Here is a 57,671-nt window from a genome sequence, read left to right as displayed (position 1 = left end):
TTGTCAAGCAGGATATCGCTACTCCTGAGAGCTGTAAACAGCGGAGAATGCAAAGCCTCACGAAGTGATGTATCCTTCACATTGATATCAGAATACGGCGAGAACGGACAGGGCTCAGCTCCACCATGAGAATTGATGTGAAAGAAACCTCGACCAGCTGCAACACAGCCTCCCGAACTTTTTTCATCTCCCGGGAATGAGATATAAACCATTTCGGGACGTTTCTCACGCAGATGCTGTATCTTGTTCATCAGGTACTCTCTCTGTATGTCGCCGGGAGCAAGCTTGCGGCTTTCATCGGTTACAGGAACATACTCCACAAATATGACCGCTTTGCAGCCTTTTTCAGAAAGACTGGCTAAAAAAGCATCAGAAGTCACTTCTTTATAGTTATGCGTTGTAACAGTAACAGATGCTCCGAAAACAAGTCCGTGTTTTCTGAACTCGTCCATATTGGAGACAAGTTTATCATAAATTCCGGAGCCGCGCCGTGAATCGGTCTGCTCACGGTTGCCTTCAATGCTCATTACAGGGATAAGGTTGCGGCATTTATCGAAAAGCTCTAAATAGCGTTCGTCCATGAAAGTGCCGTTAGTAAAGATCGGAAAGAGTATATTCTGCTTCTGACCTGCAGCTTCGATGATATCCCGCCGGAGCATAGGTTCACCGCCTGCGAGAAGGATAAAGCTGATGCCCATTTCGTCCGCTTCATCAAATATCCTTAGCCATTCTGTTTCAGTCAGCTGTTTCACAGGCTCGGAATCAACAGTGGCATGATTGCACCGTGAATAACAGCCTGCACAATGAAGATTGCATTTGCTTGTGATACTTGCAATGAGGAACGGGGGGATGTGCTCGCCATTATCTTCGGCTTTCCTGCGGCGTTTGGAAGCGCTGCAACTTGCTGCTGCAAATTTCAGCATAAAGGCACTTTCTCTTGGATTTTTCAGCGTTGCCCTGACAGCTTCGCCAACTATCCGCTCAACACCCTTTGTCAGATATTCCTGAAGGTCAAATTTTTCGTTCATAGCCTCACCCAAGAAATTCTTCAACAACCTTACGCACCTCTGCCATATCAGTTGTAGGCTCAAAGCGTGCGATAACCTTACCTGTTCTGTCAACTAGGAATTTTGTAAAGTTCCACTTGATATACGCTTTATCTCCGAACTTCTTATTATTCATATCAGCAAACTTATTTAGCATTGCATTCTTGATCCCCTTGCCAAAGCCAGCAAATGGCTTTTCCGTAGCAAGATAGGCAAAAAGCGGATTCGCGCTGTCGCCGTTAACATCTATCTTTGCGAACTGAGGGAACTCCGTACCGAATTTAAGCTTGCAGAACTGATGTATCTCATCCTCGCTGCCGGGAGCCTGATTTGCGAACTGATTGCAAGGAAAATCGAGTATCTCGAAGCCTTTGTCTCGTAATTCCTTGTACATAGTTTCAAGCGGCTCATAATGCGGAGTAAAGCCGCATCCCGTAGCTGTATTCACGATAAGCAGCACCTTACCATTATAATCACTGAGACTTACGTCGTTGCCTGCACGGTCTTTCACGATAAAATCGTATACTGTTTTCATACTTCATGCTCCTTTCAGATATCATGTTCTTCCAATAATTCATACAGCAGCGAATAGAGCTGCTTTGCCTTTTCGGGACTGAGTTTTACGCACTTTCCAACCTTCACAGGGATATCCTTTGCCTGTTCCTGCAAGGCTCTGCCCTGTTCGGTCAGATAAATGAGGACTGAACGTTCGTCATCTTTGCTGTGATTTCTTTCGAGATAGCCGAGTGTGCTCATCTTTTTAAGAAGGGGCGAAACCGTGCCGTTGTCAAGCATGAGTTTTTTGCATATGTCTCCGACAGTAACGCCGTCCTTCTCCCACAGAACAAGCATCACTATATACTGCGTGTAGGTCAGATTCATCTCCTTCAGATACGGCGTATATAAGCTCGTTACAGCTCTTGCTGCCGCATACAGTGGAAAACAGAGCTGATTTTCAATCTTCATAGCTTCCTTGTAGTTGTATTCCATTGTTCTGCCTCCTCAATTTATGTTGTTTGCAATTATATTGTATCAAATATAAACTCGTTTGTCAAGTACCCTTGCTTTATTTTTGATATTTAACTTCAGACAAAAAAGTCCTCACAGCCAAAACTGTGAGGACTCATTGTTTTTAATCAGATAAACACATTAACGTGAATATCACGCCAACTTAGTATCCTACGCTTTGTGGACTTCGCGTAAAGGTATTCCTTAGCATCGTCCAGATTCAGCGTAAAATAGCCGATCTGAGTATATTTGGGAATTACTTTCCTTCGTTGATAGCAGCCTGTACTGCGGATAGGGTGGCAATCACAATTTAATCGATAAACGGCTATATTTAGCCGTAAATATGATGCTGTAAAAGTTCTCCATTGTCAACTGTTATAATTGCATAGAACAAAATCAGGAACGTAAAAGAGAGGCAGCCATTACGGCTGCCTTAAATATTGTCATTTGCCTATTATCTTTAATATCTCCGCAGACTTAAGAGTTTTACCGGATGAAACGAGCTTCTCATTGACAACGAGCGCAGGCATTGACATTGCACCGTACTCCATTATCTTCTGCAAGTCTGTGACATACTCGACCTCGATGCCCATTCCCTCAACTGCCTTGACAGTGTTATCGTAGAGCTGATGACAGGCTTTGCAGCCTGAACCGAGAACCTTGATACAGCAGATACCGTCAACCTTTTCACCACAGCAAGTCGAAGCTGTCTCAGTTGCAGTCTGCTCTCCGCCGCAACAGTAGCATGAAGTTTCCTCTTTCTTCTCTTCCTTTTTCTTACCAAATAATGCCATGATATATTCCTCCTAAATGATGTAATTCTGAATGAGATTAAAGAAATATCCGACAAGGATAATTCCGATCGTACAGATAGCGATGAAAATGCAAAGCAGCTTAGGCTTTATTGCCTTTTTCAGCATTATCATTGACGGTAGTGAGAGCGTGATAACGCCCATCAAAAAAGCGATAACTACGCCGAGATTTGCTCCTTTTGCGACAAGCGCTTCTGCAATGGGGATACAGCCGAATATATCGGCGTACATCGGTATTCCACATATCGCAGCAAGGATAACTCCAAAGGGATTTCCGGTGCCAAGAACGTTTACTATCCATTTCTCAGGTATACAGTTGTGTATGACCGCACCGATACCAACACCAATAAGGATATAGGGCAAGACCTTTTTCACTGTTCCCGTGACTTGTTTACATGAGTATTTCAGCCTGTCACGCTTTGTAAGCTCGTTCTGCGGAGTGTCAATGCTCTTTCTGTTACGGATAAACTCCTCCACCTGATCTTCAAGGTGCAGCTTTTCGATAAGCGTACCGCCTGCAACTGCAATTACAAGTCCCACTATCACATATATAACAGCGACCTTCCAGCCGAAAATACTCATCAGCAAAACAAGCGATCCTAAGTCAACCATTGGCGATGATATAAGAAATGAAAACGTCACTCCCAGCGGAAGTCCTGCACTTGTAAAGCCCATGAACAGCGGTATTGAGGAACAGGAGCAGAAAGGCGTGACAGTGCCGAGCAAAGCCGCGATACAATTTGCGCCGATACCGTGAAATCTGCCAAGTATCTCCTTCGTTCTTTCAGGAGGGAAATAACTCTGTATATAGGTTATCACGAAAATCAGAAAACCGAGCAGTATCATGATCTTTATCGTATCATAGATGAAGAACTGCAGACTGCCGCCCAGTTTGCTTTCAGTATCAAGACCGCAGACGGTCAGCAAAGAGCCGATAAGCCTGTTCAGCCATTTCATGCCGAATATCTCATCCTGGATAAAGTTCCACACTATTCTTCATCGCCTCCGAGTATTTCGGTCAGTATCTCTGCTGCTGTCCTGACCATTTCCGGACAGAGCGTTCTGAATAGTCCGTTTGACCTTGCTTTGTTCCTGTCTTCCTCATTCCTGAGGTCGCAGCCAAGAAGGTCACGACAGATATATGAGTCCTTGCGCTTCTCAAACTCATCAAGGAACTTAACTGCCATATCACGGCCTTTTGCACGGCTTGCTGTGTCATTGAGGTCGAACTGTCCGTACTTCATGCCAAGTACCATAAGCGCACCCGTACACGCACCGCAGACCTCGCCCTTGCACATTCCTCCGCCGAAACAAGCACCTATCTGGAATGCCTGTTTTTCGGTAATGCCGAACTCCTCCGCAAACGCAGCAAATACCGCCTGCGAACACATATAGCCATTTTCATAATACTGTACTGCTTTTGAAACATTATCCATTTTCTTATCCTCCGATTGTTATATTTAGATGTATCGATTTGTTCCCGCTGTTTAAAGCCGTATGACCATACGGCTTACTTATTACAGCATTTACATTCGCTTTTGTTTACTGCCGTGATCTCTTTCAGGCAGTCCATAGCGATCTTAGCACCTTCCTGCGAAATAGAGTAGTGCATCCACTTGCCATCTTTTCTGCCGACCACAAGTCCGCTGTCGCAGAGCACCTTCATATGGTGAGAGAGTGTCGGTTGACTCAGGTGAAGCTCCTCAAGAAGATGACAGGCGCATAGTTCGCCGTTTTGCAGGATTCTGAATATCTGAACTCTGTTTTCATCACACAGGGCTTTGAATATTACCGTGATCTGCTTGTTTGATAACTCCACGTTCTCACCTCATATTGAAGATTTTCTATATTATATCATACGCATAGAAAAATGTCAATATGTTTTTTCTGAATTCTATTATAATCCAAGTCCATATCCTGCCAATATGCCGATAACAGCAGAAATGCCTATGATCGCTATCGGGTGCAGTTTCTTGAAAGCAAGCACTGCACCAATAACGAATATTCCAAGTGATAGCCAGAAGCTTGCCCCTGACAATTCAGCAGTCTGCAATCCATCAGGAAAGAAAACCGTCATTCCCACAGACAGGAATGCTGCACCGATAAGCCCTATCACAGCAGGACGCAGACCGTACATCACACCGTCAACAGCACGGCTCTTGCGAAACTTTTCATAAAACTTCGCTACGATCAGGATAATCACAAAGGACGGTAGAACTACTCCGAGTGTTGCACAAACAGCACCAAGCACTCCGCCGGTGCGGATGCCGACGAATGTAGCCATATTGATCGCCAGCGGCCCAGGTGTGCTTTCACTTACAGCAATGAAATCCACGACCTCCGCCTGCGTAAGCCAGCCGTGACGCTCGACTTCGCTCTGTATCAGAGGAAGCATTGCATATCCGCCGCCGAACGTAAACGCACCGATCTTCAGGAAGGTCAGAAATAGTTCAATCCATATCATCGCTCTGCTCCTTTCTGAATATCAGCGACCATATAAGCCCGAATATTGCACAGCCAATGATCACGAACACCGCATCTATTTTCAGAAAAGCTGTCAGCACCAATGCCGATGCCATGATAACATAGGAAACAGCGTGCTTTTTAGTCGCCATGAACATAGTATATACTGCTTTGAGTATCAATGCAAGAACACCTGCACGGATACCCATAAAGGCATACTGCACGGCTCTTGACTCCTGAAAGGCTTTCAGGATAAAAGAAATAAGCGAGATAATAAGGAACGACGGAAGAACAACACCCAGCGTTGCGCAGACAGCACCGAGCGTTCCGGCGGTACGGCTGCCTACAAAGGTAGCAGCATTGATCGCAACCGGCCCCGGTGTTGATTCTGCTATCGCAACAACTTCAAGTATATCATCCTCATTCAGCCAATGCTTATTATCACAGACCTCGCGCTGTATGAGCGGTATCATCGCATAACCGCCACCGAAGGTGAAAGCTCCGATTTTCATGAAGGTCAGGAACAAATCAAGATTCTTATTCACAATATCACTCCTACAGAAAAATTATACCAAATGAAGCAATATCCGTCAATATCCGAAAATGCCAATAATATACTTGACATAAGTCAAGAAATATGCTATAATCGACATAAGTCAGAAAGGAGATGCTATTATGCCAAGACCTCAGAAATCACGCCGTATCTGTTGTTATCCCGATTACTGGAGCTTTGCCCCCGATCAGGATAAGGCAAACGATACGGTCGTTATGTCGCTTGACGAGTTTGAAACGATACGTCTGATAGATTATCAGTCAAAGACGCAGGAACAGTGTGCTCAGGAGATGAACGTGGCGAGAACGACCGTCACGGCAATCTATGATACCGCAAGAAAAAAACTTGCTCAGGCTTTGGTCGAGGGCAGACGCATCGTCATTTCAGGCGGAAATTATACTCTTGATAACACGATCTCGGAGAAGATCGCACGGAAAGGAAGCACTATTATGAGAATCGCAGTAACCTATGAAAACGGACAGATCTTTCAGCATTTCGGCAGAACAGAGCAGTTCAAGCTCTATGACGTTGCTGACGGAAAGATCATCAACGAGCAGGTAGTTGGAACAATGGGTGCAGGGCATGGTGCGCTTGCGGGATTCCTGAAAAACGCTCAGGCTGACGTTCTGATCTGCGGAGGTATCGGCGGCGGTGCACAGATGGCGATGCAGGAGGCTGGCATCACCCTCTACGGAGGAAATATGGGAAGTGCTGATGAAGCGGTGCAGGCTTTCCTTGCACAGACACTTGTTCAGAATGAGAACCCTACCTGCGATCATCACGATCATGAACACGGCGAAGGTCATTCCTGCGGAGATCATGGCTGCGGCAGCCATAGCTGCGGTAATCACTGATGAAATACGATCATACCGAAAAGGCAGTCGCTCTTTTCACACAGGGATATAACTGCGCTCAGTCTGTTTTTGTTGCATTTTCTGATGTGACAGGCATGGACGAGGAACTTGCCAAAAGGCTTTCATCATCATTCGGCGGTGGAATGGGACGGCTGCGTGAGGTATGCGGCACCTGTTCCGCTATGTTCATGGTGGCAGGAATTATCTACGGACAGGGCATCGAATCCGATGACAATTTGAAAGCGGCGCATTATCAGCGTATACAGTATCTTGCAGAGGAATTTCGCAAGAGGCACGAAACGATCATCTGCCGAGATCTTTTGAAAGGACTTGCGGTAACAAGTACACCAACTCCCGAAAAACGTACTGAGCAATACTACAAAGTCAGACCTTGCGTGAAATTTGTAAGAACTGCTGCGGAGATACTTGACCGCTATCTTGAAGAAAATCCTCCAAGAGGTGCTGAACTATGAGGATCGTCACACTTGTAGAAAATTCCTGCGGTAATGAAAACTGTATTGCAGAGCATGGTCTCAGCATCTATATTGAGACTGAAAAACATAAACTCCTGCTTGACACCGGGCAGACTGACGCTGTTGTGAAGAATGCAGAAGCTCTCAGTATAGACCTGTCTGCTGTCGATACTGTGATACTGAGTCACGGTCACTACGACCATTCGGGAGGGATACTGCCTTTTTCAAAGCTGAACCGTACCGCACAGATAATCATGCAGAAGTCGGCTGCCGAGCCCCACTTCAACGGCGATCGCTATATCGGCATTGATACGGATATTCTCAATCTGCCTAATGTCCGGCTGATTGACGGTGATATTAGGCTTGACGATGAGCTGTTTCTGTTCAGTGGTATCACCGGCAGGCGGTGCTATCCGCAGGGAAATAAAAAGCTGTCCTGTATAAAAAACAATGAGAAGATCGAAGACGATTTCTTCCACGAGCAATGTCTTGTTATCACACAAAACGGTAAGCGCTGGCTGCTTTCGGGCTGCGCTCACAATGGCATACTCAATATCCTTGACCGATACAAGGAACTGTTTGACAGCTATCCCGACTATGTTATCACAGGATTCCACATGATGAAGCGTGAGGGCGAGCACACCGACGAAGAAAAAGCAGTCATCATTCAGACATCGCAGGAGCTTTCACAGCTTGATACCGTATTTTACAGCGGTCACTGCACGGGCATTCCTGCATTCGAGATGATGAAAGATATAATGGGAGATAAGCTCATTGCTCTGCACAGTGGAGAAGAAATACTATAACAAAAAAGCTCTCACAGCCGAAACTGTGAGAGCTCTATTTGTTTATTCAGATAAACACATTAACGTGAATATCACGCCAGCTTAGTATCCTACGCTTAGTGGACTTCGCATAAAGGTACTCTTTAGCATCGTCAAGATTCAGCGTAAAATAGCCAACCTGAGTATATTTCCGAATTACTTCTTGTCAGCGATAGCAGCCTGAGCAGCAGCGAGACGAGCGATCGGAACACGGAAAGGTGAGCAAGATACATAGTCGAGGCCGATCTTGTGGCAGAACTCAACAGATGTAGGATCACCGCCGTGCTCACCGCAGATACCGCAGTGGAGCTTAGGATTAACAGGCTTACCGAGCTTGATAGCCATTTCCATGAGCTTACCAACACCTGTCTGGTCGAGCTTAGCAAATGGATCGTTCTCGAAGATCTTCTTGTCGTAGTAAGCGCCGAGGAACTTACCAGCATCGTCACGTGAGAAGCCGTATGTCATCTGTGTAAGGTCGTTAGTACCGAAGCAGAAGAAGTCAGCGTTCTTAGCGATCTCGTCAGCTGTAAGAGCAGCTCTTGGGATCTCGATCATTGTACCAACTTCGTACTCGAGGTTAGCGCCAGCCTCAGCGATAACAGCGTCAGCAGTCTCAACAACAACCTTCTTAACGTACTTGAGCTCCTTAACATCGCCAACGAGTGGGATCATGATCTCAGGCTTAACGTTCCAGTCAGCGTGCTTCTTCTTAACGTTGATAGCAGCCTTGATAACAGCCTTTGTCTGCATAGCAGCGATCTCAGGATATGTTACAGCAAGACGGCATCCTCTGTGACCCATCATTGGGTTGAACTCGTGGAGTGAAGCGATGATATTCTTGATATCCTCAACTGACTTGCCCTGTGACTCAGCGAGAAGCTTGATGTCAGCTTCTTCTGTAGGAACGAATTCGTGGAGAGGTGGATCCAGGAAACGGATAGTAACCGGGCAACCCTCGAGAGCCTCATAGAGAGCCTCAAAGTCGCTCTGCTGCATTGGCTCGATCTTAGCGAGAGCAGCTTCTCTTCCTTCAACTGTATCTGAGCAGATCATCTCACGGAAAGCAGCGATTCTGTCAGCCTCAAAGAACATGTGCTCTGTACGGCAGAGACCGATACCTTCTGCGCCGAGCTCTCTTGCCTTCTTAGCGTCAGCAGGAGTATCAGCATTTGTTCTAACCTTGAGAGTTCTGTACTTGTCAGCCCAAGCCATGATTCTTCCGAACTCACCAGCGATCTGAGCGTCAACAGTAGGAATGATACCATCGTAGATGTTACCTGTTGTACCGTCGATTGAGATGTAGTCTCCCTCAGTGAATGTCTTTCCGCCGAGCTCGAACTTCTTGTTAGCTTCGTCCATCTTGATGTCGCCGCAGCCTGAAACGCAGCACTCACCCATACCACGAGCAACAACAGCAGCGTGTGAAGTCATACCGCCGCGAACTGTGAGGATACCCTGTGCAGCCTTCATACCTGTGATATCTTCAGGTGATGTTTCAAGACGTACAAGAACAACCTTCTCGCCCTTAGCAGCCCACTCTACAGCGTCGTCAGCTGTGAATACGATCTTACCGCAAGCAGCTCCAGGTGAAGCACCGAGACCCTTGCCGATAGGAGTAGCAGCCTTGAGAGCCTTTGTATCGAACTGTGGGTGGAGAAGTGTATCGAGGTTTCTTGGGTCGATCATTGCAACAGCTTCCTGCTCTGTCTTCATGCCCTCATCAACGAGGTCACAAGCGATCTTGAGAGCAGCCTGTGCAGTTCTCTTACCATTTCTTGTCTGGAGCATATAGAGCTTCTTGTTTTCAACAGTGAACTCCATATCCTGCATATCGTGATAGTGATTTTCGAGAGTCTGGCAAACTTCCTTGAACTGAGCGAAAGCCTCAGGGAATGTCTCAGCCATCTGCTGGATAGGCATAGGAGTACGAACGCCTGCAACAACGTCCTCGCCCTGTGCGTTTGTAAGGAACTCGCCCATGAGCTTCTTCTCACCTGTAGCAGGGTCACGAGTAAATGCAACACCTGTACCGCAGTCGTCGCCCATGTTACCGAATGCCATTGACTGTACGTTTACAGCAGTACCCCAAGAGAATGGGATATCGTTATCTCTTCTGTATACGTTAGCTCTTGGGTTATCCCATGAACGGAATACAGCCTTGATAGCACCCATGAGCTGCTCCTTAGGATCGTCAGGGAAGTCAACGCCGATCTTAGCCTTGTATTCAGCCTTGAACTGACCAGCAAGTGTCTTGAGATCGTCAGCAGTAAGCTCAACGTCCTGAGTTACACCCTTTTCAGCCTTCATCTTGTCGATGAGTTCTTCAAAGTACTTCTTACCAACTTCCATAACTACGTCAGAATACATCTGAATGAATCTTCTGTAGCAGTCCCAAGCCCATCTTGGGTTACCTGACTTTGCAGCAATTGTGTTAACAACTGTCTCGTTGAGACCGAGGTTAAGGATTGTATCCATCATACCAGGCATTGAAGCTCTTGCACCTGAACGAACAGATACGAGGAGAGGATTCTCCTTATCGCCGAACTTCTTTCCTGTGATTCCTTCCATTTTAACGATATACTCGTTGATCTCTGCCATGATCTCGTCAGAGATTCCGCCGTCCTCATAGTACTGAGTACAAGCCTCAGTTGTGATTGTGAAGCCCTGAGGAACAGGGAGACCGATGTTTGTCATCTCAGCCAGGTTTGCACCCTTACCGCCGAGAAGCTCTCTCATGTTGGCATTACCTTCAGAGAAAAGGTAACAATACTTATTTGCCATTGGTGTATACCTCCATTTTAAACATTACCGAACGATCCCAAGAAAGACATCATTCGAGTTATACTTATTATAACACATCTCAAAAAAAATTACCATATATGCGATGACAAAAAATAGGCGTTAAAAATGCCGTACTTTGTATAAAAATAAACAAAGAAAAATGTTTTCTGCAAAAAAGGCTTGCATTTAAGGTTAAAGTGTGTAAAAATAGTTTAGAAGCGTCTTTTTTGTCTGCTTGTGTCTGAAACGGCGAAAAGGCAAAAAATATGCAATTTTTGATTAGATCAAGGAGAAGATCGGATATGAAAAAACTGACAGCTATACTTTTTGCCTGCACAATGTTTATCTGTGCAGCCGTTTCATGCGGAGATTCAAAGGATAAGAGCTCAAATGCAAAGGAAAGCAAGACAGAGGCAACTACCGAAGCAGAGACAACGACGGAAGCTTCCGGCGAAAGCAAAGATGATAAAGATGACAAGGGTGATTCCACAGGCGTTACAAGCAAAGAGGTAACAGGAGATACACTCAAAGAGGTCGATGAGGCATTAAGAAAATTCGCTGAGGTAACTCTCACAGGCGAGGTAGACGGACTCCTCAACAGTATGTACCCAAGCAGCGTTGTTGAGGCTCTCAAGAACTCTCAGTATGCGGATACATTTGCTGAGGCTTCCGATCTTATGGGCGACAGCGGTAAACTTGTAGACTGTAAGGCTGAAAATGTAAAGGAACTCGATGAAACTGCTATAAGCGGTTCCGAGAAGTATTTTGAGTCTATTGCACAGATGTTCGGCGTTGAAAACTTCAAGGCAGAGGTAGAAAAAGGCTATTTCTTGGATATGAATATACAGCTCGAAAAGGACGGAGTAAAGGACGGCAGCACAGAGGAGACCTGTCTCGTTTACCTTAAAGGCGACGGCTGGAAGGTAGTTCCTGTTGATCCTGCCGATCTTGTTGGTATAATGTCCGATCCGCAGTCCGATCCTTTCAGCGAGGATACAGCAGAGGCTGAAACTACATCGGCTGAATAATTTCAGGGAGCAGATCTATGAAAAAACTCACATCTGTTCTTCTTGTCTGCACCATGCTCCTTTGCGCAGCTGCTTCCTGCGGCAGCAAGAAGGAGGAAAAGAAGGCTGAAACAACTGCATCTGCCGAAGCAACTACAGATGCGGAAACAAAATCGGCTGATGACGAAGAAAAGTCCGACGAAAAGAAGAAGGACGAAAAGAAAGACGGTAAGTCAGATAACGAAACGACTGCCGATGATAAAAATGACGGAGCTTCATCTGAGGACAAGGACGAGAGATCAGGCGAGCCTGCTTCCGATAAAGAAATGGAAGAGATCAACGACCTTGTAAAGGATTTTGCGTATACCACTGTTGAAAACGATGCAGAGGGTATGCTGAAAACCATGTTCCCCGAGGATATCGTCAAGGCACTTATGGACTCAGGCGATGGCGAGGACGATTTTACAATGCTTGAAGAGGGGCAGGAAGCAAAGATACTTGAATACAGCGCAACCGACTCCGAAAAGCTTGAAGACGAGCTTCTTGACACAGTTAAGACGTACTATGATTACTATGCCGAGGAAGAAGGCGTCAAGGACGCAGATTATAAGATTGAGAAGGGCTATTCCTTCACTGTAGATATCAAATCCGAGATCGACGGCGAACGCGATGATATGCATCAGGAAGCCTGCGCGATATATGTAAAGGGTGAGGGCTGGAAGCTTCTTCCTGTTTCTGCGGATCAGCTGAGAGAAGAATTTGACGGCGAATGAGCTGAAAAGCTCGCTCGTGACTTGAAGTGAGTCTTTACGGGGGATATATCTGCTGTAAATAACCGATATTTCCCCTTCGGATAAATTTACATTAAGATATACGTTAAGGAGGAACAGAAAATGAACAAGGCAATAATCTTAGCAGGAGGACAGGGCAAGCGCATGAAGGCAGAAATGCCGAAGCCACTTTTCAAAGTCCTCGGCGAGCCTATGCTGAACTGGGTAATAACAGCCTGCGAGGCTGCGGATATAAAGGACATCTGCGTTGTAAAGGGCTTTAAGGGCGAGATGATAGACGAATATCTCGGCGGAAAGTACAGGACAGTCCTTCAGGCAGAAAGACTCGGTACAGGTCATGCTGTACAGCAGGCAGTGCCCTTCCTTGAAGAAGATACTGACGGAAATACCCTTGTTCTTTGCGGTGATGCACCATTTATCGACGCAGAGACTATAAAGGAGTCGCTTGTTATACACAAGCAGCAGAACAACGCTGTGACAGTTATCACAGCCGAACTTGAAAATCCATTCGGCTACGGAAGAATAATCCGTTCGGCAGGCGGCATAAGCGGCATTGTTGAGCAGAAGGACGCTACAGACGAGCAGCGTCAGATAAAGGAAGTTAATTCGGGTACATACTGGTTCAGGACAGCCGACCTTATAGACCTTCTCGGCAAGCTGAAAAATGACAATGTGCAGAATGAGTATTACCTTACAGATACTATCTCGATAGCACTTTCAGAGGGCAAGAACGCAGGTGCGTACAAGTCCGAAAATGCTGATATTATCAAGGGTGCAAACGACAGAAAAGACCTCCTTGCACTGAATACATACGCAAGAATGGCAGTTATCGAAAAGCACCTTGCCAACGGCGTTGAGTTCACCTGCACAGACGGCGTAGTTATCGAGCGCGGCGTTGAAATTGGTGTGGGTACAGAGATACTCCCGAATACAATGATACGCAAGAACACAGTTATCGGCAAGAACTGCAAGATAGGTCCTAATACAGTCATCGAGAACTGCAAGATCGGTGATGACGTAAATCTCCACACCGTACAGGCTTACGAGTCCGAGATAGAGGCTGGCGTAAAGATAGGACCATACGTGCATATCCGTCCTGACAGCGTTGTTAAGTCGGGAGCTAAGATAGGCGACTTTGTTGAGATAAAGAATTCAACTATCGGCGAAAAGACCGCAATTGCTCACCTTGCCTATGTGGGTGACAGTGATGTCGGAAAGCGCGTAAATATAGGCTGCGGAACTGTTACCGTAAACTATGACGGTATTGCAAAGAGCCGCTGTGTTATCGGTGATAACTGCTTCGTGGGCTGTAATACGAACCTTATCGCGCCTGTAAAGCTTGGTAAGGCTGTTTATACTGCCGCAGGAACAACAGTTACAAGAGATGTTCCTGATTATGCACTTGCTATCGACAGAGGCGTAATGAAGATAAACGAGGGCTACACTCTCAGAAAGCTGAAGAGCAAGCTCAGCAAATAAATCCGCAAAAGTCACTTCGCAAGAAGTGGCTTTTCTTTTAGCACTTATGAGAGCGCAGATCTAAGAAATAAGAACTAAGTAGGGGGGCGGATATTATTCGCCCGTTACCCTTTAGCTTCTCTATAAAGGGGCAGAAAGCACTGAAATTCAATGGAAAACCATTGATTATTGAAAAAATAATTCTGCAATTCTGCCATGTGTACAAAAACAACATCTGAATTTTCAACTCTAAACTCCAAACTTTTTCGTATAAAGTAAAAAAGCTGCCCCTTTCGGACAGCTTCTTTATAATAGGTATAGAACCGGAACTGGCAAAATAATAACGACCTTTATTGACACCCTCTCAAAAGCCAATCAAGGTCGCTATCGAGTTGGCTTCTGCGCACCCTCTATACGCAGTTGCCTTACGGCGGGCACAAATTCCGAAGTGCCATATATCCGCTTGCTTTGGTATCACGATTGTGCTGACGTTTCAAGGAACGGAAAGACTGCTTTAGGCGATTAAACATATTATAGGCATTAATGTTTAATAACAGTCGTAGGAGTAAGGCGTATAGTGAAACCAGTTAGTGCTTATAGATGCGGCGGAGTTTAAACCGCATAGAGCAATACAGGATATAATTGCCGATTTTTGTTACAGGACACATAATATATCTTTAATTATGCGATCGGAGAGATTAGCCGAAGTATCGGCGTTTTTCTCTTCCAACAATTGTATTATAAAACATAGGGACGGGAAGTTCAATTGATTATATTGCTTAAAATTAGCACTATATTGCTAAAATAAGTATAATAATTTATATTAATAAAATATTAACGAAATAATTTATTAAATCAATATAAAATTCTGAAATTATTTTCCTCAGAAGATAATTTTATGTGAATTAAACTCAAAGTTAATTTTTGAACCCTCGAAAATACGTTGTTTTTTTATCACTGTAAATTCATAGCACGAAAACAACATCTTTTAACGATAAAAAACATCACTGAAAAATTTTGCTATTTTTTCTAAAGGTTAAAAATAATAAAAAAATCTTTGTGAATTTTTTTAGAGCAGTTTTTGAATATTTCATATATATTTTTTTATTTTAACTATATTTCAGCAGCACTGAACTCCGCAAAAAGCTCCGAAGAGAGACTTCGGAGCGATTTTTACAATATTCCGTTAGCGGCGTTGTCGATGCGTTCACGATAGTATTGACTCTGCCACTGGAAATCGAAATCCTTGAAAAGTGCAAGACAGCAGTCTGCATTATGGAGAGCGCCTTCAAGTCCTTCTTTATCTCCTGCCTTGGCAAAGATATAGACTGCGGTTATAAAAATTTCCAGCAGAGTAGTGTCCTTTGAGCCCTGTGGCTTGTAACCGAATTTCAAAAGCTTCAGACCCTGCTGATAATTTTTTGCGGCGCAGTCAGTGAGAGCGAGTGCCATATAGAGCTGTGCCTGCATATTGAGAGAAGCCTTTTCTGAGAATTTTTGCAGAAAACTGATATTATGGGTGCGAAAATTCTCAGCCTCGCGCCAGTTGCCTATCTTGCCGAGAACAGTAAGCACTTCTACACAGAAAAAAAATCTGTCATCACCGCTGATCTTTTTGTCGGTAAGCTTTTCAAGATAAAAAAAGGCTGTCTTATGGTCATGTATCCTGTCATATAGTGCAGCTATCTGAACTATATCGAAGGGAGAGGGCTTTTTCACGTTGTCAAGAAAAGCGTCGGCATATGCCTCACATAGCTCCTTTGAATAGCCGCTTTCTACAAAAAGGCCGTATACCTCGGTATACTTCTTCATTTCTGCATTTGTAGATGCAAGAAGAGGAAAACCTATCTTTTTACGCTCGTTTGGTGAGATCATTCGCCGTCCCTCCTATTCCCTTGTTTACTATATAATAGTATATAATATATTTATAATGAGTAAAAACAGTGAATTATTCTCCTCTGTTTGTATATACAATTTTATCACAAATTAATTACATAGTCAACAATTGTTAGTGAACAAAAGATAAAACTGTTGATATGCACAAAAAAACTAAATGAAATTTTCCTAATCAACATATTGAACTATTGTTTCTTTTAAGATTATTTCAAGAATATGTGGTATAATAGTATTAGAGTGGAATGGTGTACGCATTAGGCACCTGAAATATGAAAATGTGCTGCTGTTGCAGCAGCGTCAAAAGATCAAGGGGGTAATTAATATGAGACTTCTCGTTGTTGAGGACGAGATGCAGCTGGCTGATGCTCTTTCGGAAATACTTAAAAGGAATATGTATAATGTCGATACAGTGTACGACGGAGTGAGCGGGCTTGACAACGCGCTTACAGGGGTATATGATTGTATCATACTCGATATAATGCTTCCTGGCATGAGCGGTATTGAGGTGCTGAGGAGTATGCGCAGAGAGCATATCCATACACCTGTACTTCTCCTTACTGCACGAAGCGAGATCGAGGACAAGATAAACGGTCTCGACTGCGGTGCGGACGACTACCTTACAAAGCCTTTCGTCACGGGCGAGCTCCTGGCAAGAGTAAGAGCTCTTACAAGAAGAAAGGGCGAGATCGTTGACGAGAATAAGCTGGATTACAACGGACTTGAGCTTAATAAGAATACCTGTTCCGTTATGTGGAAGGGCAGCGATGTAAAGCTTTCCCTGAAAGAATATCAGATAATGGAGCTTCTTATCTCAAATCCTCACCAGATACTGCCAAAGGAGCGTATCATCGAAAAGATATGGGGCTATGAGAGCGATGTGGAGTACAATAATATTGAGGTATACATATCGTTCCTGCGAAAAAAGCTTTCGGTAATATCAGCTCCTGTTCAGATAAAAACAGCCAGAGGCATCGGTTATTCACTTGAATAAATAAGGAGGAATGCTGTTATGTTCAAGAAAGCACATGACAAAATGTTCAAAAAAGCGCAGATGAAGCTTTTTACAATGATCGTAAGTATCCTTCTTGCGGTATTTGTAGCGCTTATCGGCTCTATAAATGTTATTACCAAAGCTATAATGCGCGGACAGTCAAAGGAAGTACTCATGAAGATAGCTGCGGGTACTGAATATGACGATAATATTGCTGAATTCAAATTCACTCCTCCTACAGGTTCGGAGCCGAAGGAAGAGAAGAAATCAAGTAAGGAAAAGAAGCCTTTAGAGACAAGACCTGCCGATCCTACGACTACGGAAAAGCCTTCTGCCACAGAGGCACAGACGACTGCCGAAAAGACTAAGGAGAAGGAAAAGGTAACAGATGCTCCTACAGATCCTGCACAGGAGGATACACAGGCTCCTGAGGAAAATCAGGAGATCTATGAGGAGCAGCATGAGGAGCAGCCTCAGGAAACAGCTCCGCCGGAGACTCAGGCACCCGCAACACAGGCTCCTGCAACACAGGCACCCGCAACAGACGCTGCATCAGGTGCAACTCCTACCTGGGACCCAAGTTTGTGGAATCAGGGCGACTGGAACAACTGGAACAATCAGAGCGGTCAGTGGGGCAATCAGAACAATGGTCAGTGGAACGGCCAGGGCGGCGATCAGAACAACGGCCAGTGGAACGGTCAATGGGGCGATCAGAATAACGGACAGTGGAACGGTCAGTGGGGCGATCAGAATAACGGACAGTGGAACGGTCAGTGGGGCGATCAGAGCAACGGCCAGTGGAATGGTCAGTGGGGCGGCTACCCGTGGATGTACCCGTGGCTTTACCCATGGTCATGGGAACAGCAGCCAAAGGCTTATTCAAGCGAATACCCCGTAAAGCGCAACGATCACGGCGAAATGGATTCCCGTTATGACAGCATAGAAGATGAAACAGATGAAAGCAGCTATGAAGCTGAGTCTGACGAAGAGTACATAAAGCAGACTTCATATATTGATGATGTGTCGGCATACATAATGCCTCTCGCAAACAGGACTGATGCTTCTGCAATGTCATCTGACGGAAGCAGTCAGCAGAGTGCTCCGTATCGTCAGAGCAATGCGATGAATTCTCCCAAAAAGCAGACTATCCCCAAGAGTATCAGTTCTATAGAGTTCTTTGTCCTCATGGCTGATACAAACGGAAAATACATTGATAAGATCAATATTGATGATATGAATGATGACAGAGCACAGGATTACATCACAAAGATACTTGAGGAGAATATGGACACAGGTATCGTTAATTCATATCAGTTCTACCAGATGAGCAAGCCTAACGGAACTCTTATGGTATTCACAGACAAGAGCTATGAAATGAAAATGCTGGGACAGCTCAAGAGAACTACTATCCTTATCGGTTCAATAGCTCTTGTTATCCTTTCCGTACTTGCATATTTCCTCAGCAAAAAGAGCATACAGCCTATCAAGACTGCATTCAACAAGCAGAAGCAGTTCGTGTCAGATGCGAGCCATGAGCTTAAAACTCCTCTTACAGTAATATCTGCAAATGCAGATGTACTTGAAGGCGAGATAGGCGACAATAAGTGGCTGAAGTACATCAAGGCACAGACCGACCGAATGAGTATACTGGTCAATGACCTGCTCAACCTTACAAGACTTGAAAACAATACCTCAGAGCTTGAACGTAAATACTTCAACCTCAGCAAGGCGATAGTAAATACCGCACTTCCTTTCGAGTGTCAGGCGTTTGAGAACAATAAGAAGTTTGAGGTAAATGTTGACGAGGACGTAATGCTCAGCGGAAGTGAAAAACACATAAAGCAGATGGCGGCTATCTTTATTGATAACGCGCTGAAGTACTCAAACGAGGGCGGTACGGTAAGAGTAACGCTGAAGAAAATGGGCGACAGAAAAATGTTCTCGGTATACAACACAGGTGAAGGCATCAAGGAGGACGAGACAGACAAGATATTCGAGAGATTTTACAGAAGCGACCAGTCGAGAAACCGTGCAACCGGCGGATATGGTCTTGGACTTGCAATTGCAAAATCTATTATAGACAAGCATAAGTTCAAGGTACATATTATGAACCAGCCCGGCAAGAGCGTCTGCTTCGTAATAACAATGTAAGCAAAAACCCGTAAGCTTTAACCTCGATACTAATATAGAAGCTTATACTATTTATCGGGGGAAACCTTTCTGAAGAAAGGCTTTCCCCCGAACCCCCTTTTTCAAAAGGGGTTCTCTCAATAATTAGTGTAAAATTTCTATATGGGTATCAAGGTTAAGCTTACGGGTTTTTATTAGTTTTTTATGAATGTCAATAACGTTCCTGTAAAGCGGCGCAGCCGCTTCCTAAGGGCTAAAGGCTAAGGGCTTTAATCCTCTTCCTTTTCCTCAGCAGGCGGAAGCTTCTTGACGCGGCATACCTCGATACGGTGATGCTTGACTTCAAGCACTTCGATATGGAGCCCGTCGCTGTCGAGAGAGAGCTGAGTTCCGTCCTTTGGTATCTCGCCAAGTTCGGCGATAACATAGCCGCCGAAGGTCTCGTATTTATCCGCAGGGAGAGTGACTTCAAGCTCGTCGCATACATCGCTGAGAGAGCTCATGCCCGGTACTGTCCATACGTTTTCCTCAGTCTGTTCAAGTCTTGCAGCAGGCTCGTCCTCGGGGTCGTCAGCGAAGTCGCCGACAAGCTCCTCAACAAGGTCGGTGATCGTTATTATACCGCTCATGCCGCCGTATTCATCAACGACTACTGCAAAATGGTCTGCACCGCGCTGCTTCATCTGGTCGAAAAGGCGGTCAGCCTTCATGCTTTCGTGAACGAAGCAGGGCTCGCGGACAGCTTCTTTCATAATATTATCGCGGCTCTTGTCATCGAGTCTGAAATAGTCCTTTGCGTTGAGCACACCGATAACGTTATCCACACTTTCGCCGCAGATAGGGAAAGATGAATGTCGGGTGCGGTGGATAGTTTCTTCCCATACGGATATATCATCGCTGCTCCACAGTACATCAACGTCTGTTCTGTGGGTACAGACCTGCTCGGCAGTGGTATCGTCAAAGGCAAAAACGTTTTTGATTATGCGGTTCTCGTCCTCGTCGATAGTGCCTTTTTCCGCACCTGCATCGGACATCATAAGTATCTCTTCCTCGGTGACGGTGTCGTCATCGCTTTCGGGGTCAATGCCTATAAGTCTGAGAATACCGTTAGATGAAGCGTTGAGCAGCCATACAAAAGGTGCGAATATTTTAGCAACAACGGTAATAGTTTTGCTCATGGCGAGAGCTATCTTTTCGGGATTTTTCATTGCAACACGCTTAGGTACAAGCTCTCCGAAAACAAGTGTAAAGTATGAGAGCAGCAATGTTATGAGAACTACCGAGCATTTTTTGAGAACAGCCGCAGGTATGCCTATGCCTGTTTTGGCAATTGCAGAGGTCAGATACTCGGCGAAGCTGTCGGCAGCAAAGGCTGCACCGATGAAGCCTGCAAGAGTAATAGCGACCTGTATGGTAGCAAGGAAGCGTGTGGGTGAATCTGTGAGTTTTTTGAGCCTTATGGCTTTTTTGTTGCCGCTTGCGGCAAGTTTTTCGAGTTTTACATCGCTTGTGGAAATGACCGCCACCTCAGTGCAAGCGAAAAGCGCATTAAGCGCGATGAGTACAATTTGCAGAATTATCTGCCCTATCATTTCATATCCTCCGTTAGATAAAGTATTTTTTTATTTATGTATAACCTCATAAAGGCACAGCCTAACACAAACGATAGTGCAGACCATGCCTTGAAAATACATATGTAACGGAGTTTATTCCGTAATAATGTGGATTACTGCCGTCAGGGGCACCGTCCATTGCAAGTTTCATCTCCTGTTCTATAAGTTTATAATATTATACAATATTTTTGTACTTTTGTCAAGCAATCGGCATTAGTTGTAGTGATTAATACTTAGAACTAAGAGCTAAGAGCAAAGTAGGGGCGCACATTGTGCGCCCGTTGAATTAATATCATCAGTGCATAAGAAAAGCTCTCCATATAAGAGAGCTTTTAAATTATATTTACCAATTGCGAAGGGTATAATTTCTTGTGTAAAGAAAATTGTTGCAGCCACTGCAATATATATATTCGGTGTAATCTGTATAGCATCCAGTGCAGATTAAAGAATTTGCGAACCACCCATATGTATAGTGAGTTTCTCCTTTATCTATATGATGCGAATAGCGTCTGCAATTGTGTTTGCAGGAGGCTGCGGTTGCTGTAAAAGTGTTTTTGGATTTTGATGATGTTGTGATTGCTGAACCCGTGCCGAGAAGAGTGAATGCTAATGCGGTTGCTGCAATTTTTTTGAGTACGTTTTTCATTTGTGATACATCCTTTACATAATATTTAAGATCAGAATATAACCTTATGTATATAGTGTACACCTTATAGTGTGATTTGTCAAGCTGTTTCATACAGCAAACATTAATAATAAAAGCTTCGTGCTTGAATTTTTTACTCAAACGTGGTATAATCATAGTTTGAAAGGAGCACGGCTCATGTTTGCAAATTATCACACACATACTTCGCGCTGTCATCACGCACTGGGCGAGGACAGGGAGTATGTAGAGCACGCCATAGCACACGGCATGAAGGAGCTTGGTTTTTCCGACCATTGTCCGTGGGTATTTGATGACGGCTATATTTCACGTATACGTATGACTCCCGAGGAGACAGAGGGCTATTTCAGGTCACTGACCGACCTTAAACGGGAGTATGCATCAGACATAAAGATATACATAGGCTTTGAGGCGGAGTATATTCCTCAGCTCATAGAAAAGCAGGACAGATTTCTTGAGGATTATCCTGTTGATTACATGATAATGGGTCAGCACTTCAACGATCCCGAGACATGGGGAGCATATATGGGAGTCCCCACAGCGGACGAGAGACTTCTCGTGCAGTACGTTGACCGCATAATCGAGGGTATGGAGTCGGGACGCTATCTTTATCTCGCACACCCCGACCTGCTTTGCTTTACAGGCAGCGATAAGCTTTACGAAAAGGAGTTCACGCGGCTCTGTACTTATTTAAAAGGCAAGGACATACCTCTGGAGATAAATCTGTTAGGACTCAGGGACAACAGGCACTACCCCTGCGATAAGTTTTTCCGTATCGCGCAGAAGGTGGGCAACAAGGCTATAATCGGCTGCGACGCACATTTTCCGCAGGCGCTTTCGGACGAAGCACCTATCGAGAAATGCCGCTGTTTCGCTGAAAAATACGGACTCGAACTGGTGGAACGGTTGGATATCAGCCGTTAGCCGTTAGGAAGCGGCTGCGCCGCTTTGTAGGGGCGGATATTATCCGCCTGCAAGTTTCGCAGCAACAGAAAATAACCGAATGTAGGGGACGGCGTCCTCGACGTCCCGTCAATGCATAATGCATAATTATGGTGTCCGCTGTGCGGACTGATTAAAATGCAGGGGCGATGTCCACATCGCCCTGAGTTGTTCCGCAATTTTGTCGGGCTGATGCAGGCATCAAGCCCCTACGTTGATAATTACGGAACAGAAGGAGAGAAATAAATGAGTATTTTTGATGTATTCGACAGGATTTCCGCAAATTCTTCCTCGACAAGAGGTAAAATAGAATATGTTATCGCAGGTCTTGGCAATCCGGGACTTGAATACGAAAACACAAGACACAATGCAGGCTTTATGGTAATGGATATGTTTGCGGAGCAGCTCGGCGAGAAGATAGACCGTCTGAAGTTCAAGGGCAAGACTGCCGAAGTAACTATCGGCGATAAGAGATGCCTGCTGCTGAAGCCCACCACCTATATGAACAATAGCGGCGAGTCAATAGTACAGGCGTTGGAGTTCTATAAGATAGATGTGCAGAATTTAATAGTAGTATGCGATGATATCTCACTGGACTGCGGCAAGCTGAGGATACGCAGAAAGGGCAGTCACGGCGGACACAACGGACTGCGTAGCATATGCGAGCTTACAGGCAGGGACGATTATCCGCGCATAAAAATGGGCGTAGGCAAGAAGCCGCACCCCGATTACGACCTTGCAAAGTGGGTTCTTGGCAAATTCGGCAAGGAGGACGGCGAGCTTATGAAGCAGTCAGCCGAAAACGCCTGCGAGTGCATAAAACTCATGGTACAGGGCAAGACCGATGAAGCCATGAACAAGTACAATTCATAATTTTACATAGCCGCTGCATCACTGCCGCGGCTTGAACTCGTTTACGGAGAATGATGATGAAACTGTTTAAAGACCTATTTACCGAGCTTGCAGGCTATAAGAGCCTGCGTGAAGCCATAGACAAGAAGATATCGCCTGTATCTGTTACAGGTCTTTCACATATACACAGGGCTCAGCTCATATACTCCCTGTGCAGTGAAAAGATAGACCTTGTTGTAACGGGCTCGGAGGCAGAGGCAAAGAAGCTCTGCGACGACATAAATATGATGGCAGGCAGGGAAGATGCTGTGCTTTTTCCGTCAAAGGAACTGGTATTCACGCCTGTTGACAGCACCAACCACGAATATGAGCATATGCGTATATCCGCCCTTATAAAAGCGGCTAAAGGGCGCTGTTCCGTTATCTGCGCAAGCATAGAGGCTGTAATGCAGCCCGTTATACCTGTGGGAGTCCTTATAGCCGCAGGTATCGAGCTGAAACAGGGACAGGAAGTGAACTTGTCAGACCTTGCGCTGACTCTTGCAAAGTGCGGCTATCAGCGGTGCGAAAAGGTAGAGGGAGCGTCACAGTTCTCCATAAGAGGCTCTATTGTGGATATATTTCCTGTGCAGGCGGATAAACCTGTACGTATCGAGCTCTGGGGTGACGAGATAGACTCCATATCCGAGTTTGAGACCGATTCACAGCGACGCACTGACGCACTTGAAGCTGTTGAGGTATACCCGTCGGGAGAGGTGCTTTACGATAACGAGGAGCTTGCCTGCAAGATAGAGGAGCTGTGCAAAAAAGTCCGCGGCAAGCACATGGACGCAGTCCGTGAGCACTTGGGTGCGGACGTACACCGCCTGAGAGCAGGGGAGATACTTGCTCACAGCGTCAAGTACTATCCACTCGTATACGGCGAGGCATCGACAGTATTCGACTATATCGGCGGTTCTGTCATATTCAGCGACTATTCCGACATTATGGACAACGCCGCAGGAGTCCTTACACGCCACAATGAGGATATAAAGATACTCATGGAGGACGGACAGCTCTGCAAGGGGCTTGACGGCTATGTGCTGGAGCTTGCGGAGGTACAGCATATTGCGGAAAAACGTGTATGCCTCTACATGAGCAGCTTCATGCAGGGCGGCGAGCGTATAGACTACCGCAGACTTGTAAGCTTCGAGGCTATGCAGACTGCACCGTGGAGCGGCGAGATGAAGCAGCTTGTGGAGGACTTGGAGGACTACAGGCACCGCGGCTACAGAATGATACTTGCGGCAGGAAGCGAAAAGACCCTGCCCATAATACAGCAGGACTTAGACGAAAACGGTATACCCTGTGATATCGCGTCGGACAACATAGAGCCCAAAAGCGGCAGAGTTGTCCTCATGTCGGGAAGCTTCGGCGGAGGCTTCGAGTACCCCGAAAACAAGACCGTACTCATTACGCAGGGACGCTCAATGGACTCGGTACGCAAGAAGCGTCGCAAAAAGAAGAACAAAGCCGAGGAGATACGCTCCCTTGCCGACATCACCGAGGGCGACCTTGTAGTACATTCAGGACATGGTATCGGACGTTTTATCGGTATCCGCAAGCTGGAAATGGACGGCGTTACAAAGGACTACATAACCATACAGTACGCAGGTACGGATAAGCTCTATATCCCTGTTACTCAGCTGGATATGGTGTCGAAATACATCGGACCTCGTGACGACAGCGGCGTAAAGCTCAACAAGCTCAGCTCGGGCGAGTGGCAGAAGACCCGCAGCAATGTAAAACGCGCAGTCAAGGACATGGCACATGAGCTCATCGCTCTGTATGCAAAGCGCGAAAAGAGCGTAGGCTTCGCATTTTATCCCGATGACGAGATACAGCGTGATTTTGAGGAGCGTTTCCCATACGTTGAGACCGATGACCAGTTACAGTCCATAGCCGAGATAAAGGCAGATATGGAGCGCCCACGTCCTATGGAGCGACTGCTCTGCGGCGACGTAGGCTTCGGCAAGACAGAGGTGGCTCTCAGAGCCGCAATGAAATGCGTACTTGCAGGAAAACAGTGCGCAATACTTGCACCTACAACAGTTCTTGCCTATCAGCATTATCAGACGGCACTTCGCCGTTTCGAGCACTTCCCCGTGCAGATAGAGCTCCTGAGCCGTTACCGCTCGCCAAAGCAGCAGGAGGAGATAATAAAGAAGCTGAAGCAGGGACGAATAGATATTATAATAGGTACTCACAAGATAATCCAGAAATCAGTGGTATTCAAGGACTTGGGTCTTGCTATAATCGACGAGGAGCAGCGTTTCGGAGTTGCTCACAAGGAGCGCTTCAAGGAGAGTTTTACGGGAGTTGATGTGCTCATGCTTTCCGCAACTCCTATCCCTCGTACCCTGAATATGGCAATGAGCGGAATACGCGATATGTCGGTTATCGAAGAACCTCCGCAGGACAGATATCCCGTTCAGACCTACGTTATCGAGTACAATATCGGAACAGTGGTACAGGGCATAGTCAGGGAGCTTCGCCGCGGCGGACAGGTGTACTATATCCACAACCGCGTAGAGACTATAACAGCCTGTGCAGCCCGCTTGCAGGAGTTTCTCCCCGAAGCAAGGATAGCAGTTGCTCACGGACAGATGAGCGAGGAGGAAATGTCGGATATATGGGAGCAGCTTGTTGAGCATGAAATAGATATCCTTGTCTGCACCACTATCATCGAGACAGGTGTTGATGTGCCGAATGTAAACACCCTTATCATAGAGGACTCCGACCGCTTCGGACTTTCACAGCTGTATCAGCTCCGCGGACGAGTAGGACGTTCAAACCGCAGGGGCTATGCGTATTTTACCTATCAGCGTGATAAAGTCCTTACAGAAATAGCTACAAAGCGACTGAACGCAATGCGTGAGTTCACCCAGTTCGGAAGCGGCTTCCGAATTGCTCTCCGTGACCTTGAGATAAGAGGAGCAGGAAGTATTCTCGGCGGCAGACAGCACGGACACATGGAGGCTGTAGGCTATGATATGTATTTGCAGCTCCTTTCGGAAGCCATAGCCGAGGAAAAGGGCGAGCAGCCCGAGAAGATACCCGAGTGTCTTGTGGATATACAGATAGATGCACATATTCCCGAAAAGTACATATCAAGCCTTAATCAGCGAATAGATATGTACCGCAAGATAATGCTCGTGAACGAGGACAGTGACAAGACCGACCTTATCGACGAGCTTATCGACCGTTACGGCGAACCGCCTAAGTCGGTGGTGGGACTCATTGATGTATCGCTTCTCAGAAACAAGGCTGCACATCTTGGTATTACCGAAATATCACAGAAAAATGGCGCTATGTACTTCTATACCGAGTATCTTGTACCCGAGCAGATAGCTGCATTGCAGCAGGCATACAAGGGCAGGATAACCTTCAATGGCGTGGGCAAGTCCTATGTATCTGTGAAGATATCGCCGAAGATACGCCCCTTTGATATGATGAGAGAAACTGTCGAAATATTTTATCAGAACAGAGAAAAGAAATAGAAAAATACCGTCAGCAATATTTGGTCAACCTGATGTTTGAGCGCAATTTTTGTGTATTGTGTTGCAAAATATGTACTGCGATTTGGACGATATGTTACTTTACATACCTGCGTTTTTATGCTAAAATGAAGTTGTAAACAAAGAAAGGCACTGTTATGCAGAGCACAGTGCATAAAAGTAAGAAAGTACAGTTTTGTACAGGGAGAAGCAAATATGAACTACAAAAACTTTATCGCAGGTGCGATGGCTTTTGCCCTTGCAGCCTGTGCTGCGGGATGCAGCGATAAGAAGAAATCCGACGATAAATCGGATCCCTCGGCTACTGTTGAAACTACTACCGAGGAGCTCGTACCTCCTACACCTGTGGAAGCTACAGACCCGAATGCAATAACCTTTGATGACGGCAGATTTGATTTTGCATCTGTCAAGACCGATGATAAGGACTGCGCAAAGGGTGAGCTTTCGGTTGCGGAGCTTATGGGCAACAAGATGCTGAAATTTGCCGATGACAACACCGTACCTCTTGAAGGCAAGGTGCAGAAAATAGGCATAAACGTAACGAAACTTCTGGGCAGTGCCGGTGCAGCAAAGGTGCGCAGGATAGAATTTGATATGTACGCTGAGGCTACCGCAGAGGGATTGAAGCGAGATGACGGCGAGGTCGTAAAAGCTCCCGGCTGGATAGGCGGCGGCGGCGGAACCGTTACCGCACAGGAGAAGTGGTATGATTTTCAGGACTTCTCAGGAGGTGAGTATAATTTTGAAGCATCGGGCGCAATACACGCTCAGTTCAAGTTCCTGCTGGCTGACAGCGGACAGTGCTGGACAGAGGAAATGGAGGACGCAAACTTCCTTATAATGCGCTGGGGCGTAGCCAATGAGTCGGATATGTATATCGACAATATCGTATTCTACGACGAGGACGGCAATTCCATACCGATAGTACCTGCTTCTGCGGCTGAGGACATTAAGGAAAAGGTCGAGGAGAAGATAGGTGATATCAAGGAAGATATCGAAAATAAAAAGGAAAAGCTGAAAGCTGAGTACGAAAAGAAAGTTAAAGAAATGGAAGCTGCAGCAACTGATCCTAAGCTGAGAGAAGAACTCAAGTCTGAGTATGAAAAGCTTATGGAAGAGGTACAGAATTCGGAGGAATACGAAAAAGCCGCAGCTGAAATGGAAAAGTTTGAAGCTAAGCTCAAACAGGCGATCTCCGATACATCTGATGCTGAACAGAAGATATTAGACGAGATCGAAAAAGCCAAGGAACAAGCCGACAAGGTGAATGCTGAGGCACAGGCAGCTATTGAAGAAGCTTCAATGCAGATCGAAAAAGTTAAAGACAGATAATAAAAAAGCTTCCGTTTTATACGGAAGCTTTTTTGTGCTGTAGGGGCGGATATTATCCGCCTGCAAGTTGAGAGTTTAAAGTTAATGTGTCCGCTATGCGGACGGATCAGAATGTAAGGGCTGGCTTTTTAAATTCGGAATTAAATGTGCCATAAGCGAAATACGATCAACGTTTTTGAAAAGAGTGAGCGAGTTTACGAGCGTGACGCTGCCTGCATCAGTCAAAGTAAAAGATATCCTCAAACTTCTTATCAAGTGCAATGCATAGCACAAGTGCAAGCTTAGCCGTGGGACTGAACTGCCCTGTTTCTATGGAGCTTATGGTATTACGGGAAACACCCACCATTTTTGCAAGCTCGTCCTGTGAGAGCCGCTGCTCCTTGCGTATCTCTTTCAGGCGGTTTCGGAGTATAAGTGAATCGTCTATCATGCAGTCACCGCCTTATGGTTTGAAGCCGAAAAGCTCGCGGACTGCCATGTATGTCAACAGGAGAAAAAATAAGCATATGACTGAAGCACATAGAATATCTCCTGTATTTTTGTTTTTTATGGCTCTGTGCAACTGCATTGAAAAAAGCATACATATTGCAGTTGCAAGTGCCCCGTAATTCATCTTTCCTGTGATGAGTAAAGTCATTACAGCATATAGGCAGGTAAAGAGCATAGTTAGTATCACGGCAAATCTTGAATCACTTTTTGCCCTGTCTATTTCTGCAATGTCACGGTTTTTGTTTTCCTGACGGCTTTTTGCGAGAATTTCTTCTTTATTCATATTGATACACCACCTTATTTTTTAAACAGTTCCATTATTGCCACAAATGAGAACATAAGAAATGCTTCTCCCATAAGGACTGCACATAATATATGTTCGCTTTTTCTTGTTTTTATTGATTTGTGCAGATAAACTGCAAACATAACACAGGTCTCCATAGCTGCAATGCCTTTGTTTAAAGGCTTATGTGCTATCATAGTAAGCGTTGAATATATAATATAAAAGGCAAGGCTGAATATGATAGCAAATCTTGAAGCGTCCTTTGTCTGAGAAATTTCGGAAATATCACGGTTTTTATTTTCGTGTCTGCTTTTTTCGAGTATTTCTTCCTTGTTCATAGTAGTACCTCCCATATCATGTGATGTTTTGCCAAGTTTACTTGGTAATTGTATTATAGCACTGCCAAGTGTACTTGTCAAGAACTTGCAAAGCAAACTTGTCAGAATTGTTCGATTGCACAATTCGGCACAAGTGTATTTAAACGACTTGCACAATTTGAGTGAGTAGTAAGTAGTGAGTAGAGAGTAGTAGGGACGCGCATTGCGCGTCCGCAAGTGATTAGTGCATAGTGGTTTGTAGGGGCGAACAGTGTTCGCCCGTAAATAATCAACGAACTATAAATGACCATGTGTAGGGAACGTCGTCCCCTACACATGGTCATTCGCGCATAAAAAGGCACTGTGATTTTCACAGTGCCTTAATTATGCATTACGCATTATGAATTACGCATTATCCAAGTACTACGTTTATCTCGTTAACGTCCTTGAGCTTATCAGCAGGAACATAATTGCCTGCAAGCTTCTCGCCGTTGAGTGTGAGTTCCTTAACGCCGCTCTGAACGTGTGCGGAGTTGTCGATATTGATGTTGAGCTTCTTGCCGCGGAAGTTTTTCTCGATCTTGAAGCCGTCCCACTTAGCAGGGATAGACGGAGCGATAGTAAGACCGTTAAGGTCAGGACGCATACCGCAGATACCCTCAACACAGCCGACCATTACTGTCGAAGCTGTACCTGTGAGCCAGTGAACGTGTGAACGTCCCTCGTAAGGAGAAGCCTTTGACTCGGTGAACTGACCGTGAACGTATGGTTCCATAACACGTATCTCAGCCTTATCGTTCATAGCAGCAGGTGAGCTTTCGAGGAAGTACTCGAATGCACGGTCGCCGTGACCGAGGAGAGACTCGGCAAGTATGAGCCAGCCCTGTGACTGTGAGAAGATACCGCCGTTTTCCTTTGTATCAAGGTTGAATACCTGCATGAGCGCACCCTTGAAGTGGTGATACTTGTAAGGTGGTTCGAGGAGCTTAGCACCGTAAGGTGTATTGAGTATATCGTGAACGCTGTTCATAGCCTTTTCAGCCTGCTCATCGGAAGCGAAGCGTGAGATTACGCTCCAGCTCTGAGGATTGAGCCACATATTAGCCTCGGGATCCTTCTTAGCACCAACGATAACGCCGTTGTCGCGGATACCGCGGATAAATCTGTCCTCGTCCCAGCACTTTTCAAGTGCGTCGCCAAGCTTCTTCTGAACGCCGTCAAGGTATGTGATGTAGTCTGTGTCGTTCTTGTCCTTAGCCATGTCGCGCATAACGTTCATAGCATAGTAGAGCTGGAATGCAACGAATGTGGACTCGCCCTGTGCGCCGAGGCGGAGACAGTCGTTCCAGTCAGCGTGGAGGCCGGCAGGCATATCGTGACTGCCAAGACGCTCCATAGAGAAGCGGATAGCGTTCTTGAGATGCTCGTAAACGGTAGCCTTTCCGCCGCCTTCTTCTGCGTATGTGATGACCTCATCGAGGAAGCCCTTGTTGCCGCTCTCACCGAGATACTTAACGATAGTCGGGAAGAGCCAGAGAGCATCGTCTGCACGGTATGAAGGGTGACCTGTTTCCTTAGCGTAAACGCTGTGCTCATCGTTCTCGTCAGGGCAGGTCTCGTGACCTGCATTGTGGTCGAACTTAACAAGCGGGAGACCGCCGCCGTTGCTTACCTGAGCAGAAAGCATGAAGCGTATCTTCTCGGCAGCCATTTCAGGGTCAAGATGAATGATACCCTGAATATCCTGAACTGTATCGCGGTAGCCGTAGCCGTTTCTGAGACCGCAGTATACGAAGGAAGCGGCTCTTGACCATATGAATGTGATGAAACACTGATAAGCGTTCCATACATTTATCATGTTGTTGAATTCATCGGAAGGGGTCTCAACCTTGAAGTTTGAGAGCTGACCGTGCCAGTAGTCCTTGAGCTGCTTAACTTCTGCATCTACCTTTCCTGCTGCCTTGTATTCGTCAAGTATAGCAGCAGCCTCGGGGTCCTTGCGCTCGCCGAGAACGAAGATGAATTCCTTTGTCTCGCCCGGTGCAAGAGTGATATCGCTCTGGAGAGCACCGCAGGAGTTGGAGTTATAGTTCATAACGCCGCTGCACTTGCCGTTCTCAACAGCGATAGGATTTGAGAAAGTTCTGTAAGGTCCGATGAAGTCGCTGAGACTTCCGCAGCAGCCTGTAACAGGCTGACCTACCATACCGAAGAATCTCTCCTGACCGTTGTAGCCGTTCTCATCGAAGCCTGTATTCTCGTTCATGTGCTGGAGGATACGGTTGCCGCCCTCGAAGCTTGTACGTGTGATGAACAGTGTGTACTGGAGGTTTACCTGATCCTGCTCATAGTTAGGCTCATTTGTGAACTCTATGAAACCGAAAACGGAAAGCTTTCTTTCTTTATCTGAATTGTTTGTTACCTTAGCTCTCCATACCTCGTATGTTTTTCCGTATGGAACATAGTATGTAGTCTCTGATCTGATATCAGCATATTCGGCAGAAATTACGGTATAAGCTGTACCGTGGCGGCACTCGCTCTTATATTTGTCGAGGGGCTTGCCTACAGGCTGCCATGAAGCTGACCAGTAATCAGCGGTATCATTATCTCTTATATAGATATAGCGTCCCGGGAGAGCCATATCGGAATTGAAGCGGAAACGCGAAAGTCTGCCGTTTGCGCCTGATTTAACGAAGCTGTAGCCTGCTGCGTTATTGGATATCATAGCACCGTATTCGGGATCACCGAGATAGTTAGCCCAAGGTGCGGGTGTTGCGGGGTTAGTGATGACATATTCTTTGTTTTCAAGATCGAAATGTCCGTACTGCATATTACATTCTCCTTCTCAGCTGCCATTGGACAGTGCTTTCCGCAGGCAGAAAATATCATTCTAATTATAGCATTGAATGTGGATTTTGACAAGGGGGTAAATATGAATACAACGTGAACATTCGCAAAAATTGACGATATTTTACTACATTTTGTAATATTTCGCCATAATTACTCTAAATGTTATATCACTTTCCTGTCATGCTTATACATTTTGTTTTACACTGTGCACCAGCCCTTAGCTTGTAGGGGAGCCCGCTCTCGGGCTCCCGCAAGTGAGTAATGAGCAGAAAGTAATGTAGGGACGCACAGTGTGCGCCTGCCAGCTATTAGCCTGTAGGAAACGATATCTCACAGTTAGAGGCTCAACAGTAATTATGAAACGATAGAAGTGCAAGTTGTGCGTCTGTAATTGCAAGGTATGCGCAGAGTATTGATTTTTGCAGACGGGTCGATTATAATAAATTCAAGATAAGCTTATCAAATGATATAAGGAGGCGGTCAAGGGGCAATGAAAATAAGATTACTTGTAAGCGACGAACACTACGATGCAATAGCGGCTGAACTGATAAAAAAGGGTATTGATATAGATGACAGCGCGGAGCTTATACTCTCGGAGAACAACGTTACGGTGAAGCATCTTATAGCTCGCAGGAATAATGAGATATACAGGCTTGAAACGAGTGATATCTCCCATATCGAAAGCTTTGCACATTATATAGCAGCGTACTGCGGCGGCGAGGAGTACCGTCTTTCGGAAACTCTGAAACGCCTTGAGGAGATACTCGACCCGAAGGAATTTATCCGTGTGAGCAATTCCGTGATAGTGTCGGTGTCGCATATAAAGAGCATACGCCCTGCACTTTCGCAGAAATTCACGCTGACCATGAAAAACGGTGCAAGAGTTGACGTTACGCGGACGTATTACTACATATTCAAGGATTTTTTAGGAATATAGGGAGGGGTGAACATGAGAACAAATTCAAATTTTCTTTTTGTTATAATGGGATTTTTAATGGCCATTGCTGTCGTAATAGCCATAGCCTTTGCGATATATAAGTCGTTATACACACGAAGGATAAACAAGAGGCTTGCAGAGGGCAGAGGAGCCAAAATAAAGCCCATTATGTCGCCTGTTAAGTTTGTTATAGTGACTCTGGCAAGTGCAATAGGCATTATTCTCGTACTTTGGGTTGTACTTATACTGTTTTTCTCAGCAAAAATGAATATTTCACGTATGGATATGATATCCGAACCCCATATCCGACTAATGAACAGTGATCTTATAAAAAATTCGGTTATTGGTGAATACAGATCAGGAGATGAGATAAAGGGTTATACAAAGCATACTTTCAATGATAAGGATACCTGTATAGAGGTCTATACTTTAGATGAAGAGTATACTAACGTATTTGCTCCCGTACTGGTGACGGCAGAATATACAGGAAGCAAAAGCGTAACTTTTTCAGCTATAGAGATCAACTTTGAAGGTAATAATTTTTCCGTGGACTGGGACGGCATGGACGAAAATGCATTAATAGCCATAGATACAGGCGGATATAAGGGGGATTTTGATATAGAGTACAATCTGTTTTTTGATAAGAACACAGGAGATACAGGCGAGAGATATGTTGATTTTGAAACGGGGGTCACACTAAGCGTCAATGAGTATAGTCAGGTAAAGATAATAGAATAAGAGGAAGTTAAAGGCGGCTGTGTTCAGCCGCCTTTGTGTTTGCAGAGCGTAACCATGCTATAAGGTTGTCCGACCATTTATAATGTTCAGCGTTACATATGTCATTCCGAAAGTGACAAATGTCACTCAACAAGTGACAAATTACACCTATGCAAAGAGAGAAAAATGAGTATAATAAGAGCATAGGGTTGCGCAACACCGAAACGAAAGCCAGAATACAGGCAAATATTCCGTACTTTACTATATTTTATTTATTTTTAAGGAGAGATTATTATGAAAACTACATTTAAGAGAATTATAACAGCAATAGCAGCAGCCGCAATGTGTGCAGTACCAATGGCAGGTTCATTTTCGGCAAGTGCCGCAGACAGGATACTCAACATAGACAAGGCAACCAGATTAGAGCTTAGCAAGGCTGATCTTACAAAGATCAATTCTGCATCTTTATCTTATGAGCTTAAAGAAAAGATAGGAACATTAGATATAGATACAAAGATACCGATAGATCCTATTAATCCAACCATTCCCGATCTTCCGAAAATAAAAGAAGTCAGATTTGTAGAGCCTGATATCCGCGACATCAGAATCACTCCTCCGCAGCTGCTTCGTCCTGATTTAAAGCCTATTACTTTTTCACAGATCGTAGAAGAAGTATTCACACTTTCATATGTAAGCGGAAAGAATACAATAACAGTTGTTATCGGTTATACTACAGACGGCAAGTATATAATGGAATACTGGCAGAACGGCAAGAAGAACATTAAAACCGGCAAATGGTACGGATACCTTATCAATAGAAAAACAGCAAACGATCCTGCAGCTAACGCAACACTTGTAAGCAGAGTTACAAAGACTGAATATTATCTCGGTTATAATTACTATGTATTCAAGGAGATAACAGGCTATACAAAGGGCGGCAACTTTATCACAGAGGTATGGCGCCTTAATAATCAGGGCAAATGGGTGCTTGTAAGCAGAAAGATCACAAAGCCTGTTATTATGCGCAAGGCAGTAGAAGTAGATTTCACGTTTTCCAAGGAAGGCACTTTAAAAGCAGTAAACTGATGCTTGCATATGATATCAAGCGAGTTATAGAGTAAAAATATATTATCAGGAGGGTTTATTATGAAAAATACTATAAAGAAGATATTCGTTGCATTAGCAGCAACAGCAATGTGTGCAGTTCCAATGACAAGTGCTATGACAGCAAGTGCAGATCTGAAATCAGAAGAGCAGCAGGCTTGGGAAGATGAGCAGGACGCTGTTGTTGAGAGAGCAATAGTTAAGCGCTTTTTAAAGAAAGACGGAAGGCTCGGTACGTTAGCATTATCATTCGGAAGAAAAGGCTATGTTGACCCTGATTATATTCCGATCGTAATAGATCCGGATGAGGAGATAGATTGGAATCCGGGATATATTGATCCGATACCTGATCCTGTTTATATAGCATCCGGTTCATTGGCAAGAGAGCTCAATCGCGGCCGCGTTGCAGTTATTGTAAGAAAATGATATAAGGGTACGATTGTAAAAAACACTGATGATATAGGACATAAAATGGGATTTATAATAAAATAAAAAGCTCCTCTCAGTGCCGCCGCAGGTATGGTGAGAGGGGCTTTTTGCTGTCATTTTACCATTTGGCAGTCAGAAAATCATTGACAACTCAGAAGGGCGGTGATATAATTAATAATACGTCAGTACAAGGCGGATACCGCCTTTTTTTATTTGAAAAATGCAGAAAGGAGCAGGCTTGCTATGAGAAATTTTGATCCCGAATTTAAGATAAGAGAGGTCGCTGAGCGAATAAGGCTTACGCGAGAATCTGTAGGTCTGACTCCGAAGGAAATGGCTGGCAAGATCGGCGTTTCTTCCTATGAATACATGGCATATGAGGGCGGAGCAAAAGATTTCAGCTTCAGCTTTATATATAAATTCGCAAATGCCTGCGGCGTTGAGATAACCGACCTTATGGAGGGCGAATCTCCGCATATCAAGAGCTATGATATAACAAGAGCAGGTGAGGGACTTCCTATCGCAAGACGTCAGGGACTCAGCTATTTCCGCCTTGCACCTAAGTTCCGCAACAAGATAGCAGAGCCCTTCCTTGTAACTATCCCTTATATTGATGAGGAGTACAGAGTCCCTCACCCACATACCCATGAGGGTCAGGAAATGGATATCGTTATCAGCGGACAGCTCAAAGTCCGCGTAGGCGATAACGTTGAGATACTTAACGAGGGCGACTCTATCTACTACGACAGCTCCGAGCCTCATGACGAATGGGCAGTAGGCGGCAGGGAGTGTAAGTTCTACGCTATAGTATGCGGCGTAAATCAGCCTCAGCACGCTATCTCAAACCTTGAACCCGTTATACTTCCGGGTGTTACGAATTTCGACCTTGCACATATACAGGATCCTGTTGCTGATAATTTCGTAAAGCTCGAAACAGATACACTTGGCTCACTTACAGGAATAAGCTTCATCAATGAGGAAAAGTTCAACTTCGGCTTCGACGTAGTTGATGCACTTGCAGCCAAATGTCCTGACAAGGAAGCACTTATCTATGTAGGAAATGATATGTCCGAGAGAAGATTTACCTTTGCGGATATAAAGAAGTATTCCAACATGACAGCTAATTACTTCATGTCAAAGGGCATAAAGAAGGGCGACAGAGTAATGCTCGTCCTCAAGAGACATTATCAGTTCTGGTTCTCTATCATAGCGCTCCACAAGATAGGTGCTATCGTTATCCCCGCAACAAATCAGCTCGTGCAGCATGACTTTACATACCGCTTCAAGGCAGCAGGAGTAAAGGCTATCGTATGTACAGGCGACGGAGATGTTGCACATCAGGTAGACCTTGCAGAGGAAGAGCTCGGCATAAGGCTCATCAAGATGATGGCACACGGCGAGCGTGAGGGCTGGGAGGATTTCGACAAGGGAATTGCAGGCTTCAGCGATGTATTCGAGCGTCCTACCGACCCCGAGAAGCTTTCCTGCGGCAGCGACCCGAACCTCATGTTCTTCACATCAGGTACTACAGGCTATCCCAAGATAGCTACACACTGCCATAAATACGCTCTCGGACACTTCATCACAGCCCGTTACTGGCATAACGTAGACCCTAACGGCATACACTTTACAATATCGGACACAGGCTGGGGAAAAGCGCTCTGGGGCAAGCTCTACGGACAGTGGCTCAGCGAGACCTGCGTATTTGTATATGACTTTGACCGCTTCGATGCAAACAAGATACTTCCTATGTTTGCAAAGTACAATATAACTACATTCTGCGCACCTCCTACAATGTACCGTTTCTTCATCAAGGAGGACCTTTCAAAGTACGACCTTACTTCCATAAAGTACGCAACAGTTGCAGGTGAAGCTCTTAACCCCGAGGTCTACAACCAGTTCCTGAAAGCAACGGGAGTAAAGCTCATGGAGGGCTTCGGACAGACCGAGACCACACTTTCTATCGGCAACTTTGTCGGCATGACCTGCCGTCCGGGCTCTATGGGCAAGCCAAGTGTGCTTTACGATGTTGACATCGTTGACCCCGACGGCAAGCCTGTAAAGACAGGTGAAACAGGTGAAATAGTTATCCGCACAGACAAGAACGTACCATGCGGACTCTTCCTCGGCTACTACAACGATGAGGAAAAGACAAAGGAAGCATGGAGCGACGGCATCTACCATACAGGCGATACTGCATGGAAGGACGAGGACGGCTATTTCTGGTACGTTGGACGTGTTGACGATGTTATCAAGTCCTCGGGCTACCGTATCGGACCATTCGAGATAGAAAGCGTTATCATGGAGCTCCCATACGTTCTCGAATGTGGAGTAAGCGCCGCTCCCGACCCTGTAAGAGGTCAGGTGGTAAAGGCTTCTATCGTCCTTGTAAAGGGGACTGAGGGAACAGACGAGTTGAAAAAGGAGATACAGGACTACGTTAAGAAGCATACCGCTCCTTACAAGTACCCTCGTATAGTTGAGTTCAGAGATGAACTGCCAAAGACTATCAGCGGCAAGATAAGACGTGTCGAGCTCAAAGGCTGAGTTTGAGATTTAAGAACTAAGAGCTAAGAACTTAGATTTTAAAAGGCGTTTCTGCGATTGTGGGAACGCCTTTTTTAGTTAAGAGTTAAGGTGTCTGCTGTGCAGACGGATCAAAAATGTAGGGGCTGCCTTTGGCAGCCCGCAAGTATAAATGACAATATGCAGGGAGTCGTTCTCGGCGTTACGAAATAGTTTTTGCCATGCAGAAAAAATCTGCGATTTTTTGAAAAAAATTCCGAAAAACACTTGATTTTTGCGAAAAACCGTGGTATAATACTTTATGATGATAGTAAACCCAAAGACCGGAACCTTCCGGTCTTTAGTATTTATATCGACACTATTATTTTGCAGGGAAAGGAGATACCCGAAATATCGGGAAAAACTGCCTATGAAATTCAAAAAATTCGGCGGTACGGAACAAAAGGTATATGAGCTTATCAAGCCCATAACCGATGAGCTGGGCTATTACCTCTGGGACGTTTGCTACGAAAAGGAAGGCGCAATGTGGTACCTGAGAGTCTTTATAGATCAGGACGAGGGCATAACCATTGCGGACTGCGAGCGAGCAAATGCTCCGATAAGTGATATCCTTGACGAAAAGGACCCCATTCCTCAGAGCTATATGCTTGAAGTAGGTTCGGCAGGTCTGGAGCGCGAGCTGGTCAAAGAGGAACACTTTGAGGTCTGTCAGGGCGATGATGTAAAGATACGCTTCATAAGAGCTGTGGACGGGGAAAAGGAAATAATCGCCAAGCTTGTGGGCGCAGATAAAGAGGGTGTTACCGTGACCCTCGAAAGCGGTGAGGAGAAGAAATTCCCTCTCGCAGATATTGCTTTTGTAAAGCTTTATCTTGATTTCTGAAATGTGTAAAAACAAAATATAATATATTGGAGGAATTTACAGACATGAACATGAATAAGGACTTTTTCAAGGCACTTGAGGCTCTTGGCGAAGAAAACAGTGTGGAGACAGAGCTGCTTATCGAAAAGGTAAAGTCAGCTATGCTCAAGGCAGCAAGAAGAGCTTATCCGCACAGCGAAGAGAGGATCACAGTTGAGATCGACCCTAAAACGAAGAAGTTCGAAATGTATATCAGACAGGACATCATCGACGATGAGCCTATCGACGAGAATGAAGTAAACATAGACGTTGCAAAGACTATGGACCCTCATGCTATGGTTGGCGGCACTATAATGAAGGAGCTCGATATCTCAAAGCTGGGAAGAATGGCTGCTCTTTCGGCTAAGCAGTCCATCAAGGGCGACCTCAGAGAGATCAACCGTGAGCAGATGCTCAGCAAGTTCGAGCAGAAGGAACACGAATGTATCACTGCAAGAGTTTCTCAGGTAGAACCCGGACGCGGAACAGTTACCGTTGTTTATGACGGAACAGAGCTCTATCTCTTCCGCAACGAGCAGATACCCGGCGAGAACCTTGAAGAGGGCAAGTCCGTAAAGGTATACATCACAGGCATCATCGGTAAGAACAAGAAGCCTGTCGTAAAGATCTCACGTACTCACAAGGACCTCGTAAAGAGACTCTTCGAGCAGGAAGTTCCCGAGATATACGACGGTACTGTTGAAGTAAAGTCTATCTCCCGTGAGGCAGGTTCAAGAACTAAGATCGCTGTATGGTCAAAGGACGAGAACGTTGACGCAGTTGGCGCTTGCATCGGTCCTAAGCGTTCAAGAATAACTGCTGTTGTAAATGAACTCAACGGCGAGAAGATCGACATTATCCCATGGAGCGAAGTTCCCGAGGAATTCATCGCAAGAGCACTTGCTCCTGCTGAGGTGCTCAAGACAGTTATCGTTTCTATGGAAGAAAAGGTATGTACAGTTATCGTTCCGAACAATCAGCTCTCACTTGCTATCGGTAATAAGGGTCAGAACGCTAAGCTTGCTGCAAAGCTCACAGGCTTCAAGATAGACATCAAGCCTCAGTTTGACAACGTAACAGGTGAGGAAGCTCCCGAAATGAGCCCTGACTTTGTTGCTCCTGTATTTGAGTCTGCTCCTGCCGAGGACAGCGAGGAGACAGCTCCTGCTGCCGAGGAAGAGACAAAGACTGAGGAAGCAGCTGCGGAGAATGCTGAGGAAGCTGCGGAAGCACCTGCTGCTGACGAGGAATAATTATGAAGCCTAAAAAGACACCCATGAGAATGTGTCTCGGCTGCGGAGAGATGAAGCCAAAGAAAGAGCTTATACGTGTGGTAAAATCTCCCGAGGGCGAGATAAGTCTTGACTTCAAGGGCAAGGCTGCGGGCAGAGGAGCTTATATCTGCCGAAGCACAGAATGTCTGGAAAAGGCAAGAAAAGCAAGAAGATTTGAAAAATCCTTCTCATGCAAGATAGAAGAAAGCGTTTATGAGGTGATGATGAATGAGCTCAGAGAAGAGCCGCAGGACAGCTAATCTTCTCGGTATCTGTATCAGAGCGGGCAAGACTGTAAAGGGCTTCGACAGTGCGGTCGAGGCAGTGAAAAACGGTATTGCTTTCTGCTTGCTTACCGCTTCTGACGCTTCTGAAAAGACCGTCAAGGAAGTAAGATTTTACTGTGAGAAATACGGCGTAAAAGCTCTTGCAACGGAAATGAGAAAAGCCGATATCGGCAGGCTCTGCGGAAAAGAGACAGCCGTTATAGCAGTAACAGACAAGGGCTTCGCAGACGGTTTTGAGAGGATAATATCTGATTGATCGCAGTGATGCGTTGATATAGATACGTATTTATATTACTGCCGCAACGATGCGGCACAGACAAATTGGAGGTAATCAGGCCTATGGCAAAAAAAATAAAGTTAAGCGACGCTGCAAAGGATATAAATATCCCTGCACAGGAACTGATCGACTTTTTCGCTGAAAAGGGCGACAATAAAAAGAAAACGGGTTCTTCTCTTACAGAGGAGGAAATGAATTCCGTTCTTGAGCATTACATGAATGAGCGTTATTCCGTAAGCTCACTGAGCGATTATTTCAACTCAAAGAATGATCCCAAGCCTGTCAAGGAAGACGCTGCAAAGGAAGAAAAAAAGACTACAGCACCTAAGAAGCCTGCTGAGAAAAAGAACACTGAAGAGCCTAAAAAGGAAGAAAAGAAGGTCGCAGCCGCTGCTGCTCCCGCTCCCGTAAAGAAGGCAGAAAAGCCTGCTGAGCCAAAGCAGGAGGAAAAGCCTCAGGCAGCTCCCGTTAAAAAGGCAGAGCCTGAGAAGAAGGAGGCTGCTCCCGTTGTAAAGGAAGAGCCGAAGAAGGAAGAACCTAAAAAGGAGGAGCCTAAGCAGGAAGTCAAGGCAGAGTCAAAGCCCGAGGTAAAGCCCGAGCCTAAGCAGGAGGAAAAGCCTGAGCCAAAGGCAGGACCCGAGAAGAAGGAGGCTGCTCCTGTTGTGAAGGAAGAGCCTAAGAAGGAAGAGCCAAAGGCTGAAGAAAAGGCACAGGAAGCTCCAAAGCACACTTCTCACGACAAGAAGAAGGACAAGAAGAAGGAGCAGGCAAAGGCTCAGGAAAGAGGCGAGAGAACAAAGTTCAACGCTACATTCAGTTCCGAAACAGCACAGACTTCCACACAGAGAAGAACTGTAGATACAAGAGGAAGCTACGTTGACCTCGATAAGTACAACGAGAGATACGACCAGATGGCTACCTCAAACAAGCATAAGAACGACAACTATTCTTCAAAGAAGCAGAAGATAAATCAGAAGTCAGCTCAGAGAAACCGTCAGCAGTTCTCAAAGAAGGAGAGCGAGGCTGAGAAGCTCAAGAGACTGGAGCTTGAAAGAGCAAGAAAGCAGCAGCTCAAGGTGCTTATCCCTGATAATATCACCGTAGGCGAGCTCGCTACCCGTCTTAAAGCGACTGCTACAGACGTTATCAAGCAGCTCATGAAGCTGGGCGTTATGGCTTCAATAAATCAGGAGATAGACTTCGATACAGCTGCTCTCGTTGCCGACGAGATGGGTGCAAAGGTTGAAAAGGAAGTTATCGTTACTATCGAGGAGCGTCTTATCGACGATACAGATGACGACGATACAAACCTCCAGCCACGCTGCCCTGTTGTAGTTGTTATGGGTCACGTTGACCACGGTAAGACTTCTATCCTCGACCGCATCAGAGATGCACACGTTGCCGCAGGCGAGGCAGGCGGTATCACACAGCATATCGGTGCTTATCAGGTAAATGTAAACGGACAGGACATCACCTTCCTGGATACCCCGGGACATGAGGCTTTCACCTCAATGCGTGCAAGAGGTGCCAATATCACTGATATCGCTATCCTCGTTGTTGCCGCAGACGACGGTATCATGCCGCAGACAGTTGAGTCTATCAACCACGCAAAGGCAGCAGGCGTATCTATCATCGTTGCTATCAACAAGATGGATAAGGAGGGCGCTAACCCTGACCGCATCAAGGAAGAGCTCACAAAGTACGACCTCGTTTGCGAGGACTGGGGCGGCGACGTTATCTGCGTTCCCGTATCCGCAAAGACAGGCGAGGGTATTGACGAACTCCTCGAAAATGTACTTCTCGTTGCAGAGGTAAAGGAACTCAAGGCTAACCCTGACAGACTTGCAAAGGGTACTGTTATCGAGGCTCGTCTTGACAAGGGCAGAGGTCCTATCGCTACACTTCTCGTACAGAACGGTACACTCAGACAGGGCGATGTTCTTATCGCAGGTACTGCTGTAGGCCGTGTAAGAGTTATGACGAACGACAAGGGCAGAACCGTAAAGGAAGCAGGTCCTTCTGTTCCTGTTGAGATCACAGGTCTTGCAGAAGTACCGAGCGCAGGCGATATCTTCAACGCTGTTGAGGACGAAAGACTTGCAAGAGAGCTCGTTGAGCAGAGAAAGCACGAGCAGAAGCAGGAGCAGTTCAATGCTTACCGCAAGGTAACTCTCGACAACCTGTTCAGCCAGATCGCAGAGGGCGAGATCAAGGAGCTCCCGATCGTTGTAAAGGCTGATGTTCAGGGTTCTGTTGAAGCTGTTAAGCAGTCTCTCGAAAAGCTCTCGAACAACGAGGTAAGAGTAAGAGTTATCCACGGTGCAGTTGGTGCTGTTAAGGAGAGCGACGTTATGCTGGCAAGTGCTTCAAATGCTATCATCGTCGGCTTCAACGTAAGACCTGACCCTGTAGCTGCCGAGAACGCAGAGCGTGACGGCGTTGACATCAGACTCTATCGTATCATCTATGATGCTATCGAGGAGATTACAACTGCCATGAAGGGTATGCTCGCACCTAAGACCCGTGAGGTAGAGCTGGGACGAGTAGAAGTAAGACAGGTATACAAGATATCCAACGTTGGTATGGTAGCAGGAAGCTATGTACTCAGCGGCAAGGTAACAAGAGGAAGTCAGGTCCGTGTAGTACGTGACGGAATCATCATCGCAGACGATAAGATCTCAGGTCTCAAGCGTTTCAAGGACGACGCTAAGGAGGTAGCTGAGGGATATGAGTGCGGTATCAGTCTTGAAAAGTTCAGCGACGTTAAGGAAGGCGACATATTCGAGACTTATATCGTTGAGGAATACCGCGAAGACTAAGTATTACAATATTCTCATCAATGATAAAGGGGGAATTTCTCATGGATAACAGCAGAATGAGTACGGCGGATATGCTGCAATACTGCAATGAAGCATTGGCTTGGGACGATTTCGGACCTATCGACATTTTCTTCTTTGAGTCGGTAAAGAAGATACTTCTCGGTCAGTGCAGTGCGATAGAAGCACCCGAGCCGTATACAGATGACTTAATGGGCATCGAGCGTCCTGTTCGTGATGTGGAGCTTGAACCCGAATACGGCAATTATGCCGATATATATTACAGCGAAGAGGGCGATGAGGAGATACCCGATTACAGCCGAAGTGATGAAGATGAGGCTTTTTCTGCGGAAATATTCGGCGACGGCTTCTTTGCAGAGCCCGAACAGGCAGTTGAGGGTGCTGCCGCTGCTGCCGAAGCAGAGCCCGAAGCCGATGAGACTGTAACAGAAGAAAAGGCAGCTGAGAAAAAGGCTGAGAAAAAGCAGACAAAAAAGAGCACGAAGAAGGGCTCGAAAAAGTCTGCTAAGGCTGCCGACTCCGATAAGCATGAAGAGAAAAAAGAGGGCGGTTTCACCGTCAGCTTATGACACGAGGAATGATTACCATGCCTAATTTCAAGAACAGCCGTATGGCTGAAGATATAAAAAGGGAAATGACAGCAATTTTAAGGGAGCTTAAAGACCCGCGCATCGACAAGATGCTCACTGTCGTAAGAGCTGATCTTTCAGGCGATATGTCAAGCTGTAAGATATATGTATCAAGCTTTGAGGGTATCGAAAGATCAAAGCAGTCCGTTGAGGGGCTGAAAAGTGCGGCAGGATTTGTAAAGCGAGAGCTTTTCCACAGACTGAAAATGAGAAAGGCTCCCGAGCTTACCTTCATTGCCGATAATTCTATCGAAAGAAGTGCGGAGATAAGCAAAAAGCTCCATGACCTGCTGTAAGGAGGATTGCTATGTTCATTGGTTTCAGTGAGGCTGAGCTCTTTCTCAGGAACTGCGAGGACGCAGTTATCATCACCCACCGTAATCCTGACGGTGACTGCATAGGTGCAGGCTTTGGCTTGAAGGATATCCTTGCACAGCTCGGTATCCGCAGCAGAGTCGTGTGCCACGACGGTTTCCCTTCGCCACGCTATGATTTTCTCACAAGCGAGGGCGCAGGAGAGGAGTTTGAGCCTAAGACGATTATAGCGGTGGATATCGCCGACGAAAATCTTATGGGCGACTATAAGGATATCTACGGCGGCAAGGTGCAGCTCTGCATCGACCACCATATCTCCAATAAGAACTATGCGGAGAAAACTCTGCTCCGCAGCGACGCTACTGCTGCCTGCGAGATAATTTACGATCTTGCACAGCATATGGGTGTAAAAATAACAAGACACTGCGCTATGTGCCTTTATACGGGCATTGCTACTGACTCGGGCTGCTTCAAGTACGACTGTACTACTCCACGCGCCCACGAGATAGCAGCTGAGATGATGCGCAGCTATGATATCAATTTCGCAAGAATAAACCGTTATATGTTCGATGTGAAGTCTATGGGCAGACTGAAGCTTGAAGCAAAGGTCAATGAGCTCATGGAGTACTGCCTCGGCGGCAAGCTTGCTATCGCAGCTGTCACACAGGACATGATGAAGGCTATGAACGTTTCTATGGAGGAGCTGGAGGGCTTCGCTCCGCTGACTATACAGCTGGAGGAGACAGAGGTCGGTATCCTTATGCGCGAGCGTGAGGACGGAGTGTTCAAGTGTTCATTCCGCTCGGCTAATGATGTGAACGTTTCGGCTATATGCCAGATGATAGGCGGCGGCGGTCACGCAAAGGCAGCAGGCTGCACTATCAACGGTCCTCTTGATGAGGCTAAGAAGTACCTTATAGGTGCTGTTGAAGGGGCACTCAGCAAATGAACGGTATTCTCTGCGTAAATAAACCACAGGACTTTACTTCATTCGACGTTGTCGCTAAATTACGCGGCATACTTCAGATGAAGCGATTGGGACACGGTGGTACTCTTGACCCTATGGCTACGGGAGTGCTGCCTGTTTTCGTGGGAAATGCCACGAAAGCCTGCGATATAATGCCCGATAATACCAAAAGCTACCGTGCGGGCTTCCGTTTCGGTGCGGTATCGGATACGCAGGATATCTGGGGCGAGGTCAGGGAAATGTCGGATATGGCAGTGGAAAGAGCTGCCGTGGAGGCTGTTATTCCCGAATTTACGGGGAAGATAATGCAGCTGCCTCCTATGTATTCGGCTGTGCAGGTGGGCGGAAAACGCCTTTATGACCTTGCAAGACAGGGAATAGAAGTCGAGCGTGAGGCTCGTGAAATAGAGGTATCCGAGCTTGTACTGGAGAAATATGACAGCAGCACCCGTGAGGGCGTACTGTCTATCGCCTGCGGCAAGGGTACTTATATAAGAACAATAATCAGCGATATCGGCGAAAGACTGGGCTGCGGAGGTATAATGACCTCTCTTGTGAGGACTTCCTCGGGGGGCTTCGGTCTTGATGAATGTTTTACTCTTGAAGAGATACAGAAGGCAAGGGACGAGGACAGGCTTGAAGAGCTTATCCTGCCTATTGAAAGAGTTTTTGAGACACTGCCTAAGCTCAGACTTGGGGAGGCTCAGACAAGAATGTACAGAAACGGCGTAAAGCTTGACCTTTCAAAGCTCCGCAATGTACGCGATGATGCGGACTGCTACGGAGTGTACGGCTTTGACGGCGGCTTTATCGGTACTGCCTTTGCCGACCGTGAGGGCGGTATCCTTCGTGTGGGAAAGAATTTAGGGTGACGGCATGACGAATAAAAGAACGGCTGTTGCTTTAGGTCTTTTTGACGGTGTACACTTAGGTCACAGGGCTGTGATAGCTGCGGCTGAGGCTCAGCGTGAAAACGGTCTTTCGGCTGTGGTGTTCACCTTTGAGCCTGAGTGCGCCCTGAGAAAAACAGGCGGCACTTCGGGTTATATCTACACAAGGACAGAAAAGGAGATACTTCTTTACGAGCAGATAGGCGTGGACGATATCGTAAGTCCGCGTTTTGATAGCATTTGCGGTCTCAGCGGTGAAGAATTTGCGGAGGAGATACTCTGCAAGCAGCTTCATGCTGCTCATGTGTGCTGCGGCGACGATTTTAAATTCGGAAAAAATGCTGCCTGCGGAGCGCAGGAGCTTACCTGCTTCGGAAAGCGTTTCGGCTTTGAAGTGGAGGTAGTCGGCGCAGTTGAATACGGCGGCAGCGTCGTATCGTCCAGCCATATAAGAGAGCTTCTGCTCAGCGGTGATATTGCTGCTGCAAATGAACTGCTTGGCTCTGCCTACTTTATAAGTGCGAAGGTCACAGACGGCAATCACATCGGCAGGACTATAGATTTTCCAACAATCAATCAGGATTTTGCGGAGGGACAGCTTGTGCCGAGATACGGTGTGTATTCTACCTTCACTAATGTGGGCGGAAGGGTACTCCCGTCGGTTACGAATGTGGGCGTAAAGCCTACTATAGAGGGCGTTCGCAGACCTCTTGCGGAGACCCATATCATCGGCTACAGCGGCGACCTTTACGGGAAAAATATAGATGTAAGCTTTAACAGCTTTATCCGTCCCGAAATGAAATTCGGCTCACTTGATGAGCTGAAAGCGCAGATAAATGCCGATATACAGACGGCTGTCAATATCTCCTGAAAAATTCGCACTGCTTTCATTTTGCTATCACAAATAAGTATTACTATAGATATTGCTGAAAATGCGGCTCATTCTGCCGCGAAACCTCTGAATTATTATAATAAGGAGTGTAAAACCCAATGATCGAGGTCAAAAACCTTACTAAGAAATACGGCTCGAAAACAGCCGTAAACAATATCAGCTTCAAGGTCGAAAAGGGTGAGATACTCGGATTTCTTGGACCTAACGGTGCAGGAAAGTCCACGACCATGAATATGCTGACAGGATATATATCGTCTACATCGGGAGAGATACTCATTGACGGTACGGATATTCTCGAAGATCCTAAGGCAGCTAAGGCTAAGATAGGCTATCTTCCAGAAATACCGCCGCTTTATGTGGATATGACCGTTGATGCCTATCTCAATTTCATGTACGATCTCAAAAAGTGCAAGCTCCCGAGAAAGGCACATTTAAAGGATATCTGCGCCCGCTGCATGATAACGGACGTAAGACACAGGATCATCAAGAACCTGTCAAAGGGTTATCGTCAGAGAGTAGGTCTTGCTCAGGCTCTTATCAACAGACCGCCTGTGCTCATTCTCGACGAGCCTACAGTTGGTCTTGACCCGAGCCAGATAATCGAGATAAGAACACTTATCAAGAAGCTTGGAAAAACACATACTGTTATCCTTTCATCTCATATCCTCCCCGAGATACAGGCTGTCTGTGACAGGATCATCATTATCAACAAGGGCGAGGTGGCTGCCAACGGTACAGCTGATGAGATCGCAAGAAATATCACAAACGAGCACAAAATGGTGCTTCGTATCGAGGGTACTACCCATACCGCCGATGACAAGCGCGAGATATCAGATGCTATCAAGACTATCAGCGGCGTAAAGTATGTCCGTGCTGACATGGAGCGTGAAAAGGGCATCTATGATTACGACATCGAGACAGACGGCAAGACTGATATCCGCCGTGATCTCAACAAGCTCTGTGCCGAAAAGGGCTGGAATATCCTTATGCTCCAGCTTTCAGACCTTACTCTCGAGGATATATTCCTCAAGATCACTATGAGCGACGGAGTAGGCGGTCAGAGAAGCGAGAAGAGCGGTTCAAAGCCTAAGATAGCTATAAAGAGGACTCCGAACGGCAAGCTCAAAGCTGTTCAGGAAAGCGATGACGAAAAAGCTGAGGACAGCAAGGAAAGCAACGGAGGTGAGGAATAATGTCAGCTATTTACAGGCGCGAAATGGGCGCATTCTTTACATCGGGCATAGCTTATGTATTTCTTGCTGTGTTCTGGCTGGTTTCGGGTATATTCTTCTATACCGGAAATATAATGTTATATACATCGAATGTTTCGGGTATGTTCGGTTCCATGTTCCTTGTGGTGCTTTGTCTTATCCCTGTACTCACAATGAAGCTTCTCAGTGAGGAAAAGAAGAACAAGACAGATCAGGGACTTCTTACAGCCCCTATAAGCCTTTGGGACATAGTTCTCGGAAAATACTTTGCAGCTCTTACGCTGTATATCATTGCCGAGTCTATCATATTCATATACGCATTCATTCTGAATTATTTAGGTGAAGTGGCGTGGACTCCGCTTTTTGGCAACTATTTTGCTATGCTTTTCCTCGGTGCAGCTTTTATAGCTGTGGGATTATTCGTATCCTCACTTACCGAGAATCAGATGGCTTCTGCTGTTGTAAGTCTTGTGCTTCTCTTTGTTATGTACCTTTCGGAGATGCTGGTATCAGGCTTTGCAAACGGAAACTGGTTCGAGAGGAGCATTTATAAGGTAGTTACTTCAATAGCCTTCTATTCAAGATACATTGAATTTACAAGGGGAATATTCAGTCTCACCAGTGTATTATTCTTTGTCAGCGCAGCTTTTCTCTTCAATTTCTTTACCGTAAAGGTGCTTGAGAAGAGACGCTGGAGCTGAGCTATATGAAAGGAAGGTTTTGATTACAGATGAGTATAAAAGATACTGACGAGTCACAGGTAATGGGAACAGAGGAGACCGCAGAGACTTCAAAAAATAATCACAAGAAGCTGAAATACGGCACTATGTTCTATGTTACTATTGTTCTCGTTGTTGCTATAGTCGTTGTGCTCAACATCATGTTAGGTCTGATCGCTAAGCGCAAGCCTATGAAGTTTGATATCACTCCCGATAACAGATACGAGCTTACAGAGCAGTCGATAAACGCAATGAAATCGCTCAAAAAGGACGTTGATATCGTTTTTACCTGCGATAGAGACTATTTCGTGAAAAAGGGAAACGAAATAGAAGAGGGTTATGCCAGTCAAGGAATAGCAATAGAGATACCTTTTGAAATTATCCCTGAGCTGATAGATAAATACTCGCTTTATGCAGCACAGGGAGAAGGCAGCGTCAACGTAAAATATGTTAATATGGACGGAGATCCTGATATCATAAACAGATATAAGGACAATTATGACGGCGATATAGGATATAACAGCATGATCGTTGCTTCCGGTGAAAAAGTTGAAGTTTTCTCAGCAAATGAATTACTGAATATGATATATCCCGATCAGTCAACAATGACCTTTAATTTCGTTGGCGAAAGTACAATTACCAGTGCTATACTGAATGTTACAGATGCACACCCGGTAAAGGTTGCTTTCATAAAGACAATGAACGGTGCTTCTGTTTACAATTCCGAGACCTATTCACAGGTCATCTCTTCATTCGAGAATCTCCTTCTTGCAAAGAACGGATATGAATGTACGGATATAGATATATCTACAGACGAGCTTGATCCGAATTTATACGATATGGCTGTTATCTATGCTCCGTCGGTCGACTTCACCGAGCCGCTTATAAACAAGCTTGATGAATTCCTTAAAAACGGCGGAAATTATGACAGAAATCTGATATATGTTCCCGATCTTTCATCAACATCTCTCAATAATATCGAGGATTTCCTCGCTGACTGGAGTCTGAAGATCGAAAGCAATATCATTATCGACGAGAAAAATGCCGAGACGTATGCATCAAATATCTATGTCAATGTAAATGATCCTGATTCTGTTGGCAAGCTCCCTAACGAGAAGCTTCCTGTCATTGCACCTTTCTCAAGAGAGATAACAGTTCTGAAAAAGAACAATGAGGACGTTGTAAAAGAAGTCCTTAAATCCTGCGACGAGTCATATACAGTCGATATGAAGGATATGCAGACTGTTACAGGCAAGGAAGGCGCAAGAGCTGTTGTAGTACGTTCACAGAAGCAGCGCAATGAGCAGTTCAAGTCAATGTCAAGCAGCGTACTTGTTATAGGAAGCTCTGCTATCACAAACGGCACTTACCTTACACAGAGCTCGGCATACAATAACGGTAACGTTATCCTTAATATCATCAATACCATGACAGGCAAGGAAAACGGCGTTATAATTCCTGACAAGGCACTTCAGCAGTCATATATCTCTGCATCTAAAACGGAAGCAAAGGTAATAAAGGTAATCGTTGTATGGGTGATCCCATTCATCGTTGCTGCTGTTGGTGTTATCGTACTGTTAAGGAGAAGAAATAAATGAAAAAACAGGCAAAGGGTATTATCGCTCTCAGCGCAGTCCTTGTGGCTATGCTGGGAGGCGGCTATGCCTTCTTAAAGCTTAGTCCCGAGGAGGAAAAGGGCGGAGACGGCAATAAATCCACGACAATGGAGCTTCTTGCTACTCAGGCTGTGGGACAGGGTACTGTCCTCGTAAGCGACAACGGCAAAGCAGCAGATATCAATACGGTCGAGGTAAAAAACAGTGAGGGTACTCTGAAGGTAATAATGCAGGAAGCTGCAACAGGGGAAAAAGGCGCTGTTTATACCCTTGAAGGCTATGAGGATATGAATGTTGACAATACTAAGGTCAGCACTCTTGTCAATAACGGAAACAGCATACAGGCACAGTCTCTTATTGCAGAGGGCTGTACAGACCTTGGCAAATATGGTCTTGATAAGCCTGCCGCAGAGGTTGAGTTCACATATAAATCAGGTACTAAGGTAAAGTTTTATGTGGGTGATACCGCTCCTTCTGGCACCGTCAACTACTTCATGGTGGACGGCAAAAATGATGTTTACACTGTAAACAATTCAACTGTTGCAAACTATCAGCTCGGTATAAAAGACTTTATATCAAAGGTCATACTTGAAAAGCCTGCTGATGATGAGACTCCTATCGTCAAGAGCCTGAGAATCCAGAGAGATGATATGGAGCAGGATATGCTCATTGAATATGATAAGTCCAGCGAGGGCAAGAATACGGGAGGTACTTCATCTTCTCACAAGATGGTATCACCTGTGGAAAGCTATCTTGCTATAGAAAAGTCTACGGATATCACAAACGGTATGTTCGGTCTGGTCGCTTCTGATATCCATGTTATCGGCTGTAATGAGAAGGATATCGCAGAGTCAGGCCTTGATAAGCCTTTCTGCACAGTTACTATGGACTGTGACAACGGAAAGTCCTACAAGCTTCTGCTCGGCGAGACCTTTACGAACGAGGAAGGCAAAAACAGCAGTTACGCTATGCTTGATGGCGGAAAACTCATATATACCGTGGATGCCGATACTGCAAAGTGGCTTACTGTTCAGCCTATCGACATTGTTTCGAGACTTCTTATAACAAACTATGTATGGAATATCACCGATCTTTCCGTCAGCGGCGGAGGAGAAAAGGTGGACTTCATAATCTCACCTAAAAATGAGGAGAATGTTCCCGACAGTCCGACCGCAGATGATTTCTTTGTAAGGAAGGACGGAAAGGAATTCGATACAGAGCGTTACAGAAAGTTCTATTCGTTCCTCTGCGGTTCAAATGCAGAAGAATTTGCTGTCGGTGTGCCTGTTCCCGAGGGAGAGCCGACTGCTACCATAAAGTATACTGATAAGTATAACAAAACTACGACAACTTATGATTTTTATGATGATACGGTAATGCGTTCTCTTATCGTTGTAAACGGCGAGAGCAAGTATTACTGCACAAAGTCCTATGTCAAGACCCTCATTGATAATATAAAGCGCATAGGCACAGGAGAGGATTACGTTACAAACTGGTAAAATTCCAAGGAGGTATATAATGAACGCAAAATTCAACACATATAAGGGCTACCCTCTGGTAAAAAACGGAAATGATATCTACTACGGCTATATGTCAGATCCATATGTTATTTTCATTCAGATACTCGATACCAAAGAAGAAAATGGCGAAAAGGTAACTTCAAAGGTTAGAGTCGTTCAGATGGATACAAATGAGCCCAACCCCTTGAAGGCTTTTGTAAAGAATACAGAGCGCGAGTGCGGTCTCTATGAGGCACTCGATATTGCAAGCGTGTGGCTTGAAAAGGCTCTGAAAAACTGATATTATTCAGCCGCAGTATCTCACGGTCAGAGATGCTGCGGCTTTTCTTTAATGCATAATTCATAATGCATAATGCATAATTGTGGTGTCTGCAAGCCGTAGTTAAATTCGGAATTAGGAATGCGGAATTCGGAATTAATGGTGTCGGCTTTGCCGATAAATTTAAATGATATATTATAGGTAAAGCGTCATACTGCTCTCATAATGGGGCTGAAAAAACATGAAATTCAACGGAAAACCATTGATTATTGAAAAAATAATTTTTCACTTTGTATACCTGCATAATTTCAACGGGTTGTTATTGTGAGCAATAAATAAAAAAAGGCTGTCAAAGCAGTCGTGGCATAAGTTTATAGTTGTAAGTGATCAGTGCTTAGTTGAGAGTTGAGGTGTCTGCATAAGAAGATACTTTCTTTCGGGAGCCCGAGGACGGGCTCCCATACAGGCTAAAAACAGGCGCTTGCAGACTTTTTTAAAAAAATCTGAAATTTTTTTCAAAAAATGCTTGACAAATCAAAAATACTGTGGTATAATTATTTTCGTCGTCAGGGATAAGACACCTGAAACGGCGAAATAAAGCAATGCGATGTGGGGGTTTAGCTCAGCTGGGAGAGCATCTGCCTTACAAGCAGAGGGTCACAGGTTCGAGCCCTGTAGTCCCCACCACATGGCCTCGTAGTTCAGTTGGTTAGAACGCCTGCCTGTCACGCAGGAGGTCGACAGTTCGAGTCTGTTCGGGGTCGCCAACACGCTTCTGTAGCTCAGTCGGTAGAGCAGGGGACTGAAAATCCCCGTGTCGTTGGTTCGATTCCGACCGGAAGCACCATATAGAACGCTATTCGCGTTCTATATACAATGCGGATTTAGCTCATCTGGTAGAGCGCCACCTTGCCAAGGTGGAGGTAGCGAGTTCGAGCCTCGTAATCCGCTCCATAGTACTGGGGTAATAACCTTGGTATTACGTAAATCCCGAAGCAATAGTTTCGGGATTTTTTAATTAGGGTAAGAAACAGGATAGAACTATTTGGGGTAAAAATATGAAGGCTGTTAAAGTAATATTCTTTGTTATGGCATTACTCAGTGCTGCCGCCTGTGCCGCACTGATATACGTTGACAAGATAACAGATGATCTGATGCTGTTTTTTGGCTTCAGAGAGGAATTTGTGAGCTGGGTATTGTTCCTGCTTGTCCCTGCCTTTCTCGGGCTTACTTCCCTTGCGATCCTTATTGATAAAATACGGAACGGCTTGAAAAGAAAGTGGATATGGGGGCTGGGAACTGTTGTGCTGGTGGGCTCGGCTGTGCTTATGTTCTGCCTTTCAAAGAATGAGGATATGTACATAAGAGCGCATAAGGTCGAAAGTCCCGACGGCAAACATTCCATATGCTATGTTACAAAGAAGTATGCATCGAAGGAATATTATGAGTATTACCGCAGAGTAGGAACATTTTGCCACGATTACCTCTTTTCAAGCGAGGAGATCGTTGATATCGAATGGGGCGACGGTGATTACTTCTACGCCGACGGAGATAAATTCATGTATTCTCCTTACGATGAAAAATAATGTGTTTTTGAGGTAAACCATGAAGATAGTGAAAATAATCATGGCGTTGGCTGCTTTGCTCTGTGCCTGCGGTGTGGCGTATTTCGAGATCACGCAGAAAAATCTTGGAGATCATGCAGTAAGAGTTTTTTGCAGAATGCCTGAAAACCTTATATGCAATCTGTGCTTTGTGGGTGTGCCGATTTTTCTGGGAGCTCTTATCGTTATCGCTCTTGTGCAGAGAGTGCGCGAGCATAAAAACGGTATAGTCATACTGGGATTTCTTGCTCTTATCTGCGGAGGAGTTTTGGGACTCATTTACGGTATAACAGGAGGCCGCCTCGGCTATTTTATGCACGAGATCGAAAGTCCCGACGGTAAACACTCGGTATACTACGTGCGAAACAAGTACAGCGGCGATGTTGAGTGGCTCCGCAAGGACAAGGGGCATATGTATTACATCATCAAGAATACGGACACAACTGCCCTTGACAATATAGAATGGAAGGACGATGAACTGTCTCTGGACGGCGAGTCGTTCAGTTATAATGTGATCGACAAAAAATGATCTTTTGAATGGTCTTATCTTTTACGCAGCATCTGTTTTATAATATTATGAAAAAGAGGTCAAATAATGAAATTGATAAAAGCATTGAAATGGTTTTTCCTTGCTCTTGGTATAATATGTCTGGGAGCAATGATAGGTCTTGTCTTTTTTATCGGTGATACCAACCAGCTTTTTGCCGTATGGAAATTTACGGAAAAGTTTATGGTGAACGCACTTGCGCTTGCTGCTCCTGCTTTTTTATGTCTGGGTACATTCATGGCTTTTTTACAGATATGGAAAAGACAGTACGGCGGAAAGAAGCTCCCGTCTGTGCTTTCACTGGTATTTCTCGGCGCAGTAGGCTTCTCGTTGCTGGTATTCGGTACGGACTGGCTCGGAGAGTCGCTTGAAACTATGAAAAGCCCTGACGGAAAACATTCCCTTTATTATATAGACGGCGAGGACGGAGAGACCGAAAGCCGCTCTGTGTACCGTAAAAGCGGTGTGTTTGAGTATGAGAGGATATTCTACTCCGACGACAACTTCAGTGATTTTGAATGGTCTGAGGACGGCGTTGAGCATGACGGAAAAAATTTTGAATGTTAATGACGTGAAGCCCTGTGGAAGTGATTATTTCCGCAGGGCTTTTGTTATAGTCTTAATTCCGCACAAAGACGGCTCTTTGTCTTTGTGCGGAATTACTATATACAAAATCTTATATAAATGTTATAATAAATATATCACAATCCGCTGTGCGGTTAGAATTACAGGAGTGAGAAAATGGAAAAAGAAACACGATATGCAGTACTTATAGATGCGGATAATGTTGCGGCAAAATATACTAAGTACATACTCGACGAGGTGTCGAACTATGGTGTTGTGACGTATAAAAGAGTTTACGGCGACTGGACAAGAACAAATCTTGCAGGGTGGAAAAACATGGCTCTTGACAACGCTATCACTCCTGTTCAGCAGTACAGCTATACCACGGGAAAGAACGCTACTGACTCGGCTATGATAATCGACGCTATGGATATACTCTATTCGCATAATGTCGACGGCTTCTGCATAGTATCCAGTGACAGCGATTTTACAAGGCTTGCTATCCGTCTGCGTGAATCTGGTATGCACGTAATAGGCATGGGCGAGCAGAAGACTCCGAAGCCCTTCAGTACCGCCTGCAACGCCTTCAAATATCTGGAGATACTTGCTGACGAGGATATCCAGAGCACTGTTGAGAGCGAAAAGCTCGAAAAGGTTGAGCTCAAGTCTCTTGAGACAGCCATAGTAAGAATAATAACCGAAAATGCAAATCTGAGGGACGAGATAAATATAGGCGAGCTGGGAAGCAGACTTCTCAACCGCTATCCCGATTTCGATGTGAGAAACTACGGCTATTCAAAGTTTTCACAGTTCCTCAAGGAATTTGACGGACTCAGTTTCCGTCAGGAGGGCAGCAGCATACTGGTATCACAGAAGACCAGCATGACTGACCTTGAAAGGATAGAAAATACTCTTGCGGCTATAGTCCGCACAAACGGCAGCAAAGGATACAATCTTGGCGAGCTGAAAAAACAGCTCTGCGCAAAGATACCCGGATTTGATGTAAAGTCCTATGGCTATTCAAAATTCAGCAAATTCGTAGAAAATCTGCCGTCATTCAAAATACGGAACAACACAGTTATGATAACGGAGAACTGATTTGGGAAAGAAACTGCTGACTATAATACTTTGTATTGTGTGCGTTGGCTGTCTCGGACTTTCGTGGCGGTATATCAAGAAATCGGGCATAATGAAGAAATATCCCGATGCTGTGTACCTGACCACAGATGAAAAGAACATGAGACCCATATACAGGCAGCTCACTACAAAGGAGAAAAGTGTATATACCGCGCTTTATCGCGGTATAAGCGAGAAAAAGGAAAAGATCCCGCTGCCCTATGAGGTGGACGGAAAAACCTACTCCAGGATATACTGTATCCTCGAAAAGCAGGAAAGCGAGTTCTATTACCTCGATTCTGTCTATTATACGGCGCAGAAGGTCAGAGAGGCTAAGATAGCATACAGAGATATGACCAGACCTCATCAGAAGGAACAGGATCTTGAAGGAGCGCTTGAGGCGTTTATGTCGGATGTCGATGATCTTACGAACGATGAGTCGAAGGCAAGGTATATAAATGATTTTATCGTAAGAAAATGCAGTTACATTACAGGTGACGACAGCGAATTTGCGTCAACTATTTACGGCTGTCTTGTCAGAGGCGAAGCAAACTGCGAGGGATACGCCAAGGCGTTCAACTACCTTGCAGCAAAGCTGGGACTGGAAAGCGTTGTGATAACTGGCACTACCGATAAAGGCGAAAATCATGCGTGGAATCAGGTAAATATCGACGGCGAATGGTACAATATCGACGTAACATGGGCTGATACGGACAAGGTCGGCGAAATGAGACAGATGTACTTTTTGTGCTCCGATGTGGAGTTCTCAAAGACTCATTACGCAGATGATTCTCTGTTTACGCCGTTTCCGTGCGTGAGCAATAAGTGGAATTACTATGTCAAAAACGGGCTCTATGCTGACTCCTACGAAAAAGCCGAGGAGATAGTAAGGAGAGAATTGTCAAAGGGCAATGGTACGATAGAGATTCGCTTTGCAAATTCAGATGTGTATGTTGACTTCAGAGAGCACTTCATAACCGAGGAGAATGTCTTTAAGGTGCTCGATGAAACAGGCTATGAATACGGCAATGAAGTGACGTTTTCACTTAAAGAAAACGAGCAGGAATTATGCCTTACTATGCTGTTTACAGAGTAGTTGTAAAAATACACACAATTCACCCTAATACAACAGATAAGGTTGGTACAATTAACGTGTTGACATTTCATGCCAAACCTGCTATAATAAATAAGTCGCCGCAAGGGAAAGACGCTGAAAAGTAAGACTGCTGGGGCAGCATAGGAGGCGTATAGAACGAAACGGAGACGAAAAAGAAAGCAAAAAATTTCCGAAAAGGTATTGACAAAGGAAATGATTTGTGATATAATATTAAAGCTGTCTTAAAGAGAGCCAAGAGGAAAAGAAAAAATTTCCAAAAGAAATTTTGAAAAAAGTCTTGACAACTCTGAAAGAAAGTGATATAATATTAAAGCTGTCTCGGAAGAGAGAGCATGGAACAGCATCTTGAAAATTGAACAATGCGAATAAGAAAAAGTAACGACCCTTGAGATTTCTTTGTAAAAGAAGAAAAGTCAAGAAAAGACTA

The 57,671-nt window shown here is 45.4% G+C and carries 53 protein-coding genes and 4 tRNA genes (1 of these 57 running past the window's edge); 41 read left to right on the top strand and 16 right to left on the bottom strand.

Annotated features, from left to right (window positions below; translation table 11 throughout):
- The 9 genes from BUB28_RS12130 to BUB28_RS12090 all read right to left on the bottom strand — a co-directional run.
- Positions 1 to 1,028: the 5' portion of a radical SAM/SPASM domain-containing protein gene (locus BUB28_RS12130; protein WP_072951856.1), read on the bottom strand. It extends 64 nt beyond the left edge of the window; only the first 1,028 of its 1,092 coding nucleotides appear in the window; it begins with the start codon at positions 1,026 to 1,028; its stop codon lies beyond the left edge, outside the window.
- 4 nt (positions 1,029 to 1,032) lie between these two features.
- Positions 1,033 to 1,581, bottom strand: coding sequence for a glutathione peroxidase (locus tag BUB28_RS12125; protein WP_072951785.1), 549 nt, complete (start codon positions 1,579 to 1,581; stop codon positions 1,033 to 1,035).
- A gap of 14 nt (positions 1,582 to 1,595) precedes the next feature.
- Entirely contained in the window at positions 1,596 to 2,036 is a 441-nt protein-coding gene (locus BUB28_RS12120) for a MarR family winged helix-turn-helix transcriptional regulator (RefSeq protein ID WP_072951784.1), read from the bottom strand.
- A 461-nt stretch (positions 2,037 to 2,497) separates the two neighbouring features.
- Positions 2,498 to 2,848, bottom strand: a complete 351-nt coding sequence (locus BUB28_RS12115) for a thioredoxin family protein (protein ID WP_072951782.1) — start codon at positions 2,846 to 2,848, stop codon at positions 2,498 to 2,500.
- Between the two features lie 12 nt (positions 2,849 to 2,860).
- Complete coding sequence (locus tag BUB28_RS12110; RefSeq protein ID WP_072951854.1) at positions 2,861 to 3,823, bottom strand: permease; 963 nt, start codon at positions 3,821 to 3,823, stop codon at positions 2,861 to 2,863.
- A gap of 32 nt (positions 3,824 to 3,855) precedes the next feature.
- The gene (locus BUB28_RS12105; protein ID WP_072951780.1) at positions 3,856 to 4,302 is read right to left on the bottom strand and encodes a C-GCAxxG-C-C family protein; all 447 of its coding nucleotides are present in this window, start codon (positions 4,300 to 4,302) and stop codon (positions 3,856 to 3,858) included.
- Positions 4,303 to 4,376: 74 nt separating this feature from the next.
- Entirely contained in the window at positions 4,377 to 4,685 is a 309-nt protein-coding gene (locus BUB28_RS12100; RefSeq protein ID WP_072951779.1) for an ArsR/SmtB family transcription factor, read from the bottom strand.
- Positions 4,686 to 4,763: 78 nt separating this feature from the next.
- Positions 4,764 to 5,330: a chromate transporter gene (locus BUB28_RS12095; RefSeq protein WP_072951777.1), complete on the bottom strand. Its 567-nt coding sequence runs from the start codon at positions 5,328 to 5,330 to the stop codon at positions 4,764 to 4,766.
- A complete protein-coding gene (locus tag BUB28_RS12090; RefSeq protein ID WP_072951775.1) occupies positions 5,317 to 5,874 on the bottom strand; it encodes a chromate transporter in 558 nt (185 codons plus the stop codon). Before BUB28_RS12090 ends, BUB28_RS12095 begins: the two co-directional genes overlap by 14 nt.
- 130 nt (positions 5,875 to 6,004) lie before the next feature.
- Here BUB28_RS12090 and BUB28_RS12085 point away from each other — a divergent pair, with 130 nt between their 5' ends.
- The 3 genes from BUB28_RS12085 to BUB28_RS12075 are packed head-to-tail and all read left to right on the top strand — an operon-like array spanning position 6,005 to position 8,015.
- On the top strand, positions 6,005 to 6,736 hold the full coding sequence (locus BUB28_RS12085) for a DUF134 domain-containing protein (protein WP_072951774.1): 732 nt from the start codon (positions 6,005 to 6,007) through the stop codon (positions 6,734 to 6,736).
- Positions 6,736 to 7,209, top strand: coding sequence for a C-GCAxxG-C-C family protein (locus tag BUB28_RS12080; RefSeq protein ID WP_072951772.1), 474 nt, complete (start codon positions 6,736 to 6,738; stop codon positions 7,207 to 7,209). The genes BUB28_RS12085 and BUB28_RS12080 overlap by 1 nt, the downstream gene beginning before the upstream one ends.
- Positions 7,206 to 8,015, top strand: a complete 810-nt coding sequence (locus BUB28_RS12075) for an MBL fold metallo-hydrolase (RefSeq protein ID WP_072951770.1) — start codon at positions 7,206 to 7,208, stop codon at positions 8,013 to 8,015. The genes BUB28_RS12080 and BUB28_RS12075 overlap by 4 nt, the downstream gene beginning before the upstream one ends.
- A gap of 174 nt (positions 8,016 to 8,189) precedes the next feature.
- Here BUB28_RS12075 and ppdK read toward each other — a convergent pair whose 3' ends face one another.
- Positions 8,190 to 10,817 carry a pyruvate, phosphate dikinase gene (ppdK, locus tag BUB28_RS12070; protein ID WP_072951769.1) on the bottom strand — a complete coding sequence of 876 codons (2,628 nt, stop codon included), beginning with the start codon at positions 10,815 to 10,817 and terminating at the stop codon, positions 8,190 to 8,192.
- A 302-nt stretch (positions 10,818 to 11,119) separates the two neighbouring features.
- On the opposite strand from ppdK, the gene BUB28_RS12065 reads away from it, so the two are divergent.
- From BUB28_RS12065 to glmU, 3 genes are all read left to right on the top strand, one after another.
- The gene (locus tag BUB28_RS12065) at positions 11,120 to 11,845 is read left to right on the top strand and encodes a hypothetical protein (protein ID WP_072951767.1); all 726 of its coding nucleotides are present in this window, start codon (positions 11,120 to 11,122) and stop codon (positions 11,843 to 11,845) included.
- 17 nt (positions 11,846 to 11,862) lie between these two features.
- On the top strand, positions 11,863 to 12,597 hold the full coding sequence (locus BUB28_RS12060; RefSeq protein WP_072951765.1) for a hypothetical protein: 735 nt from the start codon (positions 11,863 to 11,865) through the stop codon (positions 12,595 to 12,597).
- A gap of 120 nt (positions 12,598 to 12,717) precedes the next feature.
- Positions 12,718 to 14,094 (top strand): bifunctional UDP-N-acetylglucosamine diphosphorylase/glucosamine-1-phosphate N-acetyltransferase GlmU, encoded by a 1,377-nt coding sequence (glmU, locus tag BUB28_RS12055; protein ID WP_072951764.1) that lies wholly within the window; start codon positions 12,718 to 12,720, stop codon positions 14,092 to 14,094.
- 1,152 nt (positions 14,095 to 15,246) lie between these two features.
- Here glmU and BUB28_RS12050 read toward each other — a convergent pair.
- The gene (locus BUB28_RS12050; protein ID WP_072951762.1) at positions 15,247 to 15,948 is read right to left on the bottom strand and encodes a hypothetical protein; all 702 of its coding nucleotides are present in this window, start codon (positions 15,946 to 15,948) and stop codon (positions 15,247 to 15,249) included.
- Between the two features lie 343 nt (positions 15,949 to 16,291).
- Between BUB28_RS12050 and BUB28_RS12045 the strand changes: the two genes are divergently transcribed.
- Both BUB28_RS12045 and BUB28_RS12040 read left to right on the top strand, forming a co-directional pair.
- The gene (locus tag BUB28_RS12045; protein ID WP_072951761.1) at positions 16,292 to 16,960 is read left to right on the top strand and encodes a response regulator transcription factor; all 669 of its coding nucleotides are present in this window, start codon (positions 16,292 to 16,294) and stop codon (positions 16,958 to 16,960) included.
- Between the two features lie 18 nt (positions 16,961 to 16,978).
- Positions 16,979 to 19,111: an ATP-binding protein gene (locus tag BUB28_RS12040; protein WP_072951759.1), complete on the top strand. Its 2,133-nt coding sequence runs from the start codon at positions 16,979 to 16,981 to the stop codon at positions 19,109 to 19,111.
- A gap of 248 nt (positions 19,112 to 19,359) precedes the next feature.
- Here the strand turns inward: BUB28_RS12040 and BUB28_RS12035 are convergent, their stop codons facing one another.
- Positions 19,360 to 20,682, bottom strand: a complete 1,323-nt coding sequence (locus BUB28_RS12035) for a hemolysin family protein (RefSeq protein WP_072951757.1) — start codon at positions 20,680 to 20,682, stop codon at positions 19,360 to 19,362.
- A gap of 844 nt (positions 20,683 to 21,526) precedes the next feature.
- On the opposite strand from BUB28_RS12035, the gene BUB28_RS12025 reads away from it, so the two are divergent.
- The 4 genes from BUB28_RS12025 (at position 21,527) to BUB28_RS12010 (ending at position 28,050) form a co-directional block, all read left to right on the top strand.
- Positions 21,527 to 22,291 carry a histidinol-phosphatase gene (locus tag BUB28_RS12025; protein WP_072951746.1) on the top strand — a complete coding sequence of 255 codons (765 nt, stop codon included), beginning with the start codon at positions 21,527 to 21,529 and terminating at the stop codon, positions 22,289 to 22,291.
- Between the two features lie 264 nt (positions 22,292 to 22,555).
- Positions 22,556 to 23,182, top strand: coding sequence for an aminoacyl-tRNA hydrolase (pth, locus tag BUB28_RS12020; protein ID WP_072951744.1), 627 nt, complete (start codon positions 22,556 to 22,558; stop codon positions 23,180 to 23,182).
- Between the two features lie 50 nt (positions 23,183 to 23,232).
- Positions 23,233 to 26,700 (top strand): transcription-repair coupling factor, encoded by a 3,468-nt coding sequence (gene mfd, locus BUB28_RS12015; RefSeq protein WP_347497350.1) that lies wholly within the window; start codon positions 23,233 to 23,235, stop codon positions 26,698 to 26,700.
- Positions 26,701 to 26,913: 213 nt separating this feature from the next.
- Positions 26,914 to 28,050, top strand: a complete 1,137-nt coding sequence (locus BUB28_RS12010) for a hypothetical protein (RefSeq protein ID WP_072951741.1) — start codon at positions 26,914 to 26,916, stop codon at positions 28,048 to 28,050.
- 217 nt (positions 28,051 to 28,267) lie between these two features.
- Here the strand turns inward: BUB28_RS12010 and BUB28_RS12005 are convergent, their stop codons facing one another.
- From BUB28_RS12005 to BUB28_RS11990, 4 genes are all read right to left on the bottom strand, one after another.
- Positions 28,268 to 28,477: a helix-turn-helix transcriptional regulator gene (locus tag BUB28_RS12005; RefSeq protein WP_072951852.1), complete on the bottom strand. Its 210-nt coding sequence runs from the start codon at positions 28,475 to 28,477 to the stop codon at positions 28,268 to 28,270.
- A 15-nt stretch (positions 28,478 to 28,492) separates the two neighbouring features.
- On the bottom strand, positions 28,493 to 28,822 hold the full coding sequence (locus tag BUB28_RS12000; protein ID WP_072951740.1) for a DUF6442 family protein: 330 nt from the start codon (positions 28,820 to 28,822) through the stop codon (positions 28,493 to 28,495).
- A gap of 14 nt (positions 28,823 to 28,836) precedes the next feature.
- On the bottom strand, positions 28,837 to 29,160 hold the full coding sequence (locus BUB28_RS11995; protein WP_072951738.1) for a DUF6442 family protein: 324 nt from the start codon (positions 29,158 to 29,160) through the stop codon (positions 28,837 to 28,839).
- A gap of 391 nt (positions 29,161 to 29,551) precedes the next feature.
- Complete coding sequence (locus tag BUB28_RS11990; RefSeq protein WP_072951736.1) at positions 29,552 to 31,969, bottom strand: glycoside hydrolase family 94 protein; 2,418 nt, start codon at positions 31,967 to 31,969, stop codon at positions 29,552 to 29,554.
- A 510-nt stretch (positions 31,970 to 32,479) separates the two neighbouring features.
- Between BUB28_RS11990 and BUB28_RS11985 the strand changes: the two genes are divergently transcribed.
- The 29 genes from BUB28_RS11985 to BUB28_RS11845 all read left to right on the top strand — a co-directional run bounded on the left by BUB28_RS11985 (position 32,480) and on the right by BUB28_RS11845 (position 57,223).
- On the top strand, positions 32,480 to 32,926 hold the full coding sequence (locus tag BUB28_RS11985) for a LytTR family DNA-binding domain-containing protein (RefSeq protein ID WP_072951734.1): 447 nt from the start codon (positions 32,480 to 32,482) through the stop codon (positions 32,924 to 32,926).
- 12 nt (positions 32,927 to 32,938) lie between these two features.
- On the top strand, positions 32,939 to 33,664 hold the full coding sequence (locus BUB28_RS11980; RefSeq protein ID WP_072951733.1) for a hypothetical protein: 726 nt from the start codon (positions 32,939 to 32,941) through the stop codon (positions 33,662 to 33,664).
- Between the two features lie 273 nt (positions 33,665 to 33,937).
- Complete coding sequence (locus BUB28_RS11975) at positions 33,938 to 34,729, top strand: hypothetical protein (protein ID WP_072951731.1); 792 nt, start codon at positions 33,938 to 33,940, stop codon at positions 34,727 to 34,729.
- Positions 34,730 to 34,789: 60 nt separating this feature from the next.
- The gene (locus BUB28_RS11970; RefSeq protein WP_072951730.1) at positions 34,790 to 35,173 is read left to right on the top strand and encodes a hypothetical protein; all 384 of its coding nucleotides are present in this window, start codon (positions 34,790 to 34,792) and stop codon (positions 35,171 to 35,173) included.
- 246 nt (positions 35,174 to 35,419) lie between these two features.
- Complete coding sequence (locus BUB28_RS11965; RefSeq protein ID WP_072951728.1) at positions 35,420 to 37,723, top strand: AMP-binding protein; 2,304 nt, start codon at positions 35,420 to 35,422, stop codon at positions 37,721 to 37,723.
- Positions 37,724 to 38,111: 388 nt separating this feature from the next.
- Complete coding sequence (rimP, locus tag BUB28_RS11960; RefSeq protein WP_072951726.1) at positions 38,112 to 38,585, top strand: ribosome maturation factor RimP; 474 nt, start codon at positions 38,112 to 38,114, stop codon at positions 38,583 to 38,585.
- A gap of 44 nt (positions 38,586 to 38,629) precedes the next feature.
- The gene (nusA, locus tag BUB28_RS11955) at positions 38,630 to 39,856 is read left to right on the top strand and encodes a transcription termination factor NusA (protein WP_072951725.1); all 1,227 of its coding nucleotides are present in this window, start codon (positions 38,630 to 38,632) and stop codon (positions 39,854 to 39,856) included.
- Between the two features lie 2 nt (positions 39,857 to 39,858).
- Entirely contained in the window at positions 39,859 to 40,137 is a 279-nt protein-coding gene (gene rnpM / locus BUB28_RS11950) for an RNase P modulator RnpM (protein ID WP_072951723.1), read from the top strand.
- A complete protein-coding gene (locus BUB28_RS11945) occupies positions 40,106 to 40,420 on the top strand; it encodes a L7Ae/L30e/S12e/Gadd45 family ribosomal protein (protein ID WP_072951721.1) in 315 nt (104 codons plus the stop codon). Before rnpM ends, BUB28_RS11945 begins: the two co-directional genes overlap by 32 nt.
- An 83-nt stretch (positions 40,421 to 40,503) precedes the next feature.
- A complete protein-coding gene (gene infB, locus BUB28_RS11940) occupies positions 40,504 to 43,260 on the top strand; it encodes a translation initiation factor IF-2 (RefSeq protein ID WP_072951707.1) in 2,757 nt (918 codons plus the stop codon).
- A gap of 41 nt (positions 43,261 to 43,301) precedes the next feature.
- A complete protein-coding gene (locus tag BUB28_RS11935; protein WP_072951705.1) occupies positions 43,302 to 43,847 on the top strand; it encodes a hypothetical protein in 546 nt (181 codons plus the stop codon).
- 17 nt (positions 43,848 to 43,864) lie between these two features.
- Positions 43,865 to 44,203, top strand: a complete 339-nt coding sequence (gene rbfA / locus BUB28_RS11930; RefSeq protein ID WP_072951703.1) for a 30S ribosome-binding factor RbfA — start codon at positions 43,865 to 43,867, stop codon at positions 44,201 to 44,203.
- A gap of 11 nt (positions 44,204 to 44,214) precedes the next feature.
- A complete protein-coding gene (locus BUB28_RS11925; RefSeq protein ID WP_072951702.1) occupies positions 44,215 to 45,171 on the top strand; it encodes a DHH family phosphoesterase in 957 nt (318 codons plus the stop codon).
- Positions 45,168 to 46,061: a tRNA pseudouridine(55) synthase TruB gene (truB, locus tag BUB28_RS11920; RefSeq protein WP_072951701.1), complete on the top strand. Its 894-nt coding sequence runs from the start codon at positions 45,168 to 45,170 to the stop codon at positions 46,059 to 46,061. The genes BUB28_RS11925 and truB overlap by 4 nt, the downstream gene beginning before the upstream one ends.
- Before the next feature lie 4 nt (positions 46,062 to 46,065).
- Entirely contained in the window at positions 46,066 to 46,950 is an 885-nt protein-coding gene (locus tag BUB28_RS11915) for a bifunctional riboflavin kinase/FAD synthetase (RefSeq protein WP_072951699.1), read from the top strand.
- Between the two features lie 119 nt (positions 46,951 to 47,069).
- Entirely contained in the window at positions 47,070 to 48,164 is a 1,095-nt protein-coding gene (locus tag BUB28_RS11910; RefSeq protein WP_072951697.1) for an ABC transporter ATP-binding protein, read from the top strand.
- Positions 48,164 to 48,883 carry an ABC transporter permease subunit gene (locus BUB28_RS11905; protein ID WP_072951695.1) on the top strand — a complete coding sequence of 240 codons (720 nt, stop codon included), beginning with the start codon at positions 48,164 to 48,166 and terminating at the stop codon, positions 48,881 to 48,883. Before BUB28_RS11910 ends, BUB28_RS11905 begins: the two co-directional genes overlap by 1 nt.
- Positions 48,884 to 48,912: 29 nt before the next feature.
- Complete coding sequence (locus tag BUB28_RS11900; RefSeq protein ID WP_072951694.1) at positions 48,913 to 50,499, top strand: motility-associated ABC transporter substrate-binding family protein; 1,587 nt, start codon at positions 48,913 to 48,915, stop codon at positions 50,497 to 50,499.
- Positions 50,496 to 52,016 (top strand): DUF4340 domain-containing protein, encoded by a 1,521-nt coding sequence (locus BUB28_RS11895; protein WP_072951692.1) that lies wholly within the window; start codon positions 50,496 to 50,498, stop codon positions 52,014 to 52,016. Before BUB28_RS11900 ends, BUB28_RS11895 begins: the two co-directional genes overlap by 4 nt.
- 19 nt (positions 52,017 to 52,035) lie before the next feature.
- Complete coding sequence (locus BUB28_RS11890) at positions 52,036 to 52,317, top strand: hypothetical protein (RefSeq protein ID WP_072951690.1); 282 nt, start codon at positions 52,036 to 52,038, stop codon at positions 52,315 to 52,317.
- Between the two features lie 590 nt (positions 52,318 to 52,907).
- Positions 52,908 to 52,983: transfer RNA gene (locus BUB28_RS11885), tRNA-Val, on the top strand.
- A gap of 3 nt (positions 52,984 to 52,986) precedes the next feature.
- Positions 52,987 to 53,063, top strand: a tRNA-Asp gene (locus BUB28_RS11880).
- 4 nt (positions 53,064 to 53,067) lie between these two features.
- Positions 53,068 to 53,143, top strand: a tRNA-Phe gene (locus tag BUB28_RS11875).
- Positions 53,144 to 53,174: 31 nt separating this feature from the next.
- Positions 53,175 to 53,250, top strand: a tRNA-Gly gene (locus tag BUB28_RS11870).
- Between the two features lie 104 nt (positions 53,251 to 53,354).
- On the top strand, positions 53,355 to 53,882 hold the full coding sequence (locus tag BUB28_RS11865) for a hypothetical protein (protein ID WP_072951688.1): 528 nt from the start codon (positions 53,355 to 53,357) through the stop codon (positions 53,880 to 53,882).
- A 19-nt stretch (positions 53,883 to 53,901) separates the two neighbouring features.
- On the top strand, positions 53,902 to 54,429 hold the full coding sequence (locus tag BUB28_RS11860; protein WP_072951687.1) for a hypothetical protein: 528 nt from the start codon (positions 53,902 to 53,904) through the stop codon (positions 54,427 to 54,429).
- 66 nt (positions 54,430 to 54,495) lie between these two features.
- Positions 54,496 to 55,014: a hypothetical protein gene (locus BUB28_RS11855; RefSeq protein ID WP_072951685.1), complete on the top strand. Its 519-nt coding sequence runs from the start codon at positions 54,496 to 54,498 to the stop codon at positions 55,012 to 55,014.
- A 174-nt stretch (positions 55,015 to 55,188) separates the two neighbouring features.
- Complete coding sequence (locus BUB28_RS11850) at positions 55,189 to 56,109, top strand: NYN domain-containing protein (protein ID WP_072951683.1); 921 nt, start codon at positions 55,189 to 55,191, stop codon at positions 56,107 to 56,109.
- A gap of 1 nt (position 56,110) precedes the next feature.
- Positions 56,111 to 57,223, top strand: a complete 1,113-nt coding sequence (locus BUB28_RS11845) for a transglutaminase domain-containing protein (protein WP_072951681.1) — start codon at positions 56,111 to 56,113, stop codon at positions 57,221 to 57,223.
- Positions 57,224 to 57,671 lie beyond the last annotated feature (448 nt).

The organism is Ruminococcus flavefaciens (genome assembly GCF_900143025.1).
In the GTDB taxonomy this organism is placed as follows: domain Bacteria; phylum Bacillota; class Clostridia; order Oscillospirales; family Ruminococcaceae; genus Ruminococcus; species Ruminococcus flavefaciens_I.
Note: the sequence above shows the minus strand (reverse complement) of the source record. Positions and strands in the feature narration are given on the sequence as shown.

What these genes read in the sequence shown, in the direction of transcription:
- BUB28_RS12125 (WP_072951785.1), bottom strand. Translation starts at nt 1,581, where the DNA reads ATGAAAACAGTATACGATTTTATCGTGAAAGACCGTGCAGGCAACGAC.
- BUB28_RS12120 (WP_072951784.1), bottom strand. Translation starts at nt 2,036, where the DNA reads ATGGAATACAACTACAAGGAAGCTATGAAGATTGAAAATCAGCTCTGT.
- BUB28_RS12115 (WP_072951782.1), bottom strand. Translation starts at nt 2,848, where the DNA reads ATGGCATTATTTGGTAAGAAAAAGGAAGAGAAGAAAGAGGAAACTTCA.
- BUB28_RS12110 (WP_072951854.1), bottom strand. Translation starts at nt 3,823, where the DNA reads ATGAAATGGCTGAACAGGCTTATCGGCTCTTTGCTGACCGTCTGCGGT.
- BUB28_RS12105 (WP_072951780.1), bottom strand. Translation starts at nt 4,302, where the DNA reads ATGGATAATGTTTCAAAAGCAGTACAGTATTATGAAAATGGCTATATG.
- BUB28_RS12095 (WP_072951777.1), bottom strand. Translation starts at nt 5,330, where the DNA reads ATGATATGGATTGAACTATTTCTGACCTTCCTGAAGATCGGTGCGTTT.
- BUB28_RS12085 (WP_072951774.1), top strand. Translation starts at nt 6,005, where the DNA reads ATGCCAAGACCTCAGAAATCACGCCGTATCTGTTGTTATCCCGATTAC.
- BUB28_RS12080 (WP_072951772.1), top strand. Translation starts at nt 6,736, where the DNA reads ATGAAATACGATCATACCGAAAAGGCAGTCGCTCTTTTCACACAGGGA.
- BUB28_RS12075 (WP_072951770.1), top strand. Translation starts at nt 7,206, where the DNA reads ATGAGGATCGTCACACTTGTAGAAAATTCCTGCGGTAATGAAAACTGT.
- ppdK (WP_072951769.1), bottom strand. Translation starts at nt 10,817, where the DNA reads ATGGCAAATAAGTATTGTTACCTTTTCTCTGAAGGTAATGCCAACATG.
- BUB28_RS12065 (WP_072951767.1), top strand. Translation starts at nt 11,120, where the DNA reads ATGAAAAAACTGACAGCTATACTTTTTGCCTGCACAATGTTTATCTGT.
- BUB28_RS12060 (WP_072951765.1), top strand. Translation starts at nt 11,863, where the DNA reads ATGAAAAAACTCACATCTGTTCTTCTTGTCTGCACCATGCTCCTTTGC.
- glmU (WP_072951764.1), top strand. Translation starts at nt 12,718, where the DNA reads ATGAACAAGGCAATAATCTTAGCAGGAGGACAGGGCAAGCGCATGAAG.
- BUB28_RS12050 (WP_072951762.1), bottom strand. Translation starts at nt 15,948, where the DNA reads ATGATCTCACCAAACGAGCGTAAAAAGATAGGTTTTCCTCTTCTTGCA.
- BUB28_RS12045 (WP_072951761.1), top strand. Translation starts at nt 16,292, where the DNA reads ATGAGACTTCTCGTTGTTGAGGACGAGATGCAGCTGGCTGATGCTCTT.
- BUB28_RS12040 (WP_072951759.1), top strand. Translation starts at nt 16,979, where the DNA reads ATGTTCAAGAAAGCACATGACAAAATGTTCAAAAAAGCGCAGATGAAG.
- BUB28_RS12035 (WP_072951757.1), bottom strand. Translation starts at nt 20,682, where the DNA reads ATGATAGGGCAGATAATTCTGCAAATTGTACTCATCGCGCTTAATGCG.
- BUB28_RS12025 (WP_072951746.1), top strand. Translation starts at nt 21,527, where the DNA reads ATGTTTGCAAATTATCACACACATACTTCGCGCTGTCATCACGCACTG.
- pth (WP_072951744.1), top strand. Translation starts at nt 22,556, where the DNA reads ATGAGTATTTTTGATGTATTCGACAGGATTTCCGCAAATTCTTCCTCG.
- mfd (WP_347497350.1), top strand. Translation starts at nt 23,233, where the DNA reads ATGATGATGAAACTGTTTAAAGACCTATTTACCGAGCTTGCAGGCTAT.
- BUB28_RS12010 (WP_072951741.1), top strand. Translation starts at nt 26,914, where the DNA reads ATGAACTACAAAAACTTTATCGCAGGTGCGATGGCTTTTGCCCTTGCA.
- BUB28_RS12000 (WP_072951740.1), bottom strand. Translation starts at nt 28,822, where the DNA reads ATGAATAAAGAAGAAATTCTCGCAAAAAGCCGTCAGGAAAACAAAAAC.
- BUB28_RS11995 (WP_072951738.1), bottom strand. Translation starts at nt 29,160, where the DNA reads ATGAACAAGGAAGAAATACTCGAAAAAAGCAGACACGAAAATAAAAAC.
- BUB28_RS11990 (WP_072951736.1), bottom strand. Translation starts at nt 31,969, where the DNA reads ATGCAGTACGGACATTTCGATCTTGAAAACAAAGAATATGTCATCACT.
- BUB28_RS11985 (WP_072951734.1), top strand. Translation starts at nt 32,480, where the DNA reads ATGAAAATAAGATTACTTGTAAGCGACGAACACTACGATGCAATAGCG.
- BUB28_RS11980 (WP_072951733.1), top strand. Translation starts at nt 32,939, where the DNA reads ATGAGAACAAATTCAAATTTTCTTTTTGTTATAATGGGATTTTTAATG.
- BUB28_RS11975 (WP_072951731.1), top strand. Translation starts at nt 33,938, where the DNA reads ATGAAAACTACATTTAAGAGAATTATAACAGCAATAGCAGCAGCCGCA.
- BUB28_RS11970 (WP_072951730.1), top strand. Translation starts at nt 34,790, where the DNA reads ATGAAAAATACTATAAAGAAGATATTCGTTGCATTAGCAGCAACAGCA.
- BUB28_RS11965 (WP_072951728.1), top strand. Translation starts at nt 35,420, where the DNA reads ATGAGAAATTTTGATCCCGAATTTAAGATAAGAGAGGTCGCTGAGCGA.
- rimP (WP_072951726.1), top strand. Translation starts at nt 38,112, where the DNA reads ATGAAATTCAAAAAATTCGGCGGTACGGAACAAAAGGTATATGAGCTT.
- nusA (WP_072951725.1), top strand. Translation starts at nt 38,630, where the DNA reads ATGAACATGAATAAGGACTTTTTCAAGGCACTTGAGGCTCTTGGCGAA.
- rnpM (WP_072951723.1), top strand. Translation starts at nt 39,859, where the DNA reads ATGAAGCCTAAAAAGACACCCATGAGAATGTGTCTCGGCTGCGGAGAG.
- BUB28_RS11945 (WP_072951721.1), top strand. Translation starts at nt 40,106, where the DNA reads ATGAGCTCAGAGAAGAGCCGCAGGACAGCTAATCTTCTCGGTATCTGT.
- infB (WP_072951707.1), top strand. Translation starts at nt 40,504, where the DNA reads ATGGCAAAAAAAATAAAGTTAAGCGACGCTGCAAAGGATATAAATATC.
- BUB28_RS11935 (WP_072951705.1), top strand. Translation starts at nt 43,302, where the DNA reads ATGGATAACAGCAGAATGAGTACGGCGGATATGCTGCAATACTGCAAT.
- rbfA (WP_072951703.1), top strand. Translation starts at nt 43,865, where the DNA reads ATGCCTAATTTCAAGAACAGCCGTATGGCTGAAGATATAAAAAGGGAA.
- BUB28_RS11925 (WP_072951702.1), top strand. Translation starts at nt 44,215, where the DNA reads ATGTTCATTGGTTTCAGTGAGGCTGAGCTCTTTCTCAGGAACTGCGAG.
- truB (WP_072951701.1), top strand. Translation starts at nt 45,168, where the DNA reads ATGAACGGTATTCTCTGCGTAAATAAACCACAGGACTTTACTTCATTC.
- BUB28_RS11915 (WP_072951699.1), top strand. Translation starts at nt 46,066, where the DNA reads ATGACGAATAAAAGAACGGCTGTTGCTTTAGGTCTTTTTGACGGTGTA.
- BUB28_RS11910 (WP_072951697.1), top strand. Translation starts at nt 47,070, where the DNA reads ATGATCGAGGTCAAAAACCTTACTAAGAAATACGGCTCGAAAACAGCC.
- BUB28_RS11905 (WP_072951695.1), top strand. Translation starts at nt 48,164, where the DNA reads ATGTCAGCTATTTACAGGCGCGAAATGGGCGCATTCTTTACATCGGGC.
- BUB28_RS11900 (WP_072951694.1), top strand. Translation starts at nt 48,913, where the DNA reads ATGAGTATAAAAGATACTGACGAGTCACAGGTAATGGGAACAGAGGAG.
- BUB28_RS11895 (WP_072951692.1), top strand. Translation starts at nt 50,496, where the DNA reads ATGAAAAAACAGGCAAAGGGTATTATCGCTCTCAGCGCAGTCCTTGTG.
- BUB28_RS11890 (WP_072951690.1), top strand. Translation starts at nt 52,036, where the DNA reads ATGAACGCAAAATTCAACACATATAAGGGCTACCCTCTGGTAAAAAAC.
- BUB28_RS11865 (WP_072951688.1), top strand. Translation starts at nt 53,355, where the DNA reads ATGAAGGCTGTTAAAGTAATATTCTTTGTTATGGCATTACTCAGTGCT.
- BUB28_RS11860 (WP_072951687.1), top strand. Translation starts at nt 53,902, where the DNA reads ATGAAGATAGTGAAAATAATCATGGCGTTGGCTGCTTTGCTCTGTGCC.
- BUB28_RS11855 (WP_072951685.1), top strand. Translation starts at nt 54,496, where the DNA reads ATGAAATTGATAAAAGCATTGAAATGGTTTTTCCTTGCTCTTGGTATA.
- BUB28_RS11850 (WP_072951683.1), top strand. Translation starts at nt 55,189, where the DNA reads ATGGAAAAAGAAACACGATATGCAGTACTTATAGATGCGGATAATGTT.